The 55,461-nt window shown below is 63.3% G+C and carries 54 protein-coding genes (2 of these 54 only partly in view); 34 read left to right on the top strand and 20 right to left on the bottom strand.

Annotated elements, in window-relative coordinates:
- Positions 1–559 carry the 5' portion of a 2-hydroxychromene-2-carboxylate isomerase gene (locus D0T21_RS25370; RefSeq protein ID WP_116992286.1) on the bottom strand. Its footprint begins 50 nt before the window's first position, so the window shows 559 of its 609 coding nt (coding positions 1–559); the start codon lies at positions 557–559; its stop codon lies off the left edge, out of view.
- A 2-nt stretch (positions 560–561) separates the two neighbouring features.
- A complete protein-coding gene (locus D0T21_RS25365) occupies positions 562–1,383 on the bottom strand; it encodes a CmcJ/NvfI family oxidoreductase (protein WP_116992287.1) in 822 nt (273 codons plus the stop codon).
- A 105-nt stretch (positions 1,384–1,488) separates the two neighbouring features.
- On the opposite strand from D0T21_RS25365, the gene D0T21_RS25360 reads away from it, so the two are divergent.
- Entirely contained in the window at positions 1,489–2,451 is a 963-nt protein-coding gene (locus D0T21_RS25360) for a LysR substrate-binding domain-containing protein (protein WP_116992288.1), read from the top strand.
- A 4-nt stretch (positions 2,452–2,455) separates the two neighbouring features.
- On the opposite strand, the gene fmt is transcribed toward D0T21_RS25360, so the two are convergent.
- Together fmt and def are read right to left on the bottom strand one after the other, a co-directional pair.
- Positions 2,456–3,412 carry a methionyl-tRNA formyltransferase gene (fmt, locus tag D0T21_RS25355; protein ID WP_116992289.1) on the bottom strand — a complete coding sequence of 319 codons (957 nt, stop codon included), beginning with the start codon at positions 3,410–3,412 and terminating at the stop codon, positions 2,456–2,458.
- An 18-nt stretch (positions 3,413–3,430) separates the two neighbouring features.
- Positions 3,431–3,973, bottom strand: a complete 543-nt coding sequence (gene def / locus D0T21_RS25350; RefSeq protein WP_116992290.1) for a peptide deformylase — start codon at positions 3,971–3,973, stop codon at positions 3,431–3,433.
- A gap of 256 nt (positions 3,974–4,229) precedes the next feature.
- On the opposite strand from def, the gene D0T21_RS25345 reads away from it, so the two are divergent.
- The 4 genes from D0T21_RS25345 to D0T21_RS25330 all read left to right on the top strand — a co-directional run bounded on the left by D0T21_RS25345 (position 4,230) and on the right by D0T21_RS25330 (position 9,975).
- Positions 4,230–5,339, top strand: a complete 1,110-nt coding sequence (locus D0T21_RS25345; RefSeq protein ID WP_116992291.1) for a LysM peptidoglycan-binding domain-containing protein — start codon at positions 4,230–4,232, stop codon at positions 5,337–5,339.
- A complete protein-coding gene (gene dprA / locus D0T21_RS25340; protein WP_116992292.1) occupies positions 5,336–6,481 on the top strand; it encodes a DNA-processing protein DprA in 1,146 nt (381 codons plus the stop codon). Before D0T21_RS25345 ends, dprA begins: the two co-directional genes overlap by 4 nt.
- A gap of 67 nt (positions 6,482–6,548) precedes the next feature.
- Complete coding sequence (locus D0T21_RS25335; protein WP_116992293.1) at positions 6,549–7,013, top strand: DUF494 family protein; 465 nt, start codon at positions 6,549–6,551, stop codon at positions 7,011–7,013.
- A 271-nt stretch (positions 7,014–7,284) separates the two neighbouring features.
- Positions 7,285–9,975, top strand: a complete 2,691-nt coding sequence (locus D0T21_RS25330) for a DNA topoisomerase III (protein ID WP_116992535.1) — start codon at positions 7,285–7,287, stop codon at positions 9,973–9,975.
- Between the two features lie 147 nt (positions 9,976–10,122).
- On the opposite strand, the gene D0T21_RS25325 is transcribed toward D0T21_RS25330, so the two are convergent.
- Genes D0T21_RS25325 through D0T21_RS25315 form a run of 3 tightly spaced genes read right to left on the bottom strand, consistent with a single transcriptional unit; the run spans position 10,123 to position 12,417 of the window.
- Complete coding sequence (locus D0T21_RS25325; RefSeq protein ID WP_116992294.1) at positions 10,123–10,725, bottom strand: hypothetical protein; 603 nt, start codon at positions 10,723–10,725, stop codon at positions 10,123–10,125.
- 1 nt (position 10,726) lies between these two features.
- Positions 10,727–11,395, bottom strand: a complete 669-nt coding sequence (locus D0T21_RS25320) for a hypothetical protein (protein WP_116992295.1) — start codon at positions 11,393–11,395, stop codon at positions 10,727–10,729.
- Positions 11,392–12,417, bottom strand: coding sequence for an NADP-dependent oxidoreductase (locus D0T21_RS25315; protein WP_116992296.1), 1,026 nt, complete (start codon positions 12,415–12,417; stop codon positions 11,392–11,394). Before D0T21_RS25315 ends, D0T21_RS25320 begins: the two co-directional genes overlap by 4 nt.
- A gap of 74 nt (positions 12,418–12,491) precedes the next feature.
- Here D0T21_RS25315 and D0T21_RS25310 point away from each other — a divergent pair, with 74 nt between their 5' ends.
- The 4 genes from D0T21_RS25310 (at position 12,492) to D0T21_RS25295 (ending at position 16,245) form a co-directional block, all read left to right on the top strand.
- Positions 12,492–13,406, top strand: coding sequence for a LysR family transcriptional regulator (locus D0T21_RS25310; protein ID WP_116992536.1), 915 nt, complete (start codon positions 12,492–12,494; stop codon positions 13,404–13,406).
- A 104-nt stretch (positions 13,407–13,510) separates the two neighbouring features.
- Positions 13,511–13,993 carry a hypothetical protein gene (locus D0T21_RS25305; protein ID WP_116992297.1) on the top strand — a complete coding sequence of 161 codons (483 nt, stop codon included), beginning with the start codon at positions 13,511–13,513 and terminating at the stop codon, positions 13,991–13,993.
- A gap of 92 nt (positions 13,994–14,085) precedes the next feature.
- Entirely contained in the window at positions 14,086–14,565 is a 480-nt protein-coding gene (locus tag D0T21_RS25300; protein WP_147328171.1) for a hypothetical protein, read from the top strand.
- Positions 14,566–14,703: 138 nt separating this feature from the next.
- A complete protein-coding gene (locus D0T21_RS25295; RefSeq protein ID WP_116992299.1) occupies positions 14,704–16,245 on the top strand; it encodes a methyl-accepting chemotaxis protein in 1,542 nt (513 codons plus the stop codon).
- 97 nt (positions 16,246–16,342) lie between these two features.
- Here the strand turns inward: D0T21_RS25295 and D0T21_RS25290 are convergent, their stop codons facing one another.
- The 4 genes from D0T21_RS25290 to D0T21_RS25275 all read right to left on the bottom strand — a co-directional run bounded on the left by D0T21_RS25290 (position 16,343) and on the right by D0T21_RS25275 (position 23,014).
- Positions 16,343–19,924, bottom strand: coding sequence for a M1 family aminopeptidase (locus tag D0T21_RS25290; RefSeq protein WP_116992300.1), 3,582 nt, complete (start codon positions 19,922–19,924; stop codon positions 16,343–16,345).
- A gap of 9 nt (positions 19,925–19,933) precedes the next feature.
- Positions 19,934–20,827 carry an ABC transporter ATP-binding protein gene (locus D0T21_RS25285; protein ID WP_116992301.1) on the bottom strand — a complete coding sequence of 298 codons (894 nt, stop codon included), beginning with the start codon at positions 20,825–20,827 and terminating at the stop codon, positions 19,934–19,936.
- Positions 20,828–21,034: 207 nt separating this feature from the next.
- The gene (locus D0T21_RS25280) at positions 21,035–22,231 is read right to left on the bottom strand and encodes an ABC transporter permease (protein WP_116992302.1); all 1,197 of its coding nucleotides are present in this window, start codon (positions 22,229–22,231) and stop codon (positions 21,035–21,037) included.
- Between the two features lie 3 nt (positions 22,232–22,234).
- A complete protein-coding gene (locus D0T21_RS25275; RefSeq protein WP_116992303.1) occupies positions 22,235–23,014 on the bottom strand; it encodes an ATP-binding cassette domain-containing protein in 780 nt (259 codons plus the stop codon).
- A gap of 112 nt (positions 23,015–23,126) precedes the next feature.
- Here D0T21_RS25275 and D0T21_RS25270 point away from each other — a divergent pair, with 112 nt between their 5' ends.
- On the top strand, positions 23,127–23,561 hold the full coding sequence (locus D0T21_RS25270; protein ID WP_116992304.1) for a hypothetical protein: 435 nt from the start codon (positions 23,127–23,129) through the stop codon (positions 23,559–23,561).
- 47 nt (positions 23,562–23,608) lie between these two features.
- Positions 23,609–24,250 carry a 2-polyprenyl-3-methyl-6-methoxy-1,4-benzoquinone monooxygenase gene (coq7, locus tag D0T21_RS25265; protein WP_116992305.1) on the top strand — a complete coding sequence of 214 codons (642 nt, stop codon included), beginning with the start codon at positions 23,609–23,611 and terminating at the stop codon, positions 24,248–24,250.
- Here the strand turns inward: coq7 and D0T21_RS25260 are convergent.
- Positions 24,247–24,669, bottom strand: a complete 423-nt coding sequence (locus D0T21_RS25260; protein ID WP_116992306.1) for an OsmC family protein — start codon at positions 24,667–24,669, stop codon at positions 24,247–24,249. The genes coq7 and D0T21_RS25260 overlap by 4 nt on opposite strands.
- 130 nt (positions 24,670–24,799) lie before the next feature.
- Here D0T21_RS25260 and D0T21_RS25255 point away from each other — a divergent pair, with 130 nt between their 5' ends.
- The 6 genes from D0T21_RS25255 (at position 24,800) to erpA (ending at position 30,009) form a co-directional block, all read left to right on the top strand.
- Positions 24,800–26,992: an NHL repeat-containing protein gene (locus D0T21_RS25255; protein WP_116992307.1), complete on the top strand. Its 2,193-nt coding sequence runs from the start codon at positions 24,800–24,802 to the stop codon at positions 26,990–26,992.
- A gap of 129 nt (positions 26,993–27,121) precedes the next feature.
- Complete coding sequence (gene rplM, locus D0T21_RS25250) at positions 27,122–27,550, top strand: 50S ribosomal protein L13 (protein ID WP_008445136.1); 429 nt, start codon at positions 27,122–27,124, stop codon at positions 27,548–27,550.
- A 9-nt stretch (positions 27,551–27,559) separates the two neighbouring features.
- The gene (gene rpsI, locus D0T21_RS25245) at positions 27,560–27,952 is read left to right on the top strand and encodes a 30S ribosomal protein S9 (RefSeq protein WP_008445137.1); all 393 of its coding nucleotides are present in this window, start codon (positions 27,560–27,562) and stop codon (positions 27,950–27,952) included.
- Between the two features lie 159 nt (positions 27,953–28,111).
- Positions 28,112–29,149: an N-acetyl-gamma-glutamyl-phosphate reductase gene (gene argC / locus D0T21_RS25240; protein WP_116992308.1), complete on the top strand. Its 1,038-nt coding sequence runs from the start codon at positions 28,112–28,114 to the stop codon at positions 29,147–29,149.
- Positions 29,150–29,223: 74 nt separating this feature from the next.
- Positions 29,224–29,595, top strand: a complete 372-nt coding sequence (locus tag D0T21_RS25235; RefSeq protein WP_116992309.1) for a polymer-forming cytoskeletal protein — start codon at positions 29,224–29,226, stop codon at positions 29,593–29,595.
- A gap of 51 nt (positions 29,596–29,646) precedes the next feature.
- Positions 29,647–30,009, top strand: a complete 363-nt coding sequence (erpA, locus tag D0T21_RS25230; protein ID WP_008445143.1) for an iron-sulfur cluster insertion protein ErpA — start codon at positions 29,647–29,649, stop codon at positions 30,007–30,009.
- A 69-nt stretch (positions 30,010–30,078) separates the two neighbouring features.
- Here erpA and D0T21_RS25225 read toward each other — a convergent pair whose 3' ends face one another.
- The 3 genes from D0T21_RS25225 to D0T21_RS25215 form a co-directional block, all read right to left on the bottom strand.
- Positions 30,079–30,870 (bottom strand): bifunctional 2-polyprenyl-6-hydroxyphenol methylase/3-demethylubiquinol 3-O-methyltransferase UbiG, encoded by a 792-nt coding sequence (locus D0T21_RS25225; protein ID WP_158568051.1) that lies wholly within the window; start codon positions 30,868–30,870, stop codon positions 30,079–30,081.
- 26 nt (positions 30,871–30,896) lie between these two features.
- Positions 30,897–31,991: an anhydro-N-acetylmuramic acid kinase gene (locus D0T21_RS25220; protein ID WP_116992311.1), complete on the bottom strand. Its 1,095-nt coding sequence runs from the start codon at positions 31,989–31,991 to the stop codon at positions 30,897–30,899.
- Positions 31,992–32,130: 139 nt separating this feature from the next.
- Positions 32,131–33,513, bottom strand: a complete 1,383-nt coding sequence (locus tag D0T21_RS25215; protein WP_116992312.1) for a peptidoglycan DD-metalloendopeptidase family protein — start codon at positions 33,511–33,513, stop codon at positions 32,131–32,133.
- Positions 33,514–33,670: 157 nt separating this feature from the next.
- Between D0T21_RS25215 and tyrS the strand changes: the two genes are divergently transcribed.
- From tyrS to D0T21_RS25155, 12 genes are all read left to right on the top strand, one after another.
- Complete coding sequence (gene tyrS, locus D0T21_RS25210) at positions 33,671–34,924, top strand: tyrosine--tRNA ligase (RefSeq protein ID WP_116992313.1); 1,254 nt, start codon at positions 33,671–33,673, stop codon at positions 34,922–34,924.
- Complete coding sequence (dtd, locus tag D0T21_RS25205) at positions 34,921–35,367, top strand: D-aminoacyl-tRNA deacylase (RefSeq protein WP_116992314.1); 447 nt, start codon at positions 34,921–34,923, stop codon at positions 35,365–35,367. The genes tyrS and dtd overlap by 4 nt, the downstream gene beginning before the upstream one ends.
- Positions 35,368–35,389: 22 nt before the next feature.
- Positions 35,390–36,058 carry a YbhB/YbcL family Raf kinase inhibitor-like protein gene (locus tag D0T21_RS25200; RefSeq protein WP_116992315.1) on the top strand — a complete coding sequence of 223 codons (669 nt, stop codon included), beginning with the start codon at positions 35,390–35,392 and terminating at the stop codon, positions 36,056–36,058.
- Entirely contained in the window at positions 36,055–36,705 is a 651-nt protein-coding gene (locus D0T21_RS25195) for a histidine phosphatase family protein (RefSeq protein WP_116992316.1), read from the top strand. Before D0T21_RS25200 ends, D0T21_RS25195 begins: the two co-directional genes overlap by 4 nt.
- Positions 36,706–36,851: 146 nt before the next feature.
- Complete coding sequence (dusB, locus tag D0T21_RS25190) at positions 36,852–37,868, top strand: tRNA dihydrouridine synthase DusB (RefSeq protein ID WP_116992317.1); 1,017 nt, start codon at positions 36,852–36,854, stop codon at positions 37,866–37,868.
- A 106-nt stretch (positions 37,869–37,974) separates the two neighbouring features.
- Positions 37,975–38,208, top strand: a complete 234-nt coding sequence (locus D0T21_RS25185) for a helix-turn-helix domain-containing protein (RefSeq protein ID WP_008445162.1) — start codon at positions 37,975–37,977, stop codon at positions 38,206–38,208.
- A gap of 108 nt (positions 38,209–38,316) precedes the next feature.
- Positions 38,317–39,903: a bifunctional phosphoribosylaminoimidazolecarboxamide formyltransferase/IMP cyclohydrolase gene (purH, locus tag D0T21_RS25180; protein ID WP_116992318.1), complete on the top strand. Its 1,587-nt coding sequence runs from the start codon at positions 38,317–38,319 to the stop codon at positions 39,901–39,903.
- 91 nt (positions 39,904–39,994) lie between these two features.
- A complete protein-coding gene (ruvC, locus tag D0T21_RS25175) occupies positions 39,995–40,555 on the top strand; it encodes a crossover junction endodeoxyribonuclease RuvC (RefSeq protein WP_116992319.1) in 561 nt (186 codons plus the stop codon).
- 27 nt (positions 40,556–40,582) lie between these two features.
- Positions 40,583–41,161: a Holliday junction branch migration protein RuvA gene (gene ruvA, locus D0T21_RS25170; RefSeq protein ID WP_116992320.1), complete on the top strand. Its 579-nt coding sequence runs from the start codon at positions 40,583–40,585 to the stop codon at positions 41,159–41,161.
- A 68-nt stretch (positions 41,162–41,229) separates the two neighbouring features.
- Positions 41,230–41,811, top strand: coding sequence for a hypothetical protein (locus D0T21_RS25165; protein WP_116992321.1), 582 nt, complete (start codon positions 41,230–41,232; stop codon positions 41,809–41,811).
- Between the two features lie 181 nt (positions 41,812–41,992).
- Positions 41,993–43,048 (top strand): Holliday junction branch migration DNA helicase RuvB, encoded by a 1,056-nt coding sequence (gene ruvB / locus D0T21_RS25160; RefSeq protein ID WP_116992322.1) that lies wholly within the window; start codon positions 41,993–41,995, stop codon positions 43,046–43,048.
- The gene (locus tag D0T21_RS25155) at positions 43,048–43,512 is read left to right on the top strand and encodes a YaiI/YqxD family protein (protein ID WP_116992323.1); all 465 of its coding nucleotides are present in this window, start codon (positions 43,048–43,050) and stop codon (positions 43,510–43,512) included. Before ruvB ends, D0T21_RS25155 begins: the two co-directional genes overlap by 1 nt.
- Positions 43,513–43,593: 81 nt before the next feature.
- Here the strand turns inward: D0T21_RS25155 and D0T21_RS25150 are convergent, their stop codons facing one another.
- Both D0T21_RS25150 and D0T21_RS25145 read right to left on the bottom strand, forming a co-directional pair.
- A complete protein-coding gene (locus tag D0T21_RS25150) occupies positions 43,594–44,742 on the bottom strand; it encodes an OmpA family protein (RefSeq protein WP_116992324.1) in 1,149 nt (382 codons plus the stop codon).
- 25 nt (positions 44,743–44,767) lie between these two features.
- Complete coding sequence (locus D0T21_RS25145) at positions 44,768–46,540, bottom strand: Ig-like domain-containing protein (protein ID WP_229211633.1); 1,773 nt, start codon at positions 46,538–46,540, stop codon at positions 44,768–44,770.
- A gap of 255 nt (positions 46,541–46,795) precedes the next feature.
- Here D0T21_RS25145 and D0T21_RS25140 point away from each other — a divergent pair, with 255 nt between their 5' ends.
- On the top strand, positions 46,796–47,626 hold the full coding sequence (locus tag D0T21_RS25140) for a spondin domain-containing protein (RefSeq protein WP_116992325.1): 831 nt from the start codon (positions 46,796–46,798) through the stop codon (positions 47,624–47,626).
- A gap of 45 nt (positions 47,627–47,671) precedes the next feature.
- Here D0T21_RS25140 and D0T21_RS25135 read toward each other — a convergent pair whose 3' ends face one another.
- Entirely contained in the window at positions 47,672–48,121 is a 450-nt protein-coding gene (locus tag D0T21_RS25135) for a DUF2147 domain-containing protein (RefSeq protein ID WP_199538565.1), read from the bottom strand.
- 108 nt (positions 48,122–48,229) lie between these two features.
- Here D0T21_RS25135 and D0T21_RS25130 point away from each other — a divergent pair, with 108 nt between their 5' ends.
- The 3 genes from D0T21_RS25130 to D0T21_RS25120 are packed head-to-tail and all read left to right on the top strand — an operon-like array spanning position 48,230 to position 50,814.
- Positions 48,230–48,856, top strand: a complete 627-nt coding sequence (locus D0T21_RS25130) for a transcriptional regulator (protein WP_116992326.1) — start codon at positions 48,230–48,232, stop codon at positions 48,854–48,856.
- Positions 48,846–49,820, top strand: coding sequence for an ornithine cyclodeaminase family protein (locus tag D0T21_RS25125; protein WP_116992327.1), 975 nt, complete (start codon positions 48,846–48,848; stop codon positions 49,818–49,820). Before D0T21_RS25130 ends, D0T21_RS25125 begins: the two co-directional genes overlap by 11 nt.
- 25 nt (positions 49,821–49,845) lie before the next feature.
- Positions 49,846–50,814 carry a threo-3-hydroxy-L-aspartate ammonia-lyase gene (locus D0T21_RS25120; RefSeq protein WP_116992328.1) on the top strand — a complete coding sequence of 323 codons (969 nt, stop codon included), beginning with the start codon at positions 49,846–49,848 and terminating at the stop codon, positions 50,812–50,814.
- On the opposite strand, the gene D0T21_RS25115 is transcribed toward D0T21_RS25120, so the two are convergent.
- Complete coding sequence (locus D0T21_RS25115) at positions 50,815–52,419, bottom strand: NAD(P)/FAD-dependent oxidoreductase (protein ID WP_116992329.1); 1,605 nt, start codon at positions 52,417–52,419, stop codon at positions 50,815–50,817.
- A gap of 123 nt (positions 52,420–52,542) precedes the next feature.
- On the opposite strand from D0T21_RS25115, the gene D0T21_RS25110 reads away from it, so the two are divergent.
- A complete protein-coding gene (locus tag D0T21_RS25110) occupies positions 52,543–52,968 on the top strand; it encodes an Lrp/AsnC family transcriptional regulator (protein ID WP_116992330.1) in 426 nt (141 codons plus the stop codon).
- A gap of 57 nt (positions 52,969–53,025) precedes the next feature.
- On the opposite strand, the gene D0T21_RS25105 is transcribed toward D0T21_RS25110, so the two are convergent.
- Positions 53,026–55,461: the 3' portion of a valine--tRNA ligase gene (locus D0T21_RS25105; protein WP_116992331.1), read on the bottom strand. It continues 360 nt past the right edge of the window; 2,436 of the gene's 2,796 nt are visible here — the last part of the coding sequence; its start codon lies off the right edge, out of view — the gene reads right to left on this strand; the stop codon is at positions 53,026–53,028.

Raw genomic sequence — 55,461 nt, 5'->3', positions numbered from 1 at the left:
GCGCGTCGTCCAGCCGGTCATTCCCCCAGAACATGGCGTCGCCGACCAGGAAGGTGGGCGCGCCGAAGATGTGGCGGGCCTTGGCCTGCTCGGTGCGTTCGCGCAGCCTGGCCTTGTTCTGGTCCGCTTGCGCGGCGTGCAGGATGGCTGGCGCGTCTTGTCCCAGTGCGGACAATATCTCTGTCATGCATTGTTCGCTGGCGATGTCGCGGTCTTCTGCGAAGTTGGCCAGCATGGTGCGCTCGCAGAAGTCGGTTATCCACGGCTGCTCTTCGCACAGGATGCCGATGCGCGCCGCCAGCAGCGAGTTGCGCGGGAAGGTGGACGGCTGCCGCCACGGCAGGCCGTACTTGGCGCACTGGCGCGGCATGTCCTGCCATACGTAGGCGCCTTTGTCTTTCTGTAGCACGAACGGCGAGTTGTTCCAGCCGGCGTCCTTGAAGATGGGGCCAAGAAGGAAGGGGCGCCACACCACGCCGTCCGGCGCCAGCTGGCGGATGCGCATCACGCTCAAGTAGCTGTAGTTGCTGGCGAAGTCGAACCAGAATTCCATTTTCATTTTTATCTCCCCTTGTAGATCAGCAGGCAGCGGATTTCTATGCTTTCCCGTAGCGGCGCATCGGCCGGCGCGTCGGCGTGTTCGAAGGCGGCGTGCGGGGTGTACCTGGCCACCGGTCCGGGCGTGGAATCGAACTGTTTGAACACCAGTACCTCGTCGCGCGTCATCGCCGGGAAGTATGACCATGCGTGATCCGTATTGTGCACTGCCTGGTAGATTTCGCCGTTCCGCTCCGGATAAAAAATATCGCTGGCCACCAGGTCGGCGGGTGTGGCGCTGCGGGCGTCGCAGACGGCCAGCGGTGCGTCGAGTACCGGATGGCGAATCGAGCGCCACAGGTTGACGATGCTGTAGCGCTGGACCTGTGCCGTGTCGCCGTGCAGTTCCAGTTCCAGCCTGCGTTGCGCCGATGCCGGCGTGAAGTCGCAATGCACGCGGCCTGCCGCACCGGGACGTTGGCCTTCGATGCGACCAAAGGCTTGCGGCGAGCCGGGCGTGCGTTTGCGGACCAGGTGGTCGAACACGAAGGCCTGGCTAGCGCCGGTCAGCGCCAGGGCCAGCTCGGCTACCTCGGGATAGTAGCGCCGCACGACTTCTTCCTTGTCCGTGAAATCGCGTACGGCGCTGGGTGCGTGGCGCAGCAGATAGCCTTCGCGGTCCAGCGACAAGTGCGTGTCGGCGCGGGCATCGCGTATCGTCACCGGCACGCGCTCGTAGCTGGCGTTTTGCCACGGCTGTCCGTCCGGCGGCGGGTACATGTAGGTGTATGGACGGTCCGATGTCGGCCGCAAGTACTCCAGTGTGGCGGTGGTTGTGTGTGTCATCGCTTCCTCCCTGAAAGCTCCATTGAATCCGATCGCCGTGCCGCGCTCAAACGATATTCTCGGCGCTTTCACATTCCCAATTCGCATGCGTGATACATTCTTGGAATGGTTAATCGTCTTTTGGATCTTCCCCCGCTGGACTTGCTGCGCAGCCTGGTCGCAGTCGGCCAGCGCATGAGTATCACGCTCGCCGCGCAGGACATGTGCGTGACCCAATCTGCGCTCAGCCGCCAGATACAGGCGCTGGAGGCCACGCTGGGTTATCGCGTGCTGGTGCGCGGCCATCGCTCCATCGAGTTCACTGCTGAGGGGCGGCGCCTGTTCCGCCATGCCGATGCGATGCTGGAGCAATTGGGCGAAGTAGTCGCCAGCCTGCGGCCCGGCGATGGGCGCCAGGCGGTGACCATCAGCGCCAGTATCGGCGTGACGGCCTTGTGGATACTGCCTCGCTTGAATGCCTTCCAGCAGGCTGCGCCGCAGATCGATGTGCGCGTGGCGGCCAGTAATCGTTTTGTCGACCTGGAGCGCGAGCAGGTGGATTTGTCGCTGCGCTATTGCCGGCCGCAGGATGCGCCCGAAGGCGCATTGCGCCTGTTCGACGAGGCGCTGGTGCCGGTGGCGCATCCGGCCTTGGCGGTGACTGCGATCGAGGATGCGGCGCAGTTGCGCAAGCAGGTGCTGTTGGAGTTTGACGATGTGTCGCGCCCGTGGCTGCAATGGCCGGCGTGGTTGCGCGGCGCTGGTGCGGGCCGTGTCAAACCGAAGGGCGTGCTGCGGTTTAATCAGTACGATCAGGTGGTGCAGGCCGCGTTGGCGGGGCAGGGCGTGGCGCTGGGCCGATTGGAATTGGTGCGGCCCTTGCTGGAGCAGGGCAAGCTGGCGCTGGCCAGCGCGCTACCGGCGACGACCAGCGATTATGCATACTGGCTGATTGCCCGCAGCGCGCTCAGCGCGGATGCGGTCGTGGTGCGGGATTGGATACGTGAAGAGGCTGTGTGCAGCGGCGGACCGCTCAACGCCGGTCGCGCGGCGCGGCGGAAGGCCAAGGCGCGCGCCAGCGTAGCTTAAAGCATCAGGCGAAGCTTAGGCCTTCGAGCGGGAAGCCTTTGATGAACTCCGCCGCAGGCAAGCGCTTGCCGCCCGGCTTTTGCAGTTCCGTCAGGCGCAGCGAACCGCTGCCGCAGGAAACCACGATGCCATGCTGCGCATCGGCCGCCAGTACCTGGCCGGCCGGCGCCTTGCTGTCGGCTTCCAGCACTTCTGCGCCCCACAGCTTGACGTTGACGCCGTTGACCGCCCCATGCGCGCCAGGGAAGGGATTGAAGGCGCGGATCTTGCGGCTGATCTCCACCGCCGATTGCGTGAAGTCCAGCGCCGCTTCTTCCTTGCTGATCTTGGCGGCGTAGTTGACGCCCGCTTCCGGCTGCGGCACGGCTTCCAGCTGGCCGTGCTGCATCTTGCGCAGCGCTTCGACGATCATCTTGCCGCCCAACGCGGCCAGCTTGTCGTGCACCATGCCAGTGGTGTCCTGCTCGCCGATGGCGATGCGCTCGATCAGCAGCATCGGGCCGGTGTCCAGGCCTTCTTCCATCTCCATGATGGTGATGCCGGTCTCGCTGTCGCCGGCCTCGATGGCGCGGTGGATGGGCGCGGCGCCGCGCCAGCGCGGCAGCAGCGAACCGTGGATGTTCAGGCAGGGCTTGATGTCCAGCGTGGCGCGCGGCAGGATCAGGCCGTAGGCCGCCACCACCATCACGTCATACGGCGTGGACAGCAAACGCGCATGTGCTTCCTTCGCCTGCTTGGCGCGCACCGGATCCTTGCTGTCGGTGCGCAGCGACAGCGGCTGCAGCACCTCGATGCCTTGCGCCAGCGCGTACTGCTTGACGGCCGATGGCTGCAGATGCATGCCGCGTCCGGCCGGACGGTCCGGCTGGGTCAGCACCAGCGGAATCTCGAAGCCCGCCTCGTGCAAGGCTTGCAGCGCCACGGCGGCAAATTCCGGCGTGCCGGCGAAGATGACTTTCATGCGTTATCCCTGGACGGCTTAGAAACGGCGGCCGGCGGCGCGCAGCTGGGCTTCGCGCGCCATGCCGCGCTCTTCCTTGACGAGCTTGGCCTTGATGCGGTTGCGCTTCAGCGGCGACAGGTATTCGACGAAGACCTTGCCCAGCAGGTGATCCATTTCGTGCTGGATGCAGACCGCCAGCAGGCCGTCGGCTTCCACTTCGAAAGGCTGGCCCTTGACGTCCAGCGCGCGCACCTTGATCTGGGCGTGGCGTTCGACGCCGTCGTAGATGCCCGGCACCGACAGGCAGCCTTCGTCGTAGACCTGCTTCTCTTCGCTGGCCCAGATGATTTCCGGATTGATGTAGGCGACCAGCGCGTCCTTGGTTTCGGAAATGTCGATCACGACCAGTTGTTCGTGCACGTCGACCTGCGACGCGGCCAGACCGATGCCCGGCGCTTCGTACATGGTTTCGGCCATGTCGGCGACCAGTTGTTCCAGTTTGGCGTCGAAGACGGTGACTGGGGTGGCGACTTTATGCAGACGCGGATCGGGGTAACGCAAAATATTTAAGATGGCCATATGCTGTACTGTGTTGATAACTAAGTGAAAACTAAGTGATTGCCTTGATAACGCGCGCCGCGTCGAGGGCGTCGCCGCCGTCATTTTCCCGATCAAAAATGCAACAACCGCGCGGGCTGCGATTGCGCGGTTTCTCTTGCTAGTTCAGGGTTTTATGGGCAGAATTTGATTCAATTTAGCAAGCCTTTTCCGTTGATTGGGCGCTTCTTGCTATCGTGTGCCTGCGCAATTTATGGCGCATTTACTGGATCTACTAATGAAAAATTTTAGCACAGTCGGCACCCGCTTAGTATTAGCGGCTCTTTTTTCGGGCTTGACTGCGGCTTCCGCTGAGCCGTTGAAATGCGAGTTTCGCGCCGATGCGCCGGACCAGCACCTGGTGGTCAAGGGCGATACGCTGTGGGATATTTCCGGTAAATTCCTTGAGCGTCCCTGGTGCTGGCCTACCGTCTGGGGCATGAACCGAGAGGAAATCGCCAATCCGCACTGGATTTATCCGGGCCAGATCATCTGGTTCGACCGCGCCGCCGGTCGCCTGCGCCTGGGCAACAAGATCGACGCCAGCAACGACGGCAGCAACAGCGCCTCCGACCTGCGCCTGAAGCCGCAGCTGCGCACCGAGGGCTTGGGCAAGGATGCCGTGACGTCTATCCCGGCCGGCGTCATCGAACCCTTCCTGACCCAGCCGCTGATCATCGAAAACGACGAGCTGGCCGGCGCGCCGCGCGTCGTGGCCACGCAGGACGGCCACGTATTCCTCGGCAAGGACGACAAGGCTTATGTGCGCGGCGACCTGAAGGGCGGCACCTCGTTCCAGGTGTTTCGTCCCGGCAGCCCGCTGAAAGATCCGATCACCAAGGCCGTCATCGGCTACGAGGCGTTCTACCTCGGCACGCTGAAATTGCAGACCGAAGCCCAGCCGGGCGCCGGCAGCGACGTCCACACCTTCCTGGTCGCCAGCGCCAAGGAAGAGATGGGCAAGGGCGACCAGCTGCGCGCGATTCCGCCGATGCCGATGCAAAACTACGTGCCACATCCGCCCGAGCAGAAGGTCGGCGCGCGGGTGGTGGCGATTTACGGCGGCGTCACGCACGCCGGGCAGAACCAGGTTGTCAGCATTAATCGCGGAAAGCTTGATGGACTCGACATCGGCTCCGTGCTGCAGCTGTACCATGCGGGGAAGACTGTCAGCGACGCCACGGCCGCCAAAAGTTGGCTGGGCATGCGCGAACAGCAGGTCAAGCTGCCGGACGAGGAAGTGGGCAGCTTGTTTATCTTCCGCGTGTTTAAGCATATTTCCTACGGCTTGATCATGCAGGTGTCGGCGCCGGTGGAAGTGGGCGACGTCGCCAAGTCGCCGGAGTGACCCGCGCCGTGCAAGCCACGGATACCCTTACTGCCACGTTCCAGCCCGTCAGCGCCGCCGCGCTGGCGGGCTGGTTGCGTCTGGAGATGACGGACGGCGTCGGCCTGGGGAGCGCGCACCGGCTGCTGGAGCGGTTCGTCACGCCGGAGGCGATCTTCAGCGCCGGGCGCAGCGCGCTGCTGGACGAGGTCAAGCCCGGGCAGGCCGATGCGCTGCTGCAAGCGCCGCCGGACCGGCTGGCGGCCCTGGTCGACGCCACGCTGGCCTGGCAGCAGCAGCCGGGCAACCGCCTGTTGAGCTACGACCATCCCGATTATCCCGAGGCGCTGCGCAACATCGCCGCCGCGCCGCTGCTGCTGTACCTGAAGGGCCGGGCTGAACTGCTGGGGCGTCCGTCGCTGGCCGTGGTGGGCGCGCGCAACGCCAGCGCCCAGGGCATGCTGAACGCCGACCGCATGGCGCAGGCCTTGTCCGAGGCCGGGCTGACCATTGTTTCCGGGCTGGCGCTGGGCATCGACGCGGCCGCGCACGCCGGCGGCCTGAACGGGCCGGGCAGCACCATCGCCGTGATTGGCACCGGCCCCGACCGCATTTATCCGGCCCGCAACAACGCACTGGCGCGCCGTATCGCCGAGGAGGGCTGCATCGTTAGCGAATATGCGCTGGGCACGCCGCCGCTGCGCGACAACTTTCCGCGCCGTAACCGCGTCATCAGCGGCCTGGCGCGCGGCGTGCTGGTGGTGGAGGCGGCCGCCAAGTCCGGTTCCCTGATCACGGCGAAGCTGGCGATAGAGCAGGGCAAGGAGTTGTACGCGATCCCCGGCTCGATCCACGCCACGCTGGCCAAGGGCTGCCATGCGCTGATACGCGAGGACGGCGCCAAGCTGGTCGAGACGGCGGCCGACATATTGACCGACCTCAAGCTGCTCAAGCCCGGCGCGCACGGCGCGCGGCCGGCGCTGGACGATACTTTTGTCGACCGCGTGCTGGAGGCGCTGGGCGAGCATCCGGCCGGCGCCGACCTGCTGGCGCTGCGGCTGAACCAGTCCGCCGCCGACTTGCAGGGGCAGCTGCTGGCGCTGGAACTGGCCGGCCTGGTCGAGCGTTTGCCAGGTGGCATGTTTCAGCGTTTGCGCGCATGATGGGTTGACGAAAAGGTGATCGGTCCGGCACTTGTGTCCGATCTGTTTTAACTGATAGAGTAGAGCCATGTTCGACATCCTTGTTTATCTCTACGAGACTTACTATCGTCCCGATGCCTGCCCGGAACCGGCCGCATTGGCCAAGAAACTGTCGGCTGTCGGTTTTGACGATGTCGAGATTTCCGAGGCGCTGGTCTGGCTGACCGACCTGAACGCGATGGCCGGGGTGGAGCACACGCTGACCGCATCCTCCACCGGCACCCGTTTCTACGTGGAAGAAGAGCAGGATGTGCTGGGATCGGCCGCGATCGGCTTCATCCAGTTCCTGGAGTCGGCCAAGGTGTTGTCGCCGTTGCAGCGCGAAATCGTCGTCGAGCGCGCCCTGGCGCTGGAAGAGGCGCCGGTATCGCTGGGCAAGCTCAAGGTCATCGTGCTGATGTTGCTCTGGAGCCAAGGCAAGGAACCGGACGCGCTGATGTTCGACGACCTGTTCGGCTCGGACGAAGATCAGGCGCCCCGCCTGCTGCACTAATATAGACCGCCGCAGATAGACCGCCGCAGCGGCCCGTAGTCCCCCTGAAGTAATGAATTAAGCAACATTCGCGTGGGCGATACGCTGTATTGCCGCTGTGCGACGCGGTTTGCTTGCAGTCTGGCCGACAACGCGCTTATCATTGGCGCTTTGACAAGACTGTGACGCCTCGGCCTTGCCATCCGCATCGCAAAAGTGCAGACTGCGACACGATCCATGTATGATGCGCATGCTGCACCCATCCCAAGTGTTAAAAAACGAGATACAAAATATGACCAAAACCCTCATCATCGCCGAGAAGCCTTCTGTCGCGAACGACATCGCGAAGACGCTTGGCGGCTTTACCAAGCACGATGAGTACTTTGAATCCGACGAGTACGTGCTGTCCTCCGCCGTCGGTCACCTGCTGGAAATTGCCGTACCGGAAGAACACGACGTCAAGCGCGGCAAATGGAGCTTCGCCCACCTGCCGATGATCCCGCCGTACTTCGCGCTGAACCCGATCGCCAAGACCGAGGCGCGCCTCAAGGTGCTCAACAAGCTGATCAAGCGCAAAGACGTCACTACCCTGATCAACGCATGTGACGCGGGCCGCGAAGGCGAGTTGATTTTCCGTTTGATCGCGCAGAACGCCAAGGCCAAGCAACCGGTCAAGCGCCTGTGGCTGCAATCGATGACGCCCGGCGCGATCCGCGAAGGCTTCACCCAGTTGCGTACCGACGAAGACATGATGCCGCTGGCCGACGCCGCCCGTTGCCGCTCGGAAGCCGACTGGCTGATCGGCATCAACGGCACCCGCGCGATGACCGCGTTCAACTCGAAAGAGGGCGGTTTCTACCTGACCACCGTGGGCCGCGTGCAGACGCCGACCCTGTCGATCGTGGTCGAGCGGGAAGAGAAGATCAAGAAATTCGTCTCGCGCGACTTCTGGGAAGTACGCGCCGAGTTCGTTTGCGCGGCCGGCGTCTACGAAGGCCGCTGGCTGGACACCAAGTTCAAGAAGGACGAGACCGACCCGGAAAAACGCGCCGAGCGCCTGTGGAGCAAGGCTGCTGCCGACTCCATCGCGCTGGCCGTGCGCGGCAAGCAGGGCGCCGTCACCGAGGAATCCAAGCCGACCACGTCGATGGCGCCCGCGCTGTTCGACCTGACCAGCTTGCAGCGTGAAGCCAACTCGCGTTTCGGCTTCTCGGCCAAGAACACGCTGGGCCTGGCCCAGGCGCTGTACGAAAAGCACAAAGTGCTGACCTACCCGCGTACCGATTCGCGCCACCTGCCGGAAGATTACATTCCGACCGTGATGCAGGCGCTGGAAGTGGTCAAGGAAAATCCTAACTACCACCAGTTCGCCAAGCAGATCCTGGACAAGAAGTGGGTCAAGCCGAACAAGCGCATCTTCGACAACACCAAGATCTCGGATCACTTCGCGATCATTCCGACCACCATCGCGCCGAAGAATTTGTCCGAGCCGGAACAGAAGCTGTACGACCTGGTCACGCGCCGCTTCATGGCCGTGTTCTTCCCGCCTGCCGAGTTCCAGGTCACCACCCGCTACACCGAAGTGTCCGGCCATCAGTTCAAGACTGAAGGCAAGGTCATGACCAACCCGGGCTGGCTGGCGATCTACGGCAAGGAAGCCTCGTCGGACGACGACAAGGAAGGCAACGCCAACGGCAACCTGGTACCGGTCGCCAAGGGCGAGAAGGTGCTGACCGACACGGTCAACGCCAACGGCCTGGTCACCAAGCCGCCTGCGCGCTACACCGAGGCGACGTTGCTGTCGGCGATGGAAGGCGCGGGCAAGCTGGTCGAGGACGACGAACTGCGCGATGCGATGGCCGGCAAGGGCCTGGGCACGCCAGCGACGCGCGCCGCCACCATCGAGGGCCTGCTGACCGAGCGCTACCTGCTGCGCGAAGGCCGCGAACTGATGCCGACCGCGAAAGCGTTCCAGCTGATGACGCTGCTGCGCGGCCTGGGCGTGAACGAACTGACCGCGCCGGAACTGACCGGCGAATGGGAATACAAGCTGTCGCAAATGGAGAAGGGCAAGATCTCGCGTGACGAGTTCATGCGTGAAATCGCCCAGATGACGCAGATCATCGTCAAGCGCGCCAAGGAATACGACAACGATACGATCCCGGGTGATTACCACACCCTGCACACGCCGTGCCCGAACTGCGGCAGCGTGGTCAAGGAAAACTATCGTCGCTTCGCCTGCACCAAGTGCGAATTCTCGATGAGCAAAACGCCGGGCAGCCGCCAGTTTGAAATCGAGGAAGTGGAGCAGTTGCTGAAGGACCGCACCATCGGCCCGCTGCAAGGTTTCCGCTCGAAGATGGGACGTCCGTTCGCGGCCATCCTGCGCATCGTGCGCGACGAAGAGATCAAGAACTTCAAGCTGGAGTTCGACTTCGGCCAGAACGACGATTCGGAAGATGCCGAGCCGGTCGACTTCACTGGACAGACCGCCTTGGGCCCATGTCCGAAGTGCGCCGGCGGCGTGTACGAGATGGGTCTGGCATATGTTTGCGAAAACAGCGTCGCCAAGCCGAAGACTTGCGACTTCCGCAGCGGCCGCATCATCCTGCAACAGGAGATCTTGCCTGAGCAGATGGCCAAGCTGCTCAACGATGGCAAGACCGACCTGCTGCCGGGTTTTGTCTCGCAGCGCACTCGTCGTCCGTTCAAGGCCTTCCTGACCAAGGGCAAGGACGGCAAGATCAGCTTCGAGTTCGAAGAGCGCAAAGCCAAGGCTCCGGCCAAAGGCAAAGCGGCCGCGGTAGCGGACGACGGCGCGGACGGTGCGGCAGAAGGCGCGGCGCCAGCGAAGAAAGCCCCGGCCAAGAAGGCCGCCGCAGCCAAGGCTCCGGCCAAGGCGGCGGCAGTCAGGAAGCCGGCGGCCAAGAAAGCGCCAGCCAAAAAAGCAGCCCCTAAAAAGGCCGCCGCGACCGCAGAGTAACCTTCGGCAGCGCCAACAAAAACGGGACCTTGATGGTCCCGTTTTTCATGCTGGGGTCAAGTCTGACATTCGGACACGGCCAGAGCCGTAGTTTGCCGTTTGTGGCCGAGCTCGTGTCCGAATGTCAGACTTGACCCTCGGCTGGCGTTAGACGCGCCAGGGCTTGCCCGGCTTCATGGGGACCTCGATCAGTTCGCCGGTTTGCCATTGCAGCACTTGCTCCTTGCTGAGTACGACCGCGTGGGTGGGCGTGGCCAAGTTGGTGGCGATGGCGATCCATTGTTGCTGCTCGCGCCGATAGACTGTGATCTCGCAAGCTCCGCTCGGGCTGCCGCAGGCCCAGGCCATCCAGTCGTCGCTGATCAGCAGGTAGGCTAGCTGGTCGTTGTGCTGATCTTCCAGCCGTACGCCGTGCATGGCGCCGCTCGGTTCGCGATACCAGTCTTCTTCGTAGCTGTTGTCGAGGCCGGTTTCGTGGACGTGGTCGGCGTCGTCGAAGCGCATCCAGCCGGCGTCGAGCTCGCTGCTGAGGGCGGGGTAGGCGATGGCGGGGTGCCAGGTGCAGCGCTCGCCTTCCACCACGGTTTCGCCGGCGAAACCGTTGATGCCGATGCGGTCGACGGGAATGCGCAGGTCGATGTGATAGCGCGCCGCCTGGAACCACCACACTTGGGTGGTCAGGTCGCTGCTGCCGTTGCTGCGCCAGATGCCGCTGCGGCGCCACAAGCCTTCGTATTCTGCTGGAACCATGTCACTTCAAATCGTCGGTGTAAAAGTAGACCGTACCACGAATCGCTTTGGCGGGCACATGCAGCGCGGCGGCCAGCGCTTGCGCGGCCGGCTGCTGCAGGGCCTGCTTGTTGAGCGTGATAGCCGTTGTCGATGCGCCGCTGGCCGCCGCGTAGGAAACGATGTGATCGAAATCCGGCCGGCTGTCTATCTGCTTGACCAGGTAGCGCTGTTGGCCGCTGCCTATCTGCACGTAGCTGGCGTCGGCGCTGCTCTTCTGCGCCGGCGACAACTGGCGATACATCAGCACCTTGTCGACCACGACAGTGGAGGCGGCGAACTGCGTCTTGCCGCCTTGCTCGAAATGGCCCAGCACCAGGTCGGCCTTGAACTGCCGCAGCGGCGCGGCGCTCGCTGGCGCCAGGCGCGACAGCTCGAACTTCTCCGGCGCGATGGTCCACAACGCGGTCTTGCCGTCGAGACGACGGCGCAGCGCCGCGTCGGTGGCGGGATCGGCCACATGCACTTGCAGGATCACCTGGTAGTCGTGCGGCGCATGGAACATCGGCAGGTGCGATGCATACAACCCCTCTTTGCCGCCGAACAGCGCCATGCCGTGCTCGCCATAACTGGCGTCCGCCGCGCCGGCGCTACCGGCGATCAAGGCCAGCGCGACCAGCGCGGCCCTCATGCCTTCACCAGCAGCTTGCCGCGATGCTCGCCGGTGAACAGCGAGTTGAGCGCCGCCGGCAGTTGCTCGAAACCGTCGATCACCGTTTCCTCGAACACGATCTCGCCCGCCTTCACCCACGGCGCGACGATGCGTATCATCTCGTCCATGCGGTGCAGGTAGTCGCGCGCCAGCATGCCCTGGATGGTGGCGCGCTGGTACAGCATGTGATGCAGCAGGCGCGGCCCCAGTTCCGGCGTCTCCAGGCCGCCGCTGTACTGGCTGATCTGGCCGCAGATGACGATGCGCGCGCGGCGGTTGATCAGAGGGATGATGGCATCGGTCACCATGCCGCCGACGTTGTCGAAATACACGTCGACGCCGCCGGTCAGCCGCTTGATTTCCGCGCCCAGCGCATCGGCGTCGGCATAAGCCTTGTAGTCGATGGCCCAGTCCGCGTCCAGCACATTGCGCAGCCAGTCGCACTTGGCCGGGCCGCCGGCGATGCCGAGCACGCGCGCGCCGTGGCGCTTGGCGAACTGCACCACCAGCGATCCCACCGCTCCCGCCGCGCCGGACACCACCACCACCTCACCCGCATGCGGCTTGCCCGATTCCGTCAGGCCGAACCACGCGGTGCGGCCCGGCATGCCCAGCACGCCGAGCGCGGTGGTCACCGGCGCCAGCTCCGGGTCAATGCGCTTCAGGCCGCTGGCGTGCACGCGCGCATGCGTCTGCCAGCCGGTGTAGCTCTGCACCCAGTCGCCGGCCGTAAAGCCGGGCGCGTTCGACGCCATTACCTGCGCCACCACGGCGCCTTGCTGCACGGTGTTGAGCGGATGCGGCTCGGTGTCGTAGGTCGGCTTGGTGGACTGGCCGATGCGCATGTAGGGATCGACGCTGAACCAGCGCGCCTCGATCAGCACTTCGCCGTCGCCCAGCGCGGTCGACAGTTGTTGTTCCACGAGCTCGTAGTGCTCGGCCGTGATCTGGCCGACGGGCTGCCGGCGGTAGATCCATTGTTTTTGGGTGAGAGTAGTCATGCTGCAGATGGTAAGATGCTCTTCGTATCCAGTAAAGCAACTTAAATTCACTATTCGTATCCTGTTTGGACATCATGAATCTTTCCGACCTGCGTGTTTTCGTCAGCGCCGCCCGCCGTCCGTCGCTGGGCGCGGCCGCGCTGGAGCTGCATTTGACGCCGTCGGCGGTGTCCAAGGCGCTCAAGCGGCTGGAAGACAGTCTGGGCAAGCCGCTGTTCGACCGCAGCGCCAAGCAGCTGGTGCTGAACGACAGTGGCCAGTTGCTGCTGGCCCGCGCCCAGACCTTGCTGGCGCTGGCGGACCAGGCCAAGGCCGATTTGATGGGTGAGCGCGCCGCCGTGGATAGCCGCATCGCCGGCCCGGCCATCCTGCTGTGGCGGCATGGGCAGATGCTGTCGCAAGCCCTGCGCGCCTACCCGGAAGCGAGCCTGCGCATGCAGGCCATGTTCGAGGATGAGGCGCTGGCGGCGCTGCTGCGTGGCGATATCAACGCCGCCATCGTCACCGGCGACGTCATCGAAGGCCGCGGCGAGCACTGGTCGGATGAATGGCAGGTCACGCCGCTGGGCAGCGTGACCTTGCACCTGGTGGCGGGGCAGCGCCATCCGCTGGTGACGTCGCTACCGCCGGCGCCGCTGCTGGAGGCGGACACGGCGCAAGTGCTGACGCACGACTTCGCCTGCCCGTCGCGCTCGCTGTTTTGCGGCGTGCAGCGCGGCGCCCGCTCCGACGGCTGGCGCGACGACCAGTTGCCGCGCAAGATCCGCTACTGGACCGACGATCTGCAACTGCTGCTGGCGCTGGTCAAATCGGGCGAGGCGCTGGCCTACCTGCCGGACTTCGCGTTGGCCGATCCCGAGCTGCGCCGCATCCACGTGACCGATTGCGCGTTCGAATGCGTGGAACAGGTGGCGCTGGTGTGGAATCGCGTCAAGGCCAGCACCTGGCAGCGCGAACTGGCGGCCGCGCTGGCCGGATACAACTCGTAACTTTTCTTACGGAACTGTGGTCGTCTGCCGCCGGGGCGGTCGCGTTAATTGCTCAAGACGCTGATGAACAGCGGTCTGTCAACCACTAGAAAAGGAACACAATCATGAAAACCAAATCCCTGATGATCGCCGGCGTGCTTTCCATGATCAGCGCCGCAGCTTTCGCGCAAACCAATCCAGTGGCACAAGTCCATCAGGACAATGCTCAGATCCGCCAGGACGTCAAAGAGATCCACCAGGACACCCGCCAGATCAAGCGCGACAACGCGGTGATCGCGGTCAAGCAAAGCCAGGTGGCGGCAGGCCAGCAGCAGCTGCAGGCGGAACGCGGCGAACGCAATGCGCTGGCCCGCGCCGAACACGCCGACGTCAAGAAGGGCGACCTGGCCGGCGCCCAGCAGCTGGACCAGGCGCGCCGCGCCGAGCAGCAAAACATCAAGGTGGAGAAGCAGGCCATCAAGCACGACGAAAAAGTGATCGCCCGCCGCAGCGTCGACAAGCACCAGGAGCAGGTGGCGCGCCGCGACGAGAAACTTGAACGCCATGCGGACAAGGTCAAGCGCGACCATGACGCCGCCAAGATCTGATTGTTGAAATGTTAAGCAAGCCGGGCGCCTCCAAAACACCCGGCTTTTTACCGCTTGCTTCGCTGGGGCCGAACACCTATATTGAATGTACTATGACCGTCGCCCTCAACTCCGTTAGCGCAAGTCCGGCCTACCAGCCGTATGTGCCCGTCGTCTCCAGTACGGCGGCGGGGGCTTTGTCGTCCGAAGCCGTCAGCCTGTCGGCGGAGTCGGCTGTGGTGGCGTCGCTGGGGGGATCGACCGGCGCTTCGGTCTACACCCCGTCCGGCTTGCTGGATAGCTTGCAGCAGGCCGGCACCGCGACCGAACCGGTCACCGTTCCCACCGACGGCAGTAATGTTGACACTTCCGCCACCGCGCAGCAAGCGCAAGACCAGGCCATTCTTGGCTCGCTGGCCTCGGCGCCGTCGGCGTCGGGCATCTACACCGGCGCCGGGACGGTCAGCGGGCTGTCCGCGCAGGCGTCGGCCAACTGGGCGGACCTGCTCAAGGCCAATCCCAGCCTGGCCGGCACCGTCATCGCCGACTCCTACAATGCGGGACTGGTCAGCTCCCTGCAAGTCACGGCCTAGGCATACTTCAGCAATAAATTAATTCCCGTGATAAACTGTTGGTTCCTTGGGGCAATTTTTATCCTTCCGCCCGATTCGCAGTTCCAATAGTAGCAACGCTTCTCTTTTTCCAATATTGCCTTCACGGGCACACAAATCATGAAAAACTTGAATATCGGCACGCGCCTTGCCGCGGGCTTTGGCTTGGTATTGGCGTTGATGACGCTGATGACCGCAATCGGCATCAGCCATATGCAAACCGTGGCCGAAGCCACCCGCGACATGATGCAGCAGCCGCTGGCCAAGGAACGCATGATCAGCGACTGGTATCGGCTGATCCACACCAGCGTGCGCCGCACCTCGGCGATTTCGAAGAGCAGCGATCCGTCGCTGGGACCGTTCTTCGCCGAAGAAACCGCCGCTTCGACCGCCGAGGTCAACGGCCTGCAAAAACAGGTGGAACCGCTGCTCGTCACCGAGCAGGAGAAGGCGCTGTTCGACGGCATGAAGGCCAACCGCAAGCGTTACCTGGCGTCGCGCGACGCCATCGTGTCGCTGAAGAAGGACGGCAAGCTGGACGAGGCCGCCGCCATGCTGGAGCAGCACTTCACGCCGGACGGCAAGGCGTACCTGGAATCGCTGCGCGGCCTGCTGGAATTGCAGCGCAAAAGCATCGACGATAACGCGGCGGCGATTGAATCGCTGTATGAGCACAGCCGCCAGTTCATGATCCTGTTCGGGCTGGCGGTGCTGGCGCTGGGCGTGATCTGCGCCTGGCGCCTGACGCGCGGCATCACCGTGCCGTTGAACCGGGCGGTGGAGGTCGCCGTGGCCGTGGCCAACAAGGACCTGACCACGCGCATCGAAGTGAGCACGAAAGATGAAACCGGCCGCCTGCTGGCGGCGCTGCGCAGCATGAATGATGGCTTGATTGGCATCGTCACCGAAGTGCGCAGCGGAACCGAGAGCATCTCCAGCGCCTCGAGCCAGATCGCCGCCGGCAATCTGGATTTGTCGGCGCGCACGGAGGAGCAGGCGTCGAGCCTGGAAGAGACCGCATCGTCGATGGAAGAACTGACGTCGACAGTCAAGCAGAACGCGGACAATGCGCGCCAGGCCAACCAGTTGGCGGTCAAGGCCTCGGCCGTGGCGCAGCGCGGCGGCGGCGTGGTGGCGGACGTGGTGCAGACCATGGATGCGATCAACGGTTCTGCGCGCAAGATTGTCGACATCATCGGCGTCATTGATGGCATCGCTTTCCAGACCAACATCCTGGCGTTGAACGCGGCGGTGGAAGCGGCCCGTGCGGGCGAGCAGGGCCGTGGTTTCGCGGTGGTCGCGACCGAGGTGCGCAGCCTGGCGCAGCGTAGCGCGACGGCGGCCCGTGAAATCAAAACCCTGATCGACGATTCGCTGCAAAAGGTGGATGCCGGCAGCCTGCTGGTCACGCAGGCCGGCAACACGATGAACGAAGTGGTGGAGAGCATCCAGCGCGTGACCGACATCATGGGCGAAATCACGACCGCCAGCATGGAGCAGAGTTCGGGCATCGAGCAGATCAACCAGGCGATCGGCCAGATGGACCAGGTGACACAGCAGAACGCCGCGCTGGTGGAAGAGGCCGCCGCAGCGGCAGCCTCGCTGCACGATCAGGCCGATGCGCTGACCGAGGTCGTGGCCGTCTTCAAGCTAGCCGCATAAAAACCCGGGGTCAAGTCTGACATTCGGACACGAGCTGAACCTTAGCGTACGTTATGGTTCAGTTCGTGTCCGAATGTCAGACTTGACCCCAGCTGTGTTATTGGGTCAGCAGTTCGACGGGGATCATATTGTCGTCGGGCTTGCGGTCGATGAGCTTGTTGTCGGGATCGATGCCGGCCTTGCCCGGGCGGCCGTTGATGATCACCGTGTACAGATTGTCCTTGCGTTCGATTAGCTTGCGCTCGCGGTACAGGCTGTTGCCGTCCTTGTCGTCGATGCCGATGTCGATCCAGTCCTTCAACGGCGTGTCTTTTTCCGCGCCCTGGTCGTCGGCCCGTACCTTGGCGGCGCTGACCGCGAACGTCACTTCGTACTTGCCGTCCACCAGCTTGCGCGCAGTGGCCGAGACCGCATGATTCTCGTACAGCACGATGTGGTTGAACAGGTCGTCGATCAGGTAAGCCTGTTCAGGCGGCGTGATCTTGCGCAGCGCGTCGACCAGCACCGTGACGCTCGGGTATGGCCCGGCCTTGCGGCCATACTGCGCCAGCATCTCCTTCAACGCGGCGTTGACCTTGGCCTCGCCCAGGATGTCCTGCAACTGGTACATCGCCAGGCTGCCCTTGCGGTACTGGATGTAGTTCTGGTTTTCGTTGTCCGCCAGCGGCATTTCCTTCTTGCGCTCCAGCGCGCGGCCCATCAGGTACAGGTCCAGGTCGTAGTGCAGGAAGCGGCGCATCTTGTCCGCGCCAAAATTCTTCTTCATCACCATCAGCGCCGAGTATTCGGCCAGCGTTTCGCTCAGCACCGTGCCGCCGCGCGTGTTGCCGCCGACCAGCTGGTTGCCCCACCACTGGTGCGCCACTTCATGCGCGGTGACGTAGAACGGATAGTCGATGTCCTTCGGACTCTTGTCGTTGACCTTGGCGATGAAGCCTATCGATTCCGAATACGCGATCGTGGTCGGCAGCGATTGCGCGAAGGTGGCATAGCGTGGGAACTCGACAATGCGCACCAGCTTGTGCTGGTAAGGCCCGAAGTTGCGCGTGTAGTAGTCCAGCGATTCCTTGATGCCCTTGTCCATGCGGTCGAGGTTGTACTCATGGCCGGGATGGTAGTACAGCTCGATGCCCACGTCCTGCCACCAGTCGCGCTTGACCAGGTAGCGCCCCGACTGGATGGCGTAGTAGTTCAGGATGGGCTGGTCCATCTTGTAGTGATAGTAGTGCCGGCCCTGCTTGCTCCATTCCTTGACCAGCGTGCCCGGCGCGATGGCGATCTGGTCGGCGCTGGTGCTGACGGTGGCGTCAAAGCTGATCCAGTCGGCGTCGCTGCTGGCGATGTTGTTGGCCAGGCCGGCCGGGTCGTCGCGCGGCAGCATGCGCTCGCGTGCCGGCAGCTTGTGCTTCCTGCGGTCGCGCGCGTCGCTCAGTTCCATGCCCTGCTGGTAGCCGATGTGCGGCAGCACGCCGTTGTTGAAGAAGGTGCCGTTGCCGATCACCGGCGTGTCCTGGCCCATGCCTAAAATGCCTCCGGGCAGGTAGACCACGTCGAAGTCCATCGTCAGCTGCGCGCCGGGCGCCAGCGGCTTGGCCAGCTTGTAGCTGTAGAAGCCGAGCTCGTCATCCTGGAAGCCCGGCCGCGCGTCCTGGCTGAAGCGCGCCTTGAATTGGGTGGTGCTGTTGTCCTGGTAGACCAGCACGTCGGTGATCGGCTGCGCGGTCTTGTTCTCCAGCAGATAGCGGCCTTTGACCACCAGGCTGCGCTGGTCCGGCACGATGGCGACGTCGAGCTTGACATCGGTGATGCGCGGCTGCGGCACCACGGCGAATTTCTTGTACTTGCGCTCGTAGTCGGCGCGCTCGGCATCCTTCTGGTAGGCCGATTTGAAACAGTGGACGATGTGGGTGTTGTAGAACACCACGCTGCCGGCGCCGACGAACACCAGCAGGCCGGCGGCCACCGTGCTCAGCACCGGCACCGTCAGCGCGTGGCGCGCCAGTTGCAGGCGCTGGCGCCAGCCGTCGTTGGTGCCGCGCGCCCAGAACAGCAGCGACAGTACCGCCAGCAGCAGGGCGGCGCCGGTCCAGTAGAGTTCGAACCAGCGTTCGCGCGCCAGGAAGTGGCCGTAGCCGTTCATGGCGGAGTAGATGAAGCTCGGCATGTTGCCGTAGACGAGCATGGGATCGTCGACGCCTATCGTGCCCAGCGTGACGCTGGCCACGTAGTAGACGATCATCGCGAAGTAGGCCAGGTATTTCTGGTTGATCAGCACTTGCAGCGCGATCGCCAGCACCGCCGACAGCGCATAGGCCGGCAGCTGGATCAGGAACAGGTGGTACAGGTACAGCCCCGGCTCCAGGATGAAATAGCCTTTGACGATCTGGATCGCCATGCCGCACACCATCACCACCACCATCAGCAGGGTTTGCAGGCCGATCAGCGCGATCAGCTTGGACAGCATCGGCAGCCAGCTCGGGATCGGCAGCGCGTCCAGCATCTGCGCCATGCGCGCCTCGCGCTCGCGCCATACCAGCTCGCCCGCGTAGAAGGTGGTGATGACGAACATGAACAGCGCGAAGGTTTCCGACACCGACTCCAGCACCAGGTAGGTGACCGGGTAGGTGGTGGTGCCGAACATCGAGCCCATGTCCAGTGCGCTGGCCAGCATCATCAGCACGCCGGCCAGCACGATCACCAGGAAGTAGATGTTCTTGGTGGTTTCGCGCAGGTTCAGCCAGCTCATCTTGAACAGCAGCGCGGCCAGGCTGCGCGACTGGAAGTCCGGCTTTTCCTGGGTGCTGGTGGACTGGGCCGACAGGTGCAGCGGGGTTTCGCCTTCGCCGCGGCTGGTGCTGCCGGCGCCGCTGTCGATGGTGGCGATGAAGTGGAAGCGCCAGTAGCCCAGCAGCAGGCCGGCCAGCGCGAACGAACACCACAGCACGCGGTTGAGCAGGTACACGCCTTCCGGCCAGAACATGCGGCTGTTGCGCTCGATGATGGGCCAGTATTCGGTCAGGCGGATCACGGCGGTGGTGCCGAAGGGATCGATCAGCGCGGCCAGGGTCTTGTAGTCGAGGTCGCGCGCCAGGCCGGGGGCGACGATGTAGCCGATCAGCATGACCACGCTGGAGATGTAGACCGGCAGCATGCGCCGCGTCAGCGCGGCCAGGATGAAGAACACGGCGCCGAAGATGAAGATGTCGGGCAGGATGACGATCAGGTAGGGGATCAGGTAACCCAGCACGCCCGGCTGGCCCAGCCGCTCCGGATCGATGCCGGGGATAAAGCTGCCCAGCCAGCAACCCAGGATGATGCTGGTGAAGATGATGGCCAAGGTCAGGTAGGCGCCGAGGAAGCGGCCGAACATGTACTGGTGCTTCTTGATCGGCGCCGAGAAGAAGAAGTGCTGCATGTCGTATTCGAAATCCTGCTGCACCGAGCGGCCCATCATGGCGGCCATGACCACCACGCCCAGCGAGCCGAGCACGCTGGTGGTGAACATCAGCGAGCGGGGCGAGTCGATCAGCTGGCTGCCGAAGGCGACCGAGGCGCCCTTGAAGACGCCGCCGGCGGCGGCCATCCACAGCAGCGACAGCGCCAGGAAGCCGAGGAAATAGACCCAGGTGGACAGCAGCTTGAGGCGCTGACGCGCTTCAAAGTAGGCGATGGAAAACATAAGGCCGCCTTAATCGCAGGTGGCCGCAGCGCTGTGGCGGCCGGCGATGGTGGCGAAATAGACATCTTCGAGGTCGCCGATGGCTTCTTCAAAGCCGTCGCCGGGATCGGTCTCGCTGTAGACATGGATGAGGGTGCGGCCGGACAGCAGGCGCGACGAGATGACCGGGTGGCGCAGCTGGAACGATTGCAGGTCGCGCTTGTCGATGAAGCGGGCCCAGATCTTGTCGCTCACTTCGTGGATCAGTTCCTGGGTCGGGCCGCACAGCAGCAGGTGGCCCTTGTTGATGATGGCCATGTTGGCGCACAGGTCAGCCACGTCGCTGACGATGTGGGTCGACAGGATCACGGTCTTGTCTTCGCCGATGTCGGACAGCAGGTTGTGGAAGCGCACCCGCTCCTGCGGATCGAGGCCGGCGGTCGGCTCGTCGACGATGATCAGCTTGGGATCGCCCAGCAGCGCCTGGGCGATGCCGAAGCGCTGGCGCATGCCGCCCGAGAAGCCGCCGAGGCGCTGGTTGCGCACGTCGAACAGATTGGTTTGTTGCAACAGGCCGTCGACCACCTCGCGCCGGCGGTTGCGGTTGGACAGGCCCTTGAGCACGGCGAAATGGTCCAGCAGCTCGTAGGCGGTCACTTTCGGATAGACGCCGAAGTCCTGCGGCAGGTAGCCCAGCAGGCGGCGCACTTCGTCTTTTTCGTCCAGTACGTCGATGTCGTCCAGGAACACCGAACCGGAATCGCATTCCTGCAAGGTCGCCAGCGTCCGCATCAGCGTCGACTTGCCGGCGCCGTTGGGCCCGAGCAAGCCGAACATCCCGGTCGGGATGGTGAGCGAAATATTGTCCAGCGCTACGACGCCATTGCCGTAGGTTTTAGACAAGTTGCTGATGCGTAATTCCATGCTAACTCCTGAATGATTCTGCCGGTGCCTGCGCCGCGTTTCTGTACGGCCATACACTTTTCACATGATGGCATTGTATTGAATTTGCTCTATATGTGGGGCGCCATTGCGATAGGCGGCCGAAACTGCGCGCCAGAGTGCAGAAAAGGCCGACCAGACGGCGGTGCGCGGCGGCCTTGTTCCGGGCTAGTTGAATAGACAACTTGTTCAATTTCTAAACAAAACCTGCTCGCGGTTGAACCACCAGCGGCACAGGGCCAGCAGGGCGCCGGCGGTCAGGGTGGTCGACAGCAGGATGACCCAGAACATGCTGTAGTCCATCGTGCCCTTCACCAACTCCTTCATCGCCAGCGAAACATTGGTCATCGGCACCATCGCCCATTTCCAGTTCAGCTCGACGCCGGGCAGCAGCGCCACCAGGGTCGGCAGCACGGTGACGATGATCAGCGGCGAGATCAGGCCGGCCGCCTCCTTGTAGCTTTTGGCGTAGACCGAGATCGACAGCAGGATGGCGGCGAAGATGGCGGCGGTCGGCACCAGCATCAGCGCCACCATGGTCAGGTCCAGCAGGCCGATGGCGCGCACCATCTGCACCAGGTCGCCGCCTATCATGGGGCCGAAGAAAGTCAGCAGCATGCCCAGGCTGCCGATCATCAGCAGCGCCGAGGTCAGGCCGACGGTGAACAGCATCAGGAACTTGGCCATCACCAGCGCGGTGCGCGAGACCGGCGCCAGCAGCAGGGTTTCCAAGGTGCCGCGTTCCTTCTCGCCGGCGCCGGTGTCGATCGCCGGATACATTGCCGCCATCAGGCACACCATCAGCAGGATGTAGGGCAACATGCCGCCGACAACGGCGCCCATCTGCTCACGCTTGTCGGCGGTGGAATGGTCTTCCAGCGTGATCGGGTCGAGCGCGAAGCGCAGTTGCTCCTTGTTGAGGTTGAGCGCGGACAGCGCCTGTTCGCGCAGCAGGCGGTTCTGGCCGCCGACCACCGACATCACGCGCTTGCGCGTCAGGTCGACCGTGACGGCGCTGTTGTAGTGCAGCGCGATCACGGCTTGTTGTTGCTGGGCCAGGCTCGCTTCGAAACCGGCCGGTATCACCAGCGCGAACTTGATGCGGTCGTCGCCGATGGCGGTCTTGATGTCGGCCGGGCTGGCCAGCAGCACTTCGCGGAAGCCTTTTTCTTTGGCGAAGCGTTCAGCCAGCTTGGGCGCGTTGTCCTTGCCGAAGATGGAGTAGGTCATCTCGGCCTGGCTGGCCTGCTTGAACATGCTCGACGATACGTAGCCGAAGCCGGTGAAGATCAGCGGCATGGCGAACACCGGAATGAACACGGTGAAGAAGAAGGTGCGGCGGTCGCGCGCCAGTTCCAGCAACTCCTTGAGGTAGATGATCCACATGGCTCAGGGCTCCTGGTTGATGACGCCGACGAAGGCGTCGTACAGGTCGGCGCTGCCGCCCAGGTGGCGCAGCTCGTCGACTGTGCCGTGGAAGGCGGTCTTGCCGTGGTTGATGATGCAGACGCGGTCGCACAGCTTTTCCACTTCGTGCAAGTGGTGAGTGGAGAAGATCAGCGGCACGCGCAGCGCCTTGTAGCTGGCGATGAAGTCCAGCAGGATCTTGGCCGACATCACGTCCAGGCCGGTGGTCGGTTCGTCGAGGATGACAATCTGCGGCTCGTGCACCACGGTGCGGGCGATCGAGCATTTCTGCTTCATGCCGGTGGACAGCTGGTCGGCGCGCTTGTTGCCGTATTCGGACATCTGCAGCAGCTCGAACAATTCATCGCAACGGCGCTTCAGGTAGGGCGGGCTCATGCCGTGCAGGCGGCCGAAGTATTCGACGTTTTCGCGCGCGGTCAGGCGGCCGTACAGGCCGGTGGTGCCGGATAAAAAACCGATGTGCTGGCGCGCCGCCAGCGGATCGTGCAGCAGGTCGACACCGTTGGCGTGTATGCTGCCTGCATCTGGTTTCAGTGCGGTGGACAGCAGGCGCAGGGTGGTGGTCTTGCCGGCGCCGTTGGGACCAAGCAGGCCCAGCACTTCACCGGGAGCGCAACGGAAGCTGACATCGCGCACCGCATGGAACCAACCGTCGTGGTCGCGCGGATCGCGCGCCTGGGCCGGCTTGCCGCCGCGCGACGGCAGGCGAAAACGCTTGGCGAGCCCCCTGACCTCGATCATTGTTCTGTCCCTTGTTGAAAAGATTTCAAGAGTAGCATGTAAAAATTCTCGCGCGCAAGCTACTAGCCATACAAATGTCTTGCTATAGTCGGATATGGGAGAACAATAAAAAATGAATCCTCAATTGCAGGAAAAAATTCTGGCGGTCACCCATTGTGGCGTCAACCGTAGCGAGTCCACCGGCTTCTTTCGCGTGGCGCTGGGCCTGTTTTACCTGTCGGGCCTGATGACCAAGGAAACCCTGGACTTCGACAAGCTGGACCGCGACTTCAACCGCTTCATCTATCACAGCATCGGCAAGGGCCACAGCATCACTAGCATCCTGCAATACATGAGCGGCGAGAAGGTGGTGCCGGTGGTGGAGTCCAAGCGCTTCCTGCGCGCGTTTGCCGAACACTGCGCCGAAGTGCCCATCGAGAATATCCCCTTCCTGCTGGGCCTGAACCTGAGCGTGGCGAAGGACATTTCCAAGATCGATGTGCGCGGCCCGGTGGCCGACTATATCGAACGCCAGCGCCAGTTGCGCGAAGCGGCCGAGGCAAACTGAGGCTGTCGCCTCTATAATATTGCTTTCGTCCGAATTCGAGTTTTCTTATGGCCGCACATCACCACACCCCGCTGGACCGATTGATCGCCGGCGCCGATAAGGCGCTGCGCGTGATTACCGGCGTCGCCTCGGCATCGCGGCCGACGCCGGCGCTGCACGCGGCCGACGCCCAGATGAGCGAAGCGGAAACCCGCCACAGCGCCGGGCTGATGCGCGTGAACCATGTGGGCGAGGTCTGTGCGCAGGCGCTGTACAACTCGCAGAGCCGCTTCGCCAAGACCGAGGAAATGCGCGCGCAGTTCGAGCAGGCGGGCAGGGAAGAGGAAGACCATCTGGCCTGGACCGCGCAGCGGCTGGCCGAACTGAACTCGCATATCAGCGTGCTCAATCCGCTGTTCTACGCCGGCGCGTATGCGCTGGGCACGGTGGCGGCGGTGCTGGGCGATGCGCGCAGCCTGGGCTTTGTGGTGGAGACGGAGCGGCAGGTGGAGGCGCATCTGGCCAGCCATCTGGATCAGTTGCCGCCACAGGACGCCAAGTCGCGCGCCATCGTCGAGCAGATGCGGCAGGATGAGATTGAACATGGCGCCGCCGCGCAGGCGCTGGGCGCCTCGCAGACGCCGGCGCCGGTGCAGGCTGTGATGGCGGTGATGGGGAAAGTAATGACCAGCACCGCGTATTACATCTAGGCTTCGATAATCTCGAACGAATGCGTGATCTCGGCAGTCTTGCCGAGCATGATGGACGCCGAGCAGTACTTGTCGTGCGACAGCGTGATCGCCCGTTCCACCGCTTCAGGCTTCAAGTCCTTGCCGGTCACGGTGAAGTGGAAATTAATCTTGGTGAACACTTTCGGCTCGCTGTCCGCGCGCTCGGCGGTCAACGTGCACTCGCAGCCGCGGATGTCGGCGCGGCCCTTCTTCAGGATCAGCACCACGTCATACGCCGTGCAGCCGCCGGTACCCAGCAACACCATCTCCATCGGACGCGGCGCCAGGTTGTGGCCGCCGCCCTCGGGCGCGCCATCCATGTTGACCATGTGGCCGGAGCCGGTCGTGGCCAAGAAACTCATGCCCGACGGGCCATTCCAGCTGACTTTGCATTCCATCGTTCTCTCCGTTAAAAATCGTTGCGCATATTGTAAAGGAGTCCGGCCGGACTGGCTTGCATGAGGTTTTTTTGCTTGCAGCAACCTGGAACGAATCGCATACTTTATGACTTAGATCAAGGAGGACGCGATGAATCAGGCCATCAAATACCTTTGTTCCTATGGTGAATTGACCGTGCCGGGCACCACGCCCCTCGGTCCGCTGGCCGACGATTTCACGCTCAATTCGCCGGTTGGCGTGCATGCCGATAGTTTCGGCAGGCTGTGGGTGTGCGATACAGGCAACAGCCGCGTGCTGGTCTTTAACGCCGATTTGTCCGAACTGCTGCACGTGATCGAGGGTCCCGGCGACGATACGCCCGATGCGCCGCGCCTGCTGATGCCGTTCCACGTTTGCCCCCATCCCACGCACCAGTTGATGTACTGCACCGACATGGGCCACGGCCGCGTGGTGGCCTTCGCCTACGACGAGCACGAGATCTGGTTCAGCTATGCCTTCGGCGAAGGCGGCAGCCACTACCTGCCGCTGTCCGATCCGAACGGCATCACGGTGGTGCGCGAACGCGACGGCGTCGATTACCTGTATGTCTGCGACGAGTTCTTCCACACGGCCGACGACCTGGCCAGCCGCTGCGTCAAGTTCACGCTGGAGGGCGAATTCATCAGCCAGTTCCGCCACGTCGGCGGTCCCGGCGTCAAACACGAGCTGCTGTGGCCGCAGGGTTTGGCCAGTGACGCGCGAGGCAATCTCTACCTCGCCAACACCGGCCACTACGAAGTGCTGAAGATCAGCACCGACTGGCCCATCGTCGACGAATGCGTGCAGGCGCCGCATGACACGGTGATGCTGCACCAGCACGGCAAGCCCACCGGCATCGGCAAGTTCAATGTGATGCGGTCGGTGTGCGTGATCGGCGACCGCGTGTTCGTGCCCGGGCACATCGAGAACGCCATCACGGTGTACGACCTGGAGGGCCAGCAAGTGAGCGTGGTCAACGGCCTGCTGCCTTTGTGGAACCACACGCTGGAGCCGGTGCACAGCTTGTCCGATTTCGTCTATGGCGCGCTGGAGGACGTGGTGTTCGTCGGGCCGTACCAGATCTGCGCGGCGGAAGACGAACCGGATGTGTATTTCATCAGCGAACCGTTCGCGTCCAGCGTGATCAAGGTGCGCATCCCACGCGTCAAAGGCGATGAGGATGCGTTGCTGATCGAGTCGGTCGGCCACCGCCGCGACGACCAGAACCGGTTGCGCTCGACCTCGCAATTCAATTGCATGACGTCGGTGATCGGCTTCAATCGCGAGCGCCGCGCAGTGCCGCGCGAGCCCCAGGCCGCCGGCAACTGGATCGACCAATGGGCCCAGGCCACGACCAGCATCTACAAGTACTGGTATGACCAGTTCCGCACCCACATGGGCATCGATCCGCTGGCGCGCATGGAGAACGCCTCGCTGAACATCGATTCCGGCAACTGGTGCATGAAGACCTTCAACACCGAGAGCGATCCCTACCACCAGTTGCAGGACATGATGCGCGGCTTCTTCGTGCCGGGCGACCTGGCGATGGACGTCTACTATCCGCATACGCCGCCGCTGGGGCAGATCTGTCCCGGCACGCCGATCGTGTTCGTCACCAACTTCAATATGTGCACGGTGACGATGTACCAGTTCAATCCGGCCGGCTACCTGATCAACTACGGCATGCCCTTCGGCCGCGAGGGCATAGGCGGTGACGGCACCTTGAAGGCGCCGCAGGGCATCGCCATCAACGGCCAGGGCGAGATCTACATCGCCGATTCGCTCAACAACCGCATTTCGATGTGGCAGATCCAGCCGACCGGCTTCGTCGCGTTCCGCAAGAACTTCCGCTGGCAGTCGGACGACGATTTCACGCCCTGCGACATCGCCATCGACGCCCAGGACCGCTTGTTCGTCTGCGACCAGTTCAACAACTGCCTGCGCGTGTTCGACCGCGAGGGCAACAGCCTGTGGACTTACGGCCATCTCGGCTATTGCGATGATGTCAACGTTGACTACGGGAAGTTCATGCTCCCCGCCAGCGTCTGCATCGACGGCGACCGTCTCATCGTCAACGACCTGGTCAACCGCGCGCTGAAAGTGTTCCGCATCGGCGACGATACGCTGCACTACGAGACCGGGATTTCCGTCTTCAAGAAATACCCGGACGCCGGCGGCGTCTGGATGCCGTACTTCATTTACGCCGACCGCGGCCGCCTGTACGTGCCCGACACGACTTTCAATGTGGTCAATGTTTTCCGTTACGGGGCCGCGGAGCCTGATTCTGCCGGCATTGCAGCTTGACTCGGCGGGTGCTTCCCGCTTATACTTGTCGGCTTTCCGTTCGCTCAGGAAAGTAAATAAGAAGGCCGAGTCCGCTGAAGCAATGGCGGAACCACCATTTGAGCGTGTTTTATTATTTAGGAAGTCAACATGAAAACTTTTTCCGCTAAGGGCCATGAAGTCCAGCGCGATTGGTTCGTGATTGACGCGACGGACAAAGTCCTCGGACGTGTTGCCAGCGAAGTGGCACTCCGACTGCGCGGCAAACACAAGCCAGAATTTACTCCTCACGTCGACACCGGCGATTTCATCGTCATCGTCAACGCAGGCAAACTGCGCGTGACCGGCACCAAAGCAACCGAGAAGACCTACTACCGTCACTCGGGCTACCCAGGTGGCATCTATGAGACCAACTTCCTGAAAATGCAACAGCGTTTCCCAGGCCGTGCTCTGGAAAAAGCCGTCAAAGGTATGCTGCCGAAGGGCCCATTGGGCTACGCAATGATCAAGAAGCTGAAAGTGTACGCTGAAGGTTCGCACCCGCACGCTGCTCAGCAACCTAAAGCACTCGAAATCTAAGGAACTGACATGATCGGTAACTACAATTACGGCACCGGCCGTCGCAAGAGTGCAGTAGCTCGTGTGTTTATCAAAGTTGGCACTGGCCAAATCATCGTTAACGGCAAGCCAGCGGCTGAGTACTTCTCCCGCGAAACCGGCCTGATGGTTATTCGTCAACCACTGGAACTGACCGGCAACGTTGAGCGTTTTGACATCAAAGTCAACGTTCACGGCGGCGGCGAGTCCGGCCAGGCAGGTGCTGTTCGTCACGGCATCACCCGCGCTCTGATCGACTACGATGCAGCGCTGAAGGGCGATCTGGCACGCGCCGGCTTCGTTACCCGCGATGCACGTGAAGTTGAACGTAAAAAAGTTGGTCTGCGCAAAGCACGTCGCGCAAAACAATTCTCGAAGCGTTAATTTTTACGCTGTGGTGCGCTGCTTGCGGCGCATCCTCAAAAAAGCCGCCGGCCTCGTGTCGGGCGGCTTTTTTGCTATCTGGCCGACGTAACACGTCTGTCGCATATGCCTGATAAAATGGCAGTCCCCTCCACGCATTACCTCATTCAAGGAAAGAACATGATCAAAGTTGGCATCGTCGGCGGCACCGGATACACCGGAGTGGAATTGCTGCGACTGTTGGCAGTCCACCCTGATGTGCAGCTGACGGCTATCACGTCGCGCAAGGAAGATGGCTTGCCGGTTGCCGATATGTTCCCTTCGCTGCGCGGCCGCGTGAACCTCGCCTTCTCGTCGCCCGACAAGGCCGACCTGAGCAAGTGCGACGTGGTGTTCTTCGCCACCCCGCACGGCGTCGCCATGGCGCAAGCGCCGGCGCTGCTGGCGGCTGGCGTCAAGGTGATCGACCTGGCGGCGGATTTCCGCATCAAGGACAAGGCTGTCTTTGAAAAATGGTACAAGATCGAGCACACCTGCCCAGGCCTGCTGGATGAAGCCGCCTACGGCCTGGCCGAACTGAACCGCGACGCCATCAAGGGCGCGCGCCTGGTCGCCAATCCGGGTTGCTACCCGACCACCATGCAGCTGGGCTACTACCCGCTGCTGAAGGCCGGCCTGATCGACGCCGGTTCGTTGATCGCCGACTGCAAGTCGGGCGTGTCCGGCGCCGGCCGCAAGGCTGAGATCGCTACGCTGTTCTCTGAATCCAGCGACAACTTCAAGGCCTACGGCGTGGCCGGCCACCGCCACACGCCGGAAACCTCGGCGCAGTTGCAGAAGTTCACCGCCGACAAGGTCGGCCTGGTGTTCACGCCGCACCTGGTGCCGATGATCCGCGGCATGCACTCGACTCTGTACGGCCGCCTGACCAAGGACGTCAGCAACGAAGAGCTGCAAGCGCTGTTCGAAGCCCAGTACCTGGATTCGCCGTTCGTCGACGTGATGCCGTTCGGTTCGCATCCGGAAACCCGTTCCACCCGCGGCTCCAACATGCTGCGCCTGGCGCTGCATCGTCCGGACAACGGCAACACCGTGATCGTGCTGGTGGTGCAGGACAACCTGGTCAAGGGCGCGTCCGGCCAGGCGGTGCAGTGCATGAACCTGATGTTCGGCCTGGAAGAAACCACCGGCCTGACCCAGATCGCGCTGCTGCCGTAAATCAAAGTTGCGGTAGGGCGGGGATAGTAGATTAGGAATTCCCGCCCACTCCGCCTGCAGATAGAAAGCCGCACATGATCGATATGGACAGCCTGATCGGCGCCGCCACCCGCGTACAAGGTGATTTGCTGTTTCGCGGCGGCATGCGCATTGATGGTGAGGTCATCGGCAATATTGTCGCGGAGGCAGGATATCCCAGTTATCTCGTCATTGCCGAGCATGCTCGTGTGGAAGGTGAGATACGTTGCGACCATCTGGTGGTCAACGGCGAGGTCCAGGGTTGTGTTTTCAGCGCGGATTTGCTTGAAATCCAGCCGAGTGCCCGTATCATTGGGGATGTCAGTTACAAAGTCTTGGAAATGCACGGCGGCGCACAGGTGTTGGGCACATTGACCCACCGCGACAGCTCCGGCGTGGGACCGCTTTTGGCGGTCTCTGGAGCATAAATTACGCCAACGGTCTATAATGGATCAAATGTTTTCACGTAGGAGTCTGAAATGAATGCTGTCGCCGAATCGCTAGATGTAATCCCGTCGCCTATTATCTTCACCGATAGCGCGGCTGAAAAGGTCGCCCAACTGATCGAGGAAGAGGGTAATCCAGACCTGAAACTGCGCGTGTTCGTGCAAGGTGGCGGCTGCTCCGGCTTCCAGTACGGCTTCACGTTTGACGAAATCGTCAACGAAGACGACACCACCATGGTCAAGAACGGCGTCCAGCTGTTGATCGATTCGATGAGCTACCAGTACCTGGTCGGCGCGGAAATCGATTACAAGGACGACCTGGAAGGCGCGCAATTCGTCATCAAGAACCCAACCGCTACCTCGACCTGCGGCTGCGGCTCGTCGTTCTCGGTATAAGTTGCGCGCGACCGGCCCTGGCCGGCTGCGATAAACGGCGGACAACTGCGGTTGTGCCGCCGTTGTTGTTTATGCCTGGGCTGGCCGTTTGACGGCGATGATTTCCAGTACGCCCGCCACGCGGTTTAGTAGTGGAATGCGGCACAGATAACGATCGAGCACGATGAGTGGACGGCTGAAACGGCTGTAGATGCGGCGCACGCCCATCGGCATGCCAGTCAAGTTTTTTGGCACCAGGTTGGCGCGGCGCAGGCTGGCCACCCGGAAACCCTTATCTTCAAGTATCCCGATGATTTCCGCAGCGTGGTAGCGTCTCGGATGCGTGTAGCCCAGCTTAAGGCAACGCACCAGCGCTTCCTGCCACGACGCTCGTTGCGGCAATTGGTAAATCAGCAGCTTGCCTTCCGGGCGCAGCACGCGGGCGATTTCGGCCAGCGACTTGAGCTCGTTGCCCGCGACGCCGCTGCATTCGTCGATATGCTCCAGCACACCGCAGCTCAGCACCGCATCGAATGTCTGCTCCGGAAACGGCAGCTGCGTCGGGTGCGTCGTACGGATGACGTTCAGCCCGTTGCACAAGGGGATAGACGGCAGGCATGTGTCGTCGGCGCCGATGTCGAACGAGGTCATGTCGAAGTTGCGGCGGCGCAGTAGCCAGGTCATTTGCCCATAGCCGCTGCCCCAGTCCAGGATGCGCGCGGCTGGCTGCGGAACCACCGCCGCTATGTGGTCGGCGATCCGTATATAGTTGAGCAGGTTGACGGTTTGATCGAGATGGGGAATGTTGAGCTTGGCGCTCCGGATGCTGGCGGCATTATGTTCCAGGAAGGCCAAGTCGTTGCTATTGTTTGGAAGATTCATGCGGCACATTATACGGTTTTGTGGCGTCAGCGCGGGTAGAGTGCGCCCAATACTCGATCGCCATGGGCGCCCGTTACGCTCGGCAGGTTGCCCGCCAGCCGCTCGGTGAAACGATAGCCCAGCCAGGCGAAAGCCATCGCCTCGACCCGGTTCGGCGCCACGCCCAGCGCCTGCGTCGATTCCACCGTCACCTGCCGACCCAGCGCCGCGCCCAGCTCATCCATCAGCACGCCGTTGTAGGCCCCGCCACCGCACACGTAGACCGCGTCCGTGCCCGCACCATAGGCCTGGATCGCCTGCGCCAGCGTGAGGGCCGTCAGGCGCGTCAGCGTGCGCTGCACGTCTTCCGGCCTGGCGCCGGCGTACGCCGCCAGATGCTGGTCCAGCCAATTGATGTGAAACAGGTCGCGGCCGGTGCTCTTCGGCGCCGGCAGCGCGAAATACGGCTCGGCCAGCATGTTCGCCAGCAGGCCGGGGATTTCCTGGCCGCTGGCCGCCCAGGCGCCGTCCTGGTCGAATTCCTTGCCCTGGTGGCGGGTTATCCACGCATCCATCAGCACATTGCCCGGTCCGGTGTCGAAACCGATCACTTTGCCGTCCGTCAGCACGCTGATATTCGAGATGCCGCCGATGTTGGCCACCACCCGCGTTTGCCCGGGCTTGCCGAACAGCGCCTGGTGGAAGGCCGGCACCAGCGGCGCACCCTGGCCGCCGGCGGCGATGTCGCGGCTGCGGAAATCGGCGATCACGTCGATGCCGCACAGTTCGGCCAGCAGGGCGGGATTATTGGTCTGGCGCGTAAAGCCCAGTTCGGGACGGTGGCGTATGGTCTGGCCATGCACCGCCACCGCGCGGACGTCCTGCGCCTGCAGCGATACGTCGTCCAGCAGCGCCTTCACGCATTCGGCGTAGAACCGCGCCAGTTGATTGGCGGCCAGCGCCTCGCGTTCGATCTCGTTGTGACCGGAGGCCTGCAAGGCCATCAGGTCGGCGCGCAGGGCGGGCGGGAAGGGCACGTAGGCGGCCGCCAGCGTGTCGATGGCGTCGCCGGTGAAGCGCGCCAGCGCGCCGTCCACGCCGTCCAGGCTGGTGCCGGACATCAAACCGATATACAGAGACATAGCTGCATCCAGAAATACAAAAACGTATTTTGCCTGAGTCGGCGTGCGCTGTCGCACAGAAGAAGCGGCCTGGCCGGCGCATGCTGATAAAAAAACAGGCCGCTGGCGCGACCTGTTTTGATGAAGCTGAATTGAAGTCTTACTTCGCCGCGACGCGGGTGCCGCCGGAGCCGCCCGGCTGCAGCAGCGCGAAGCGGTGCGACATGTCGGAAGCGTAGGACTTGAAGCGGGACATTTCGGCTGCTGTCAGCGGTGCCTGGGCTTGCACGTTCAGCGTGCCTGGATCCTTGGCTTCGCCGCCGACGCGGAATTCGTAGTGCAAGTGTGCGCCGGTCGACCAGCCGGTGGTGCCGACGTAGCCGATTACGTCACCCTGGCTGACCTTGCTGCCTTTTTTTATGCCAGGCGCAAAGCGGCTCATGTGGGCGTAAGCCGTGGTGTAGTTGGCCCAGTGCTTGATCATGACGAAGTTGCCGTAGCCATTCTGGGTACCGGCGAAATCGATCACGCCATCGCCCGAAGCGCGGATAGGGGTGCCGGTCGGTGCCGGGAAGTCGATGCCTTTGTGCTGTTTCCACTGGCCGGAAATCGGATGCACGCGCATCGCGAAGCCTGAGGAAATACGGGAGAATTCAACCGGGGATTTGAGGAAGGCTTTCTTGAGGGACTTGCCGTCGAAGCTGTAGTAACCGCCGCCCTGCTTGCTTTGTGGATCTTCGAACCAGACCGACTGATACGTCGTGCCCTTGTTGGTGAACTCGCCGGCCAGAATACGGCCCGCTCGCACAAACTCGCCATCCTGCCAGAACGTTTCGTAGACCACATTAAAATGGTCGCCGCGCTTCAGGTCGCCGCGGAAGTCGATGCTGGTCGAGAACATCTCGACGATCTGCTTGACGATGGTGTCCGGCAGCTTGGCGCCGTCTTCGCTCGAATCGGTCGCCGCATACAGCGTCGAGCTGATGGTACGCGCATGCATTTCCACGCGGCGTTCCAGCTTGGCCGCTTCTTCTTCCGCGACAAAGCCGTCGCCCTTGCGGGTGACCTTGATGTTCTTGACCGGATTGTCCTTGCCATCCACCACCACGGCGCGCAGCCATTGCAGATTGCCCTCGTCGTCGGTCTGCGCCTGTACGCGCTTGCCGGTCTTGAGCTGCATCACGCCTTTCGCAACCTTATCTTTTTTGATAAAGTTCTCGGCCGCTTCATCGTCGATGCCGAGACGGGTCAACAGCGCGGCCAGCGTATCGCCGGCGCGGATTTTTTCTTCGTGGACGAAGTGTTCGTTGGAGGATTGCTGTTCCAGCGCGGAGATCTGCGAGCTGAGATCCGGCAGTGCGACCGATTCCTGCACCGATTTGACCGGCAGGTCGGACGCGTCAGGGGCGAGCGGAGCTACGCCGGCGGCACCGAAAGCACACACTGCGAGAAACAATGCAGACGCGCTGATGATGCGCGCCTTGCGCGTAGAACCTAGCAGACTGAACAAGCGTGAGCTCGTGAATTTATGTATTTGGTTCATGCAATCAGTTAAAATTTGCCGCTTGAACTATTCAGGAACGTTTTATTTCTTCTAATTGTTATTAAAGTTCGTTTTCGTACGGCAAGATTGATGGATCGAGGATTATAACAAACTCCTGAAGCTGCCTACCTTTTTCTGAAAAATACCGCAAAAAACTATGACTACCTCTTCTTCGACATCGCCGGCCCCCTCTAAAGTACTGCCGTTGACCGACAGCGTCCTGGAGGCCCTCGCCATCACCAAGCGCGGTGTCGACGAGCTGCTGATTGAAAGCGAGTTCGCGCAAAAGCTGGCGCGCTCCGAACAAAGCGGCGTGCCGCTGCGCATCAAGCTCGGCCTGGATCCTACCGCACCTGACCTGCACCTTGGCCACACCGTTGTGCTGAACAAGATGCGCCAGCTGCAAGACCTGGGCCATCAGGTGATCTTCCTGATCGGCGATTTCACGTCGATGATCGGCGACCCGTCCGGCCGCAACGCCACCCGTCCGCCGCTGACGCGCGAGCAGGTCGAGCAAAACGCCATGACCTACTTCAAGCAGGCCTCGCTGGTGCTGGACCCGGCCAAGACCGAAATCCGCTATAACTCCGAATGGTGCGATCCGCTGGGCGCGCGCGGCCTGATCAAGCTGGCCTCGCATTACACCGTTGCCCGCATGATGGAGCGCGACGATTTCAGCAAGCGCTTCAAGAGTGGGACTCCGATCGCTGTCCATGAGTTCCTTTATCCATTGATGCAAGGCTACGATTCGGTCGCTTTGAAGGCAGACCTTGAGCTAGGTGGAACAGACCAGAAATTTAACTTGCTTGTTGGCCGCGAGCTGCAGAAGGACTACGACCAGGAACCGCAGTGCATCTTGACCATGCCACTGCTGGAAGGCCTGGACGGCGTCGACAAGATGTCCAAGTCGAAGAACAACTACATCGGCATCACCGAACCGGCCAACACCATGTTCGCCAAGATCATGAGTATTTCCGACGTGATGATGTGGAAATATTACGAACTGCTGTCGTTCCGCTCGCTCGCCGACCTGGCCGCGCTGAAAGCCACCGTCGACGGCGGCGCCAACCCGCGCGACGCCAAAGTGGCGCTGGCGCAGGAAATCGTCGCCCGTTTCCATTCGCAGGCTGCGGCGGAAGAGGCGCTGAACGACTTCGTCAACCGCTCCAAGGGCGGCATTCCGGACGACGTGGCGGAAATCACGCTGCCGGGCGCGCCGGCCGGCATCCAGCAACTGCTGAAATCGGCCAACCTGTGCGCCTCGGTGTCGGAAGCGGGCCGCATGATCGAGCAGGGCGGCGTGCGCATCGACGGCACCGTGGTCAGCGACAAAACGGTCAAGATCGAGGCCGGCACCTTCGTGCTGCAAGTGGGCAAGCGCAAGTTCGCGCGCGTCACGCTGACGGCATGATAGGGCTGCTGCAACGCGTCAGCGGCGCCAGCGTGGTGGTCGACGGCGCCACCGTCGGCGCCATCGACGCCGGCCTGATGGTGCTGGTGTGCGCCGAACGCGGCGATACCGAGAAGGAAGCCGATGCGCTGCTGACCAAATTGCTGGGCTACCGGGTGTTCGCCGACGAGGCCGGCAAGATGAACCGCAGCGTCACCGACGTGGAGGGCGGCCTGTTGCTGGTGCCGCAGTTCACGCTGGCGGCAGACACCAAATCCGGCACGCGGCCTTCGTTCACGCCGGCCGCGGCGCCGGCCGACGGTCTGCGCCTGTTCAATTATTTTGTTGAACAGGCCCGCCAAAAGCATAAAGTAGTGGAAACCGGCCAGTTTGGCGCGGATATGAAGGTCAGCTTGACCAACGACGGTCCGGTGACGTTCTGGCTGCAAACAAACGCAAAATAAAACAGGCGGTTGGGAGACGAGCATGAAACTTTCGAGCGACAGCTTTCGCGATGGCGGCGTCATTCCTGCTGACTACGCCTTTGGCAAGCTGGACGCGGACGGGCAAGTTGTCCTGTCCGCCAACCGCAATCCGCATCTGGCATGGCGCGACGTGCCGGCCGGCACCGAGTCGCTGGCGCTGCTGTGCATCGACGGCGACGCGCCGCAGGACGCCAGCAACGTCAACCGCGCCGGCTGCTCGCTGCCGGACAGCCAGCCGCGCGGCGATTTCTTCCACTGGAGCCTGGTCGACATCCCGGTCAGCCTGCAAGCGATCGCGGAAGGCGCGCTGGCGCGCGGCGTGACCGCGCACGGCAAGCCCGGCCCGGACGTGGCTCTGGACGGCCTGACGCTGCGCCAGGGCGTGAACGACTACAGCGGCTGGTTTTCGGCCGACCCGGCCATGGCCGGCGACTATTACGGGTATGATGGCCCCTGTCCGCCGTTTAACGATGAGCGCGTGCACCACTATATTTTCCGACTCTATGCGCTGGATACCCCGCGCCTGGAACTGGAAGGGCGCTTCAGCTGCGCCGACCTGCTCAACGCCCTGCACGGCCACATCATCGACGAAGCCCAATTGATCGGCACCTACACCCTGAACCCGGCCCTGGCCGCCCAGGCGCGCCGGTCCAGAAAAAAGATTGCATGAAGAACACCACTATTTTGCTGATCCGCCACGGCGAGACTTCCTGGAACGCCGTGCGCCGCCTGCAAGGCCATACCGATATTCCGTTGAATGAGGAGGGCGCCCGCCAGGCCGGCGCGCTGGCGCAGGCGCTGGCCGCCGAGCAGGTGGATGTGCTGGTCTCCAGCGACCTGCAACGCGCGATGCAGACGGCGCAAGCCGTGGCCGACCAGTACGACGGCCTGGAGGTGCAAACCGACGACCAACTGCGCGAGCGCTGCTACGGTGTGTTCGAGGGCATGCTGTACGCCGAGATCGAGCAGCAATACCCGGCCGAGTACGCGCTGTGGCAGGCGCGCGATATCGACGCCGTGATGCCGCCCGGTGTACGGGAAGCGGAAAGCTTCCGCCAGTTCTACCAGCGTTCGACCGACGGCATCGCCGAGTGGGCGCAGCGCCACCCCGGCCGCACCATCGCCATCGTCGCCCACGGCGGCGTGCTGGAGTGCGCCTACCGCGAGGCGGTCGGCATGTCGCTCGACAGCCCGCGCGACTTCCAGGTCAAGAACGCCAGCATCAACCGTTTCACTTGGGCCGACGGTAAGTTGGCACTCACCAGCTGGGGCGAAGTCGATCACCTGAGCCTGGCCGCGATGGACGATATTATCTGACGACCGTGCTTATAGTTTATGCATGGAAATGTTCGCTCATAACGGCAAGGCTGCACATTTGCCGAATACATAAAAAATAGTGCTTATTATTTGAGCACCCCTTCGGTTAAAATAGAGGGTTCCTTCTTCCCGTTCAGGTATCGCCAGTGCAAATCGGCCCTCATTTACTGCGCAACAACGTTTTCGTCGCCCCCATGGCCGGCGTCACCGATCGCCCCTTCCGCCAGCTGTGCAAACAGCTCGGAGCAGGCTATGCGGTGTCCGAAATGGCGGCCTCGAATCCGCGCTTGTGGGCGACCGAAAAAAGCTCGCGCCGTACCGACCACACCGGCGAGATGGAGCCGAAAGCGGTGCAGATCGCCGGCGCCGATCCCAAGGACCTGGCCGATTGCGCCCGCTTCAACGTCGAGCGCGGCGCCCAGATCATCGACATCAACATGGGTTGCCCGGTCAAGAAGGTCTGCAACGCCTGGTGCGGTTCGGCCCTGTTGCAGGACGAGCTGCTGGTCAAGCAAATCCTCGACGCCGTGGTCGGCGCGGTCGACGTGCCCGTCACGCTGAAATTCCGCACCGGCTGGAACCGCTCCAATAAAAACGCGCTGAACATCGCGCGCATCGCCGAGGACGCCGGCATCGCCATGCTGACCCTGCACGGCCGCACCCGCGCCGACGGCTACACCGGCGACGCCGAGTACGACACCATCGCGGCGGTCAAGCGCTCGGTTGCCATTCCGGTGGTGGCCAATGGCGACATCACCACGCCGGAGAAGGCCAGGTTCGTGCTCGACTACACCGGCGCCGACGCCGTCATGGTCGGCCGCGCCGCCCAGGGCCGTCCGTGGATTTTCCGCGAGATCGACCATTACCTGCGCACCGGCACCCATCTGCCGGCGCCGTATGTGGACGAAGTGCGCGCGCTGATGGATGAGCACCTGCGCGCCCACTACGCCTTCTACGGCGACTACCTGGGCGTGCGCACCGCGCGCAAACACATAGGCTGGTATGTGCGCGACCTGCAAGGCGGCGAGGAATTCCGCCAGAAAATGAACCTGCTGGAGTCCACCGAAGAACAACTGATTGCCGTCGATCAATTTTTCGAATCCCAGTGGAGTTACGGCGAGCGGTTACAATACCGCCTCCCCGAGGAATTGGAAGCAGCGTAAGACGGCGTAGAGAGCCTAAAAAAGTCGGATCAGAAGGGTAGGCGCCAGGGTCACAAGCCCCGCAGCGATTTACCAGCGTCAACAGATTAAAAGCGAACGATATAAAATGAGCAAAGAAAGCATCCAGGAAGTAGTCCAGAAGAGCCTTGAAGATTACTTCAACGACCTGGGCGAGCAGCAGGCATCGAATATCTACGACATGGTCGTGCTGACCGTGGAAAAACCGATCCTGGAAGTGGTCATGACGCGCGCCGACGGCAACCAGTCGCATGCCGCGCAGATGCTGGGCATCAACCGCAACACCTTGCGCAAAAAACTGCAAGAACACGGCCTGCTGTAACAGCGCGCGTTTTTCCGGCATGAGTGGCTGGGGACGGCCGCTGTTGCCGCACCCGCAATACCGAATACGTCATCCTCTTCATATTCAACCACTAGCCCCTCTCAAGCCATGATTAAACAAGCTCTCATCTCCGTCTCCGACAAAACCGGTGTGCTGGACTTCGCTCGCGCGCTGTCCGCCATGGGCGTCAACATCCTGTCGACCGGCGGCACCGCCAAACTGCTGGCCGACAACGGCGTGGCCGTGACCGAAGTGGCCGACTACACCGGCTTCCCGGAGATGCTCGATGGCCGCGTCAAGACGCTGCACCCGAAAGTGCACGGCGGCATCCTGGCCCGTCGCGATTTCCCTGAGCACATGGCCAAGCTGGCTGAGCACGACATCCCGACCATCGACATGGTGGTGGTCAACCTGTACCCGTTCCAGGCCACCGTGGCCAAGGACAGCTGCACGCTGGAAGACGCGATCGAGAACATCGACATCGGCGGCCCGGCCATGCTGCGTTCCTCCGCCAAGAACCACAAGGACGTGGTCGTCATCTGCGACCCGGCCGACTACGGCGTGGTGCTGGCGGAAATGAAGGCCAGCGACAACGCTCCCGGCTACGTTAGCTACGACACCCGCTTCACGCTGGCCACCAAGGTCTACGCGCACACCGCGCAGTACGACGGCGCCATCGCCAACTACCTGACCAGCCTGGACGCCAGCCGCGCCCACGCCAGCCGAAACACCTATCCGAAGACGCTGAACGTGGCGTTTGAAAAAGTGCAGGACATGCGCTACGGCGAAAACCCGCACCAGTCGGCCGCGTTCTATCGCGACGTCACCTCGACCGAAGGCGCGCTGGCCAACTATCGCCAGCTGCAAGGCAAGGAACTGTCGTTCAACAACATCGCCGATGCGGACGCCGCATGGGAATGCGTGAAGAGCATGGGCAGCTTCGACCAGAGCGCCGCTTGCGTGATCGTCAAGCACGCCAATCCGTGCGGCGTGGCGCTGGGCGCCAATGCTGTCGACGCGTACAAGCGCGCGCTGCAGACCGATCCTACGTCGGCGTTCGGCGGCATCATCGCCTTCAACGTCGAAGTGGACGCCGCTGCCGCGACCGAACTGGCCAAGCTGTTCGTCGAAGTGCTGATCGCGCCGACCTTCACCGCTGAAGCCAAGCAGATCCTGTCGGCCAAGCAGAACGTGCGCCTGCTGGAAATCCCGCTGGGTAACGGCGTCAACGCCATGGACTTCAAGCGCGTCGGTGGTGGTTTGCTGGTGCAGTCGGCCGACTCCAAGAACGTGCTGATCGGCGACCTGAAAGTGGTCAGCAAGCTGCAGCCTACCCAGCAACAGCTGCAGGACATGATGTTCGCCTGGCGCGTGGCCAAGTACGTCAAGTCCAACGCCATCGTCTTCTGCGGTAACAACATGACCTTGGGCGTGGGCGCCGGCCAGATGAGCCGTATCGACTCGGCCCGCATCGCCTCGATCAAGGCGCAGAACGCCGGCCTGTCGCTGACCGGTTCGGTTGTGGCGTCGGACGCGTTCTTCCCGTTCCGCGACGGCCTGGACGTGGTGGTTGATGCAGGCGCGACCTGCGTGATCCATCCGGGTGGCTCGATGCGCGACCAGGAAGTGATCGACGCGGCCGACGAGCGTGGCGTCGTCATGCTGTACACCGGCACCCGTCACTTCCGCCATTAAGACCTAAGTAGCTTGTACAGTGCGGCGGATCTGTGGATCCGCCGCACTGTTTTTATATACAGCATTCAATGTTCCCGGTTACAATCTGGGAATGATTATTCTCGGCATCGACCCCGGCTTGCGCACGACCGGCTTTGGCGTCATCCACAAGCAGGGCGCCAAGCTGCGCTACATCGCTTCCGGCACCATCAAGAGTGGCGAGGGGGACCTGCCCACCCGTCTCAAGGTGATCCTGGACGGCGTGGCCGAGGTGGCCCGCACCTACCAACCCGACTACGCCGCCATCGAGCAGGTGTTCGTCAACGTCAATCCGCAATCGACTTTACTGCTGGGCCAGGCGCGCGGCGCGGCCATCTGCGCGCTGGTGTCGGCCGATTTGAGCGTGGCCGAGTATTCGCCCACGCAGGTCAAGCAGGCGGTGGTCGGCACCGGGCGCGCGGTCAAGGCGCAGGTGCAGGACATGGTGGCGCGGCTGCTGTCGCTGCCTGGCCTGCCCGGCACCGATGCCGCCGATGCGCTGGGCGTCGCCATCTGCCACGCCCACAGCCGCGAAACGCTGACCCTGATCGACGGCGCCGGCCAGGGCACGACCACGGCCGCGCGCGGCCCGCTGGCCGGCCTGCGCATGAAAAACGGCCGCCTGGTCGGCTAAACCCTCCTCTTTAAAGGCAATCACACGATGATCGGTCGTCTCTCCGGTATTCTGCTTGAAAAAAATCCGCCGCAACTGCTGGTTGACTGCGGCGGCGTCGGCTACGAAGTCGATGTGCCGATGAGCACCTTCTACAACCTGCCCGGCGTCGGCGAGAAAGTGGTGCTGTTCACGCACCAGGCGATCCGCGAGGATGCGCACCTGCTGTTCGGCTTCGGCAACGCCGAGGAGCGGGCGGTGTTCCGCCAGTTGATCAAGATCACCGGCGTCGGCGCCCGCACCGCGCTGTCCATCCTGTCCGGCATGTCGATCGCCGACCTGGCGCAGGCGGTGACCTTGCAGGAGTCGGGCCGCCTGATCAAGGTGCCCGGCATTGGCAAGAAGACCGCCGAGCGCTTGCTGCTGGAACTGAAGGGCAAGCTGGGCGCGGACCTGGGCGCCGGCGGCGCGCACGCCGTGCCGGACTCGCAGTCCGACATCCTGAACGCGCTGCTGGCGCTGGGCTACTCCGACAAGGAAGCCTTGCTGGCATTGAAGACCGTTCCCGCCGGCAGCGGCGTTTCGGACGGCATCAAGCAGGCATTGAAGGCGCTGTCCAAAGGCTGACACGCCTCAATCGAATCGCAGGCGCCTCCGCCTAAGCTCGACCATCGAGCCAAGCGGAGCCGCCGATCATGCGCCAAGCAACACGCTTTCCCTGGAACCATTTCCCACCCGTTTACATTCACGCGTCGGAGAATTTCGTCAAGACGCATCATGCTTATCCAGCAGCCACGGCAGGAGATACATGGGCGGCGATGGAGTTGGTTGCCGATGCGATTTCTTTTCAAGTGCTGGAGCAGCTTTGGAAGCGTTTTGATGCGCAAGCCCCTGTATTGGTGAGTGTGCGTACGACGGAGGCGTCTGGTGTCAACGTCATGCCTGATGCGATGGCGAGGACTATCTCTGCTCTTCTGAGGTGGCCTTGGGAGCGTAGAATAGTTCAGGCAAATAAGCTGAAACGCGCTGGTGCAAGCGGATACGAACGGCTGCAACGCCAAGTGATTTTCAGTGGGCGAGTTTTAATTGGACTAAACTATTTGCTGGTAGATGACTTCCTCTCAGAGCTACGGAGGCAGCATGGACACATCGAATATTGGTGGCGGCAGCGGTTCGGCTTCGGATTCGAATCCCTTACCGCGTCAGAAGCCCGATTTCTCAGCCGAGCTCGCACGGCTGAAAGGATCATTGAGGGCTTGGAAGCAGTTGATGGATGAAGGCAAGGTAGAATCACTAGTGGTGAAAATAGACTCCCCGCCGGAATTAGAGTGCCTTCCTTACCGTATGCTGACTGAGCGGGAACTGCGCCTACTCCGGATAAGCAAAAGACAGATACATAATTACATCACCCGCATACTGCAAACACCACCGAAACTTGATTAGGCAACCAGCAACTGCATGAGCATCCAGACCGACAGCTTCACCGAACAACGCATCATCGACGCGGCGCCATCGTCGCCGAATGAGGAAGCGATCGAGCGCGCTTTGCGCCCCAAGCATCTCGATGAATACGTCGGCCAGTCCAAGATCCGCGACCAGCTGGAAATCTTCATCGCCGCCGCCCGCAACCGCAAGGAGGCGTTGGACCACACGCTGCTGTTCGGCCCGCCCGGCCTGGGCAAGACCACGTTGGCCAACATCATTGCCCGCGAGATGGGCGTCAACCTGCGCCAGACTTCCGGCCCGGTGCTGGAGCGCCCGGGCGACCTGGCCGCCATCCTGACCAACCTGGAAGCCAACGACGTCCTGTTCATCGACGAAATCCACCGCCTGTCGCCGGTGGTCGAAGAGATCCTGTACCCGGCGCTGGAAGACTACCAGATCGACATCATGATCGGCGAAGGCCCGGCCGCGCGCTCCGTCAAGCTGGACCTGCAACCGTTCACGCTGGTCGGCGCCACCACCCGCGCCGGCATGCTGACCAACCCGCTACGCGACCGCTTCGGCATCGTCGCCCGCCTGGAGTTCTACAACACCGAGGAACTGACCAAGATCGTCACCCGCAGCGCCGCGCTGTTGAAGGCAAACATCGCGCCCGACGGCGCGGTCGAGATCGCCCGCCGCGCGCGCGGCACGCCGCGTATCGCCAACCGCCTGCTGCGCCGCGTGCGCGACTACGCCGAAGTCAAGAGCAATGGCGACATCACCAAGGCCACCGCCGATGCCGCGCTGGTCATGCTCGACGTCGACACCGTCGGCTTCGACGTCATGGACCGCAAGCTGCTCGAAGCGGTGCTGTACAAGTTTGGCGGCGGCCCGGTCGGCATCGGCAACCTGGCGGCGGCCATCGGCGAAGCGGCCGATACCATCGAAGACGTGCTGGAACCCTACCTGATCCAGCAAGGCTTTTTGCAACGCACACCGCGCGGCCGTGTCGCCACGCCGGCCGCCTACAAGCACTTCGGCGTCACGCCGCCGCGCACCAACCCCAACGGCGAATTGTGGGACCTGTGATGCAGATCTGGGTCGACGCCGACGCCTGCCCGGCGGTCATCAAGGACATCCTCTACCGCGTGGCCGACCGCGTGCCGCTGCAGGTTACGCTGGTGGCCAATCAATTGCTGCGGGTGCCGCCGTCGCGCCACATCCGCTCGGTGCAAGTGCCGTCCGGCGCCGACGTGGCCGACCAGGAAATCGTGCGCCTGCTGGCGCCGGGCGACCTGGTCGTCACCGGCGACATCCCGCTGGCGTCGGACGTGCTGAAGAAGGGCGGCTACGCGCTCAACCCGCGCGGCGAGTTCTACACCAATGACAACATCGCGCAGATGCTGACCATGCGCGCCTTCATGGACGAGCTGCGCGGCAGCGGCGTCGACACCGGCGGTCCGGCCGCGTTCAACCAGGGCGACCGGCAGAACTTCGCCAACAGCCTGGACCGCCACATCAGCAAGATCCAGCGCGAGTCGCGCGGAACCTGATTATTTGGGAATGAGCGAGGGGACGCCCCCTGCTATCCACGCTCTGCCGCAGCGTGGATAGTAGAGGCGTCCCGTCCTGGCTTACTTCGCGACGGTACGGGTACCGACCACTTCGACCGTCACGCGGCGGTTCTTGGCGCGGCCTTCGGCCGTGCGGTTGTCGGCCAGCGGCTGGGTCTCGCCCTTGCCCTCGGTGTAGATGCGCGAGGCGTCCACGCCCTTGCTCACCAGATAGGCCTTGACCGCTTCGGCGCGGCGCAGCGACAGCTTCTGGTTGTAATCGCTCGCGCCCACCGAGTCGGTATGGCCGACGGTGACCATCACCTCGGTGTTCATGCCTTGCAGCTGCACCAGTAGCTGGTCCAGCGCGGCCTTGCCGTCCGGCTTGACGGCCGACTTGTCGAAGTCAAACAGCGCTTCCGCGGCGAACGAGACTTTCTCCGACGTCGGCTGCGGTGCTTTCGGCGGCGGAGGCGGCGGCAGCGGCGTTACCGCAGGCGGTGGCGGCGCCGGTTCGGCGGCCGGCGGCGGCACATAGACCGGCGCGCTGTGCGCCGGCCGGCCCAGCTTGTAGACCAGGCTGACCGACAGCAGGTCGACATTGCCGCGATTGCCGACGGCGTCGTTGAGGCGGTAGCGCTCCACTTCGCCGCGCAGTGCCAGGGCTTCGCTCAGCTTGTATTCCAGGCCCAGGCCGGCCTTGGGGTTGAACTTGTGTTCGCTCTGATCGGGACCGGTGACCGCCGCCAGGCGGTTGCCGCTGAAATGCGTGCTGGTCTTGGCGTAGTTCGCGCCCACCCGGCCCAGCAGCGACAGCCGCTCGGTCAGTGGCAGTTGTGCCAGCAAGTCCAGGTTGGCGCCGCGGAAGCCGGCCTCGCCGTTGAGCGTGCCGTTGCCGGAAGTGGTGGCGTTGAAGCCGAATTTACCCAGGTCGAAGTAACCCAGCTCCAGTGCCAGGTAGCGGTTCAGCTGCTTGCCGACAAACAGCTTGTAACCGGTGTCGCGCTCGTCCGTGTTGAAGGCGGTGACGCTGGCGCCGTTCGCTTGCAGGCTGCTGGTCAAACGCTGCTGGTCGATGTTGGCGCGCGAGCGGCCGACGCCGGCGCCCAGGTACCAGGCGCTGTTGGCCCAGTCCGGGTTGACGAAGGGTTCTTCCGCTTGCGCTACCTGCATGGCAAGCATGGCGCACGCTAGCGCGCTCAGTGTTCCGATTTTTTTAGCGATGGTCATGATGAGGTTCCTGAGAGGTGAGCGTTTATTTGGCGATCTGGTTGTTGCGTAGCGTGACGGCGGCGGCGGTCAGCACGCGGCCATTGAGCAGTGTGGTGTTGTCGCCCACCGTGATCGCGGCCGACTGGCCGAGAATGGTGCCTTTGAAGACGCTGTTGGCGCCCAGCGTGGTCGGGCCGACCGGCAGCCAGCTCACATTGCCGGCGGTGGCGCCGTTGCTCAGGGCGACGATCGAATTGGCGGTCGAGTTGAGCGTCAGCGCGGTGCGGAAGATGTACACGCCGGGACCGCTGAGCGTCACGGTGCCGGTGATGTTGATGGCGCCCGCGTAGCAGTAGACGCCAGGAGCGAAGGTCTGGCCGCCGAGGTCGATGTCGCCGGCAAAGCTGACGTCGCAAGTGCGGCCGTTGGCGTTGCTGATGGCGGTTTGCAGATCGGCCAGGGCGCCGGCCAGGATGGCGCCGGATTTGTAGTTGGTGAAACCGGCCACCAGCGTCGGATCGGTGGTTTGCGACGGCGAGCCGACGTCACCGGTGATCAGCGTGGTGCCGCCGGCGTTGTTGGTCAGCGAGGTGCCGGCCAGGACGGCGAAGCTGGCGGCGCCGCCCAGCGGGACCGGCTGGGCAACCGGTGGCAGTACGATGACGGATGCAACCGTCAGCGTCGCGCTGGCCGATTTTGCGCCGATGGTGGCGGTGATGGTGGCGCTGCCGGCGGTAACGCCGGTGGCGACGCCATTGGCGGCCACGGTGGCGATCAACGGGCTGTTCGAGCTCCAGGCTGCGCTGTTGGTGACCAACGCGGTGCTGCTATCCGAGTAGGTGGCGGTGGCGACGAATTGCTGCTGGCCGCCGATCAAGACGCTGGCGGTCAGTGGCGTGACGGCGATGCTGGTCAGCGTTACGGCAGGCACGGTCACGGTGGTGGTCGCGCTCTTGCCGTTGGTGCTGGCGGTGATGACCGAACTGCCCGATGCGGCGCCGGTAACCAGGCCGCCGCTGCTGATGGTAGCGCTGGCTGGCGTGGCCGAGGTGAAGGTCGCGCCGACGGTCAGGTCCTGGGTGGAGGAGTCCGAATAGGTGCCGATGACGGCCAGCTGGCGCGTGGCGGCAATCTGCACGGTCGGCGCTTGCGGCGTGACGGCGATGCTGGTCAAGGTCAGGCCGGGCACGGTGACGGTGGTTGCCGCGCTCTTGCCGGCGTTGGTGGCGGTGACGACCGAGGTGCCGAGGGCGGCGCCGGTGACCAGGCCGCCGCTGCTGACGGTGGCGCTGGCAGGCGTTGCCGACACGAAGGTCGAACTGCCGGTCAGGTCTTTGGTGGTGGCGTCGGAATAGGTGCCGAGCACGGTCAGTTGGCGGCTGGCGGCAATCTGCACGGTCGGATTTTGCGGCGTGACGGCGATCGACAGCAGCACGGCCGGCGTGACGGTCAGCGTGGCCGAAGCGGTTTTGCCGTTGAAGGCGGCACTGATGACTGAACTGCCGACGCCGGCGCTGGTGGCCAGGCCGGTGGCGGCGGCAACGCTGGCGACGGCCGGCGTGGCGGAGCTCCAGGCGGCGGTCACGGCTTGGGTGGAGCCGTCGCTATAGGTCGCGCTGGCGCTGAACTGCTGGGTCGTCCCCAGCGCGATGCTCGGCGCCTGCGGCGTCACCGCCAGCGACACCAGCGTGGCGGCCGGCAGGCCGAGGATGGGATCGCGTCCCTGGTCACCGCCGCCGCAGCCTGCCAGCAGGGCGGCGGCAAGCAGGCCGACGGAATAAAACAATGTCTTGGTGGATCGTTGCAGGGATTTCATGATGTTTCCTTTGTGCTGAAACAGTGGACCAGCTAGCAGCCTTCGCTGAATGCGAAAAGCAAGTGGTCCACGATGTCATGCCCGGCCGGGCCGGTATGTGCGCTGGCGCTCTTAGTCGAGTTCGCTGCGGCGTCCTTACAACGGATACAAAAAATATAAAAATGAAATGTTTGTAAGGGCTGAGTGATGTCATGTGACCAACATGAGCCGCGCATAGTCGCGGCGTTCCGTTCACATAACCAAGGAAGATCTCAGATGAAACCTTACACTCTTGCCAAGGCCGTGCTGGCCGCCAGCGTCGGCCTGTCCGCCTGCGCCGCCCAGGCGGCAGACGTCACGTTCACCTTCACCAATACCGGGCCGGTGGGCGGTGTGGGCGTCGCGCCGCTGTGGCTGGGCCTGCATAACGGCAGCTTCGACAGCTTCGATGTGGGCAGTGCGGCGTCGGTGGCGATCGAGCGCGCCGCCGAGGACGGCAATGCCGGCGTGCTGACTTCCAACTTCGCCAGCCAGGTCACCGGCGGCCGCCAGACCACGCTGCCGAACGGTCCGCGCTTCCCCGGCGCCACCAGCACCTACACGCTGCACAACGTCGACCTGAACGGCGCCAACCGCTACCTGAGCTACGCCGCGATGGTCGTGCTCAGCAACGATTTCTTTATTGGGAATGACAACGCCAAGGCGATCGACCTGTCGTCGCTGGCGGGCGGCGGCCAGCTGTCGCTGGCGCTGGGCGGCGCCGGCCATGTGTACGACGCCGGCACCGAGCAGAACAACTTCGGCTACTCGGTGGCCAATGCCGCGTTCGGCATCGGCGGCGGCCAGAAGGGGCCGAACCAGGGGATAGACGAGCATGGCGTGGTGCACGTGGTCACCGGCAATCCCTATCAGGGCTTTGTCGACAACAACAACTTCGTGCCGGCCAATTTCGACTGGACGCCGCTGAACTTCAATAACCAGCAGGCCTTTGGCCGGCTGGATATCTCGGTGGCGGCGGTGCCGGAGCCGGAAACCTATGCGATGCTGTTCGCCGGCCTCGGCTTGATGGGCGTGGTCGCCCGCCGCCAGAAAAAGACCGGCGCCTAAGGCAAGCCAGCGCCGGGAATGCTATGCGCGGTGATTGCTGCGCGTTTATTCCTGGCGCACCCACACCTGCGAGCGGCCCAGCATCGGCACGCCGATGTAGCCGCGCACGCTCAGTTTCTTGCCGCTGTCGGTCAGGTGCATTTTGCTGCGGTAGACCTTGCCGTTGTCCGGGTCGAGGATCTCGCCGCCGTTGTATTCGTCGCCGTCTTTTTTCAGGCCGGTCATGATCACCAGGCCGATGACCGGTTGATCCTTGCGTGCGCCTTCGCATTTTTCGCACTTCGGATTCTGGTCTTCGTTCGGTGCGCGGAACAGTTGTTCGATCTTGCCCTGCAGCGCGCCGTTGCTTTCGGTGATGCGGATCAGCGCCTTGGGCTTGCCGCTGACGTCGTCGATATTTTTCCACAGGCCGATGGGCGAAGCGTCGTCGGCGAAGGCCGGGGCGATGGACAGGAGGGCCGCAACCGCCAGGCCGATGAATTTCAAAGTACGCATGTGAGTCTCCAGGTGAATTTTTGTCTGAAGAGTGTAGCAAGAAAATGACCGATCGTACTATTTCCGTGGTTTTTACACAAATAATCTAAAACAAGATAATATGTGTAAATGAAAAAAACACCCGAACAGCATAATCTGCTCGAACAGATGCGCCAGGTCGCCGACGGCCTGGGCAAGACCCTGGCGCCGTTCTGCGAAGTGGTGCTGCACGATCTGACCGATCCCGAACACGCGATCCTGGCGATCCACAACAACCTGTCCGGCCGCGCCATCGGCGCGCCGGCCACGGAGCTGGGACTGGCGCGCGCCGCCGATCCCGACGTCGCCCAGGTGATCGCCAACTATCCGAACACCTTCGCCGATGGCCGCCGCGCCAAGAGCACCTCGATCGGCATCAAGGACAGCCAGGGCCAGTACGTCGCCGCGCTGTGCATGAACGTCGACCTGACGGTGTTCCGCAGCCTGAACACCTTGCTGACGCAGTTCAGCGCGGTCGACAACGATTCCGCCGTGCGCGAGACGCTGGAGCCGGCCGGCGCCGACGCCATCCGCGCCCGCATCGACCAATTCGCCGCGCGCCTGGCCACCACGCCGCGCGCGCTGAAAGCCGACGAGCGCAAGGCGCTGATGCGCGAGCTCAAGGAATCCGGCCTGGGCGATGTGCGGCGCGCCATGGATATCGTCGCCAATTACCTGAACGTCTCACGCGCCACGGTGTACAACGATGCCAGATAACGCCCAGCTGTTGTTATTGGACCGCGACCAGGCCGCCGCGCTGTTGCAGCCCGACGAGGTACTGGCCGCCGTGCGCGAGTCCTTCCGGCTGCACGCCAGCGGCGACGGCCGCATCTTCCCGCTGGTGCGCGAGGCGCTGCCTGCCGGCGTGTTCGGCATCAAGTCCGGCGGCGTGATGACGCAGGACCTGCTGGGCATGAAGGCGGCCGGCTTCTGGCCCGGCAACCGCCAGCACGGCGCCGACGGCCACCAGGCCACGATCATGCTGTTCGACCCGGCCAGCGGACGGCCGCAATGCCTGATCGACGGCAACGCCGTCACCACCACCCGCACCGCCGCCGCCGGCGCCCTGGGCCTGCTGGCGCTGGCGCGGCCGGACAGCGCGACGCTGTGCGTGTTCGGCACCGGTGTGCAGGGCACGGCGCATGTCGATTACGCGCTGCGCGTGCTGCCCGGCCTGCAACGCGTGCGCTACCTGACTTCCGACGGCCGCCGCGATCCGCAATTTGAAGCGCGCTTCGCGCAGCGCTGCGACATCGCGCCCGGCGCCAGCGCCGACGCGGCGGTGGCGGCGAGCGACATCGTCATCACCGCCACCACCGGGCGCGGCGCGCTGTTCTCGGCGCAGGCCGTGCGCCCCGGCACCCATTTGAACTGCGTCGGCAGCGACACGCGCGGCAAGCGCGAACTGCCGGAAGGCATGCTGGCGCTGGCCCACACCTGGGTCGACGATATGGCGCAAGCGCTCAGCATCGGCGAGCTGCAATGGGCGCCGCAAACCCCGGTGCAGGAATTCGGCGCGCTGCTGGCGGCCGACGCGCCCGCGCGCCACGGCATCGCGGCGGACGCCATCACCATCTTCGACATGACGGGCATCGCCCTGCAAGACCTTTCGGTGGCGCGCATGCTGCAACGGCGCGCTTTGGCAACTGGCACGGGCAGCAGCATCGCCTGGCCCTGGTAAGACTAGAAAAAATACGAGGAACATAATGAGCGAACTGAAACTCCCAACTTACGCCGACGTGCTCGCCGCCTCGGAACGCATCGCCGGCCACGCCCACCATACGCCGGTGGCCACCTCGCGCACCGCCAATGAAGAGCTGGGCGCCGAGGTGTTCTTCAAATGCGAGAACATGCAGCGCATGGGCGCGTTCAAATTCCGCGGCGGCTACAACGCGCTGGCGCGCTTCACGCCCGAGCAGCGCCGCGCCGGCGTGGTGGCGTTCTCGTCGGGGAATCATGCGCAGGCGATCGCGCTGGCGGCCAAACTGCTGGGCATTCCGGCCACCATCGTCATGCCGCTTGACGCGCCGGCCTCGAAGGTCGCCGCCACGCGCGGCTATGGCGCGCAAGTGGTGAGCTACGACCGCTACACCGAAGACCGCGAACAGATCGGCCGCGACCTGGCGCACAAGCACGGCCTGACCCTGATCCCGCCTTACGACCACCCGGACGTGATCGCCGGGCAGGGCACGGCGGCCAAGGAATTGCTGGAGACGGTGGGGCATCTGGACGCGCTGTTCGTCTGCCTGGGCGGTGGCGGTTTGCTGAGTGGCTCGGCGCTGGCCTCGCGCGCGATTTCGCCGTCGACCAAAATCTACGGCGTCGAGCCGGAAGCGGGCAACGATGGCCAGCAGTCGTTCCGCAGCGGCAGCATCGTGCATATCGAAACGCCCAAGACCATCGCCGACGGCGCGCAGACCCAGCACCTGGGCAACCTGACTTTCCCCATCATCAAGCGCGATGTGGACGATATCCTGACCGTCAGCGACGAGCAGCTGCGCCACGAAATGCGTTTCATCGCGGCGCGCATGAAGATGGTGGTGGAGCCGACCGGCTGCCTGGGCTTCGCGGCCGCGCGGGCGATGAAGGACCAGCTGCAAGGCCAGCGGGTCGGCGTGATCATCAGCGGCGGCAACGTCGACATCGACCGTTACGCCGCCTTGCTGGCGCAGTGATCAGGCATATTTTTTCTGCTTGAAGTCGCGCAGTATCTCGTGCGCCGCGTTGTGTCCCGGGGCGCCGGTCACGCCGCCGCCGGGGTGGGTGCCCGCGCCGCAGGTGTACAGGCCGGCGATCGGGCCGCGGTAGTCGGCGTGGCCCAGCATCGGCCGCGCCGAGAACAGCTGGTCCAGCCCCAGCGCGCCGTGGAAGATATCGCCGCCGACCAGGCCGAAGGTGCGCTCCAGGTCGAGTGGACTCATGATCTGTCGGCCCAACACGGACTGCTTGAAATTGGGCGCGTAGTTGTTGACGGTTTCGATCATCAAGTCGGCCACGGTGTCGCGGTGCTCATCCCAGCTGGCGCCGTCGGGCAGCTGCGGCGCAACGTGCTGGCAGAACAGGCTGGCGGCATGCTGGCCGGGCGGCGCCAAGGTCGGGTCCAGCGTGGAGGGAATCAACACTTCGACTATCGGCTTGCGCGCCCAGCCCAGCGCGCGGGCGTCGTGGTAGGCCCGCTCCATGTAGTCGAGGGTGGGGGCGATGATGATGCCGCTGCCATGATGCTCCGCCATCGTCTTGCCGGGCAGGCAGCTGAAGTCCGGCAGCTCCGACAGCGCCACGTTCATGCGGAAGGTGCCGGAGCCGCAGCGCCAGCCTTCCATGCGGCGCAGGAAGTCGGCGGGCAGGGCGGCCGGATCGACCAGCGACGTGTACAGCAGGCGCGGATTCAGATTGGACACCACCACCCGCGCATCGAGCCGCTCGCCTTGCGCGGTGACGACGCCTACTGCACGACCCTTTTCCAGCAACACTTCCCTTACGCCGCAGCCGGTGCGGATCTCGACCCCGCGCGCCTCGGCCGCCCTGGCCATCGCCTGCGTGATGGCGCCCATGCCGCCGATGGCGTGGCCCCACGCGCCTTTCTTGCCGTTCACCTCACCGAACACATGGTGCAGCAGCACATAGGCGGAACCTGGCGTGTACGGGCTGGCGTAGTTGCCGACGATGCTGTCGAAGCCGAAGGCGGCCTTGATCGGCGCGCTCTCGAACCAGCCGTCCAGATAGTCGCCGGCCGATTTGGTGAACAGGTCGAGCAGCTCGCGCTGGGTGGCCAGCGGAAGCTTGCGCATGCGATTGCCCAGGCCGCCGGCCTTGATCAGTTCGGGCAGGGCGCTGAGCCAGTTGCCCTGGACCAGGTTGGGCGGCGTTTGCAGCACCGTGTCGCGCAGCAGTTCGGCGGCGACTTCCAGATGTTCGCCATAGGCTTGCAGGCGGCCGGCGTCGCGCTGGGAGAATTTTGCTACTTCCTCGGCGGTCTTGCCGGGGCCGATTTTCAGATAGCGGCCGTCGTCCAGCGGCAGGAAATTCGACAGCGGGCGTTCTACGATCTTCAACCCATGCTTGACCAGCTCCAGATCGCGGATCACCTTGGGATTGAGCAGCGACACCGTGTATGCAGCCACGGAATTGCTGAAGCCCGGATGGAATTCCTCGGTCACCGCCGCACCGCCAACCACGGTGCGCTGTTCCAGCACCGTCACCTTCAGGCCCGCCTTGGCCAGATAGTGGGCACACACCAGGCCGTTGTGGCCGCCGCCAATAATGATCACGTCACGCATCGATACTCTCCTCGAATTCAGTAGCATCATTGTGCGTACCGTTTCGGCAAATTGCATTGCACAAGCCGACGAATTGCTGGAATATACTGAGCAAAATGACGAATATCTCGGCAAAAGGAAAAAATGGACGATATCGATCAGCAACTGCTTGCCCTGCTGCGCGAAAACGCGCGCGCCACCACGAGCGATCTGGCGCGCAAGCTCGGCCTGTCGCGCACGACGGTGCAAAGCCGGATTGACCGCCTGGAGCGTTCCGGCGTCGTGATCGGCTACACGGTGCGCACCAGCGCGGACTATCGCGCCGGACTGGTGCGGGCGCTGGTGATGATCACGGCCACGCCTAAACTGACGCCCGGCATCGAAAGCGCCTTGCGCAAGTTCGCCCATGTGCGCACGCTGCATTCGGTGAACGGGATATACGATTTCATCGCCGGCGTGGAAGCCGGCTCGGTGGAGGAACTGGACGGCGTGGTCGACCGCATCGGCGCGCTCGACGGCGTGGAGCGCACCGCGACCTCGATCCTGATGACGACCCGCATCGACCGCTAGCGAAAAAAAAAGCCGCGCGGCTTGCACCGGGCGGCTTTTGTCAGACAGCTGAACTTATCAGGCGGCTGGCAGCTTGGCGAACTGCTCGCGCATCTTGTCCAGCGTGGCCGAGAAGTTGGCGACGCGTTCCTTTTCCTGCGCCACCACCTCGGCCGGCGCGCGGGCGACGAAGCTTTCGTTCGACAGCTTGCCGTTGGCCTTGTTGATCTCGCCTTCAACGCGGGCGATCTCTTTTGCCAGGCGCTCGCGCTCGGCCTTGACATCGATCTCCACCTTCAGCATCAGCTTGGTCGTGCCGACGATGGACACGGCGGCCGGCGATTCCGGCAGCGCGTCGACGATCTGCACTTCGGCCAGCTTGCCCAGCGACTGGATGTACGGTGCGAACACTTCCATCGCCGCCTTGTCGGCCGCATTGGTCGGCTCGACGATCAGCGGCACGCGCAGCGACGGCGCCAGCTGCATTTCGCCGCGCAGGTTGCGGGTCGCATCGGTCAGCGCCTTCAGCTGCTGCATCCAGGCCTCGGCCGACTCATCGATGGCGGCGGTGTTGGCGATCGGGTACGGTTGCACCATGATCGAATCGCCAGTCTTGCCGGCCAGCGGTGCAACGGCCTGCCACAGCGCTTCGGTGACGAACGGGATGACCGGATGCGCCAGGCGCAGCACCACTTCCAGCACGCGCAGCAGCGTGTGACGGGTGGCGCGTTGCTGGCCTTCGGTGCCGCTCTGTACCTGGACCTTGGCTACTTCCAGATACCAGTCGCAGTACTCGTCCCAGACGAACTTGTAGATGGTCGAGGCGATGTTGTCGAAGCGGTAGTCTTCGAAGCCCTTGGCCACGTCCAGCTCGGCTTTTTGCAGCAGCGAGATGATCCACTTGTCGGCGTTCGACAGGTCGGCGACGCTGGCGCTGCAATCCTTGTCTTCGGTGTTCATCAGCACGAAGCGGGTGGCGTTCCACAGCTTGTTGCAGAAGTTGCGATAGCCTTCGGCGCGGCCCAGGTCGAAGTTGATGTTGCGGCCCAGCGAGGCGTAGGACGCCATCGTGAAGCGCACCGCGTCGGTGCCGTAGGCGGCGATACCTTCCGGGAACTCCTTGCGGGTGGCCTTGGCGATCTTCTCGGCCGCTTTCGGGTTCATCAGGCCGGTGGTGCGTTTTTCCACCAGCGCATCGATGCCGATGCCGTCGATCAAGTCGATCGGATCCAGCGTGTTGCCCTTGGACTTGGACATCTTCTGGCCGGTCGAGTCGCGCACCAGGCCGTGCACGTACACGGTCTCGAACGGTACCTTGCCGGTGAAGTGCGCGGTCATCATGACCATGCGCGCCACCCAGAAGAAGATGATGTCGAAGCCGGTCACCAGCACCGACGACGGCAGGAAGGCCTTGATATCAGGCGTTTCTTCCGGCCAGCCCAGCGTGGAGAACGGCACCAGCGCGGACGAGAACCACGTGTCGAGCACGTCGTTGTCGCGGCGCAGCGGGCCGGTGCTGCCCTTGGCGGCCGCTTGCGCGATCGCTTCGGCTTCGGTCTTGGCGACGAAGATGTTGCCGGCGTCGTCGTACCATGCCGGGATCTGGTGGCCCCACCACAGCTGGCGCGAGATGCACCAGTCCTGGATGTTGTTGAGCCACTGGTTGTAGGTGGTGCTCCAGTTTTCCGGCACGAACTTGATCTCGCCATTGGCGACCTTGTCCAGCGCGGTTTCGGCGATCGATTTGCCCGGGAAGAAAGTGCCTTCCGGCGCCGGCTTGCTCATGGCGACGAACCACTGGTCGGTCAGCATCGGTTCGATGATGACGCCGGTACGGTCGCCGCGCGGCACCATCAGTTTGTGCGGCTTGACTTGTTCCAGCAGGCCTTGCGCGTCCAGATCGGCGACGATCTGCTTGCGCGCCACGAAACGGTCCATGCCGCGATATGCTTCCGGCGCTTCGTCGTTGATCTTCGCTTCCAGCGTCATGATGGTCAGCATCGGCAGCTTGTGGCGCTGGCCCACGGCGTAGTCGTTCAGGTCGTGCGCAGGGGTGATCTTGACGCAGCCGGTGCCGAATTCCTTGTCGACGTATTCGTCGGCGATGATCGGGATTTCGCGGTCGGTCAGCGGCAGCTTCAGCATCTTGCCGACCAGCGGCAGGTAGCGCTCGTCGGTCGGGTCCACCGCCACGGCGACGTCGCCCAGCATGGTCTCAGGACGGGTGGTGGCGACGGTCAGCGTGCCGCTGCCATCGGCCAGCGGGTACTTGATGTACCACATCGAGCCGTCTTCCTCTTCCGACACCACTTCCAGGTCGGAGACGGCGGTGCCCAGCACCGGATCCCAGTTGACCAGGCGCTTGCCGCGGTAGATCAGGCCCTGCTCGTGCAGGCGCACGAAGACGTCGGTGACGACTTTCGAGCGCGGCTCGTCCATCGTGAAGTATTCGCGCTGCCAGTCCGGCGACGTGCCCAGGCGGCGCATCTGGCCGGTGATGGTGGAGCCGGATTT

It is taken from the genome of Duganella sp. BJB476 (genome assembly GCF_003416895.1).
Lineage (GTDB): Bacteria > Pseudomonadota > Gammaproteobacteria > Burkholderiales > Burkholderiaceae_D > Rugamonas.
This window is presented reverse-complemented; position numbering and strand designations above follow the sequence as displayed.

Bases quoted from the DNA above. Each gene is read 5' to 3' on its own strand.
- D0T21_RS25365 (WP_116992287.1), bottom strand. From the start codon at position 1,383: ATGACACACACAACCACCGCCACACTGGAGTACTTGCGGCCGACATCG.
- D0T21_RS25360 (WP_116992288.1), top strand. From the start codon at position 1,489: ATGGTTAATCGTCTTTTGGATCTTCCCCCGCTGGACTTGCTGCGCAGC.
- fmt (WP_116992289.1), bottom strand. From the start codon at position 3,412: ATGAAAGTCATCTTCGCCGGCACGCCGGAATTTGCCGCCGTGGCGCTG.
- def (WP_116992290.1), bottom strand. From the start codon at position 3,973: ATGGCCATCTTAAATATTTTGCGTTACCCCGATCCGCGTCTGCATAAA.
- D0T21_RS25345 (WP_116992291.1), top strand. From the start codon at position 4,230: ATGAAAAATTTTAGCACAGTCGGCACCCGCTTAGTATTAGCGGCTCTT.
- D0T21_RS25335 (WP_116992293.1), top strand. From the start codon at position 6,549: ATGTTCGACATCCTTGTTTATCTCTACGAGACTTACTATCGTCCCGAT.
- D0T21_RS25330 (WP_116992535.1), top strand. From the start codon at position 7,285: ATGACCAAAACCCTCATCATCGCCGAGAAGCCTTCTGTCGCGAACGAC.
- D0T21_RS25325 (WP_116992294.1), bottom strand. From the start codon at position 10,725: ATGGTTCCAGCAGAATACGAAGGCTTGTGGCGCCGCAGCGGCATCTGG.
- D0T21_RS25320 (WP_116992295.1), bottom strand. From the start codon at position 11,395: ATGAGGGCCGCGCTGGTCGCGCTGGCCTTGATCGCCGGTAGCGCCGGC.
- D0T21_RS25315 (WP_116992296.1), bottom strand. From the start codon at position 12,417: ATGACTACTCTCACCCAAAAACAATGGATCTACCGCCGGCAGCCCGTC.
- D0T21_RS25310 (WP_116992536.1), top strand. From the start codon at position 12,492: ATGAATCTTTCCGACCTGCGTGTTTTCGTCAGCGCCGCCCGCCGTCCG.
- D0T21_RS25305 (WP_116992297.1), top strand. From the start codon at position 13,511: ATGAAAACCAAATCCCTGATGATCGCCGGCGTGCTTTCCATGATCAGC.
- D0T21_RS25300 (WP_147328171.1), top strand. From the start codon at position 14,086: ATGACCGTCGCCCTCAACTCCGTTAGCGCAAGTCCGGCCTACCAGCCG.
- D0T21_RS25295 (WP_116992299.1), top strand. From the start codon at position 14,704: ATGAAAAACTTGAATATCGGCACGCGCCTTGCCGCGGGCTTTGGCTTG.
- D0T21_RS25290 (WP_116992300.1), bottom strand. From the start codon at position 19,924: ATGTTTTCCATCGCCTACTTTGAAGCGCGTCAGCGCCTCAAGCTGCTG.
- D0T21_RS25285 (WP_116992301.1), bottom strand. From the start codon at position 20,827: ATGGAATTACGCATCAGCAACTTGTCTAAAACCTACGGCAATGGCGTC.
- D0T21_RS25280 (WP_116992302.1), bottom strand. From the start codon at position 22,231: ATGTGGATCATCTACCTCAAGGAGTTGCTGGAACTGGCGCGCGACCGC.
- D0T21_RS25275 (WP_116992303.1), bottom strand. From the start codon at position 23,014: ATGATCGAGGTCAGGGGGCTCGCCAAGCGTTTTCGCCTGCCGTCGCGC.
- D0T21_RS25270 (WP_116992304.1), top strand. From the start codon at position 23,127: ATGAATCCTCAATTGCAGGAAAAAATTCTGGCGGTCACCCATTGTGGC.
- coq7 (WP_116992305.1), top strand. From the start codon at position 23,609: ATGGCCGCACATCACCACACCCCGCTGGACCGATTGATCGCCGGCGCC.
- D0T21_RS25260 (WP_116992306.1), bottom strand. From the start codon at position 24,669: ATGGAATGCAAAGTCAGCTGGAATGGCCCGTCGGGCATGAGTTTCTTG.
- D0T21_RS25255 (WP_116992307.1), top strand. From the start codon at position 24,800: ATGAATCAGGCCATCAAATACCTTTGTTCCTATGGTGAATTGACCGTG.
- rplM (WP_008445136.1), top strand. From the start codon at position 27,122: ATGAAAACTTTTTCCGCTAAGGGCCATGAAGTCCAGCGCGATTGGTTC.
- rpsI (WP_008445137.1), top strand. From the start codon at position 27,560: ATGATCGGTAACTACAATTACGGCACCGGCCGTCGCAAGAGTGCAGTA.
- argC (WP_116992308.1), top strand. From the start codon at position 28,112: ATGATCAAAGTTGGCATCGTCGGCGGCACCGGATACACCGGAGTGGAA.
- D0T21_RS25235 (WP_116992309.1), top strand. From the start codon at position 29,224: ATGATCGATATGGACAGCCTGATCGGCGCCGCCACCCGCGTACAAGGT.
- erpA (WP_008445143.1), top strand. From the start codon at position 29,647: ATGAATGCTGTCGCCGAATCGCTAGATGTAATCCCGTCGCCTATTATC.
- D0T21_RS25225 (WP_158568051.1), bottom strand. From the start codon at position 30,870: ATGAATCTTCCAAACAATAGCAACGACTTGGCCTTCCTGGAACATAAT.
- D0T21_RS25220 (WP_116992311.1), bottom strand. From the start codon at position 31,991: ATGTCTCTGTATATCGGTTTGATGTCCGGCACCAGCCTGGACGGCGTG.
- D0T21_RS25215 (WP_116992312.1), bottom strand. From the start codon at position 33,513: ATGAACCAAATACATAAATTCACGAGCTCACGCTTGTTCAGTCTGCTA.
- tyrS (WP_116992313.1), top strand. From the start codon at position 33,671: ATGACTACCTCTTCTTCGACATCGCCGGCCCCCTCTAAAGTACTGCCG.
- dtd (WP_116992314.1), top strand. From the start codon at position 34,921: ATGATAGGGCTGCTGCAACGCGTCAGCGGCGCCAGCGTGGTGGTCGAC.
- D0T21_RS25200 (WP_116992315.1), top strand. From the start codon at position 35,390: ATGAAACTTTCGAGCGACAGCTTTCGCGATGGCGGCGTCATTCCTGCT.
- D0T21_RS25195 (WP_116992316.1), top strand. From the start codon at position 36,055: ATGAAGAACACCACTATTTTGCTGATCCGCCACGGCGAGACTTCCTGG.
- D0T21_RS25185 (WP_008445162.1), top strand. From the start codon at position 37,975: ATGAGCAAAGAAAGCATCCAGGAAGTAGTCCAGAAGAGCCTTGAAGAT.
- purH (WP_116992318.1), top strand. From the start codon at position 38,317: ATGATTAAACAAGCTCTCATCTCCGTCTCCGACAAAACCGGTGTGCTG.
- ruvC (WP_116992319.1), top strand. From the start codon at position 39,995: ATGATTATTCTCGGCATCGACCCCGGCTTGCGCACGACCGGCTTTGGC.
- ruvA (WP_116992320.1), top strand. From the start codon at position 40,583: ATGATCGGTCGTCTCTCCGGTATTCTGCTTGAAAAAAATCCGCCGCAA.
- D0T21_RS25165 (WP_116992321.1), top strand. From the start codon at position 41,230: ATGCGCCAAGCAACACGCTTTCCCTGGAACCATTTCCCACCCGTTTAC.
- ruvB (WP_116992322.1), top strand. From the start codon at position 41,993: ATGAGCATCCAGACCGACAGCTTCACCGAACAACGCATCATCGACGCG.
- D0T21_RS25155 (WP_116992323.1), top strand. From the start codon at position 43,048: ATGCAGATCTGGGTCGACGCCGACGCCTGCCCGGCGGTCATCAAGGAC.
- D0T21_RS25150 (WP_116992324.1), bottom strand. From the start codon at position 44,742: ATGACCATCGCTAAAAAAATCGGAACACTGAGCGCGCTAGCGTGCGCC.
- D0T21_RS25145 (WP_229211633.1), bottom strand. From the start codon at position 46,540: ATGAAATCCCTGCAACGATCCACCAAGACATTGTTTTATTCCGTCGGC.
- D0T21_RS25140 (WP_116992325.1), top strand. From the start codon at position 46,796: ATGAAACCTTACACTCTTGCCAAGGCCGTGCTGGCCGCCAGCGTCGGC.
- D0T21_RS25135 (WP_199538565.1), bottom strand. From the start codon at position 48,121: ATGCGTACTTTGAAATTCATCGGCCTGGCGGTTGCGGCCCTCCTGTCC.
- D0T21_RS25130 (WP_116992326.1), top strand. From the start codon at position 48,230: ATGAAAAAAACACCCGAACAGCATAATCTGCTCGAACAGATGCGCCAG.
- D0T21_RS25125 (WP_116992327.1), top strand. From the start codon at position 48,846: ATGCCAGATAACGCCCAGCTGTTGTTATTGGACCGCGACCAGGCCGCC.
- D0T21_RS25120 (WP_116992328.1), top strand. From the start codon at position 49,846: ATGAGCGAACTGAAACTCCCAACTTACGCCGACGTGCTCGCCGCCTCG.
- D0T21_RS25115 (WP_116992329.1), bottom strand. From the start codon at position 52,419: ATGCGTGACGTGATCATTATTGGCGGCGGCCACAACGGCCTGGTGTGT.
- D0T21_RS25110 (WP_116992330.1), top strand. From the start codon at position 52,543: ATGGACGATATCGATCAGCAACTGCTTGCCCTGCTGCGCGAAAACGCG.